58 protein-coding genes and 1 pseudogene (1 of these 59 running past the window's edge) are annotated in these 57671 nt (G+C 28.9%); 33 read left to right on the top strand and 26 right to left on the bottom strand.

What is annotated here, in order from left to right; all coding sequences use genetic code 11:
• A protein-coding gene (gene trmD, locus CRU95_RS07290; RefSeq protein WP_129100488.1) for a tRNA (guanosine(37)-N1)-methyltransferase TrmD crosses the window boundary here: on the bottom strand, positions 1-328 show its start. The gene continues 362 nt to the left of window position 1, outside the view; the window shows 328 of its 690 coding nt (coding positions 1-328); its start codon is at positions 326-328; the stop codon falls past the left edge of the window.
• A gap of 124 nt (positions 329-452) precedes the next feature.
• On the opposite strand from trmD, the gene CRU95_RS07285 reads away from it, so the two are divergent.
• The 5 genes from CRU95_RS07285 to CRU95_RS07265 all read left to right on the top strand — a co-directional run bounded on the left by CRU95_RS07285 (position 453) and on the right by CRU95_RS07265 (position 5901).
• Positions 453-800 (top strand): hypothetical protein, encoded by a 348-nt coding sequence (locus CRU95_RS07285; protein ID WP_129100487.1) that lies wholly within the window; start codon positions 453-455, stop codon positions 798-800.
• 47 nt (positions 801-847) lie between these two features.
• A complete protein-coding gene (gene metE, locus CRU95_RS07280; RefSeq protein WP_129100486.1) occupies positions 848-3127 on the top strand; it encodes a 5-methyltetrahydropteroyltriglutamate--homocysteine S-methyltransferase in 2280 nt (759 codons plus the stop codon).
• A gap of 102 nt (positions 3128-3229) precedes the next feature.
• Positions 3230-4435 carry a threonine ammonia-lyase gene (ilvA, locus tag CRU95_RS07275; RefSeq protein WP_129100485.1) on the top strand — a complete coding sequence of 402 codons (1206 nt, stop codon included), beginning with the start codon at positions 3230-3232 and terminating at the stop codon, positions 4433-4435.
• A gap of 91 nt (positions 4436-4526) precedes the next feature.
• Positions 4527-5213: a F0F1 ATP synthase subunit A gene (locus CRU95_RS07270; protein ID WP_129100484.1), complete on the top strand. Its 687-nt coding sequence runs from the start codon at positions 4527-4529 to the stop codon at positions 5211-5213.
• 127 nt (positions 5214-5340) lie between these two features.
• Positions 5341-5901, top strand: a complete 561-nt coding sequence (locus CRU95_RS07265) for a thiamine phosphate synthase (RefSeq protein ID WP_129100483.1) — start codon at positions 5341-5343, stop codon at positions 5899-5901.
• Here the strand turns inward: CRU95_RS07265 and CRU95_RS07260 are convergent.
• Complete coding sequence (locus CRU95_RS07260; protein WP_129100482.1) at positions 5898-8633, bottom strand: RecB-like helicase; 2736 nt, start codon at positions 8631-8633, stop codon at positions 5898-5900. The two genes, CRU95_RS07265 and CRU95_RS07260, sit on opposite strands and share 4 nt — an antisense overlap.
• A 95-nt stretch (positions 8634-8728) precedes the next feature.
• Here CRU95_RS07260 and argB point away from each other — a divergent pair, with 95 nt between their 5' ends.
• The 8 genes from argB (at position 8729) to CRU95_RS07220 (ending at position 17526) form a co-directional block, all read left to right on the top strand.
• The gene (argB, locus tag CRU95_RS07255; RefSeq protein WP_129100481.1) at positions 8729-9628 is read left to right on the top strand and encodes an acetylglutamate kinase; all 900 of its coding nucleotides are present in this window, start codon (positions 8729-8731) and stop codon (positions 9626-9628) included.
• A 14-nt stretch (positions 9629-9642) separates the two neighbouring features.
• On the top strand, positions 9643-11121 hold the full coding sequence (thrC, locus tag CRU95_RS07250; protein ID WP_129100480.1) for a threonine synthase: 1479 nt from the start codon (positions 9643-9645) through the stop codon (positions 11119-11121).
• A 178-nt stretch (positions 11122-11299) separates the two neighbouring features.
• Entirely contained in the window at positions 11300-11806 is a 507-nt protein-coding gene (petA, locus tag CRU95_RS07245) for a ubiquinol-cytochrome c reductase iron-sulfur subunit (RefSeq protein WP_129100479.1), read from the top strand.
• Positions 11807-11818: 12 nt separating this feature from the next.
• A complete protein-coding gene (locus tag CRU95_RS07240) occupies positions 11819-13069 on the top strand; it encodes a cytochrome bc complex cytochrome b subunit (RefSeq protein ID WP_129100478.1) in 1251 nt (416 codons plus the stop codon).
• Complete coding sequence (locus CRU95_RS07235) at positions 13066-14094, top strand: c-type cytochrome (protein WP_129100477.1); 1029 nt, start codon at positions 13066-13068, stop codon at positions 14092-14094. The genes CRU95_RS07240 and CRU95_RS07235 overlap by 4 nt, the downstream gene beginning before the upstream one ends.
• Positions 14095-14252: 158 nt before the next feature.
• A complete protein-coding gene (locus CRU95_RS07230; RefSeq protein ID WP_129100476.1) occupies positions 14253-15590 on the top strand; it encodes a cytochrome c in 1338 nt (445 codons plus the stop codon).
• An 8-nt stretch (positions 15591-15598) separates the two neighbouring features.
• Complete coding sequence (locus tag CRU95_RS07225; RefSeq protein WP_129100475.1) at positions 15599-16792, top strand: hypothetical protein; 1194 nt, start codon at positions 15599-15601, stop codon at positions 16790-16792.
• A gap of 62 nt (positions 16793-16854) precedes the next feature.
• Positions 16855-17526, top strand: a complete 672-nt coding sequence (locus CRU95_RS07220) for a response regulator transcription factor (RefSeq protein WP_129100474.1) — start codon at positions 16855-16857, stop codon at positions 17524-17526.
• A 106-nt stretch (positions 17527-17632) separates the two neighbouring features.
• Here the strand turns inward: CRU95_RS07220 and CRU95_RS07215 are convergent, their stop codons facing one another.
• Both CRU95_RS07215 and CRU95_RS07210 read right to left on the bottom strand, forming a co-directional pair.
• Complete coding sequence (locus CRU95_RS07215) at positions 17633-18301, bottom strand: 16S rRNA (uracil(1498)-N(3))-methyltransferase (protein WP_129100473.1); 669 nt, start codon at positions 18299-18301, stop codon at positions 17633-17635.
• Entirely contained in the window at positions 18301-18705 is a 405-nt protein-coding gene (locus CRU95_RS07210) for a hypothetical protein (RefSeq protein ID WP_129100472.1), read from the bottom strand. Before CRU95_RS07210 ends, CRU95_RS07215 begins: the two co-directional genes overlap by 1 nt.
• 71 nt (positions 18706-18776) lie before the next feature.
• Between CRU95_RS07210 and CRU95_RS07205 the strand changes: the two genes are divergently transcribed.
• From CRU95_RS07205 to accA, 8 genes are all read left to right on the top strand, one after another.
• On the top strand, positions 18777-19997 hold the full coding sequence (locus CRU95_RS07205; RefSeq protein WP_129100471.1) for a molybdopterin molybdotransferase MoeA: 1221 nt from the start codon (positions 18777-18779) through the stop codon (positions 19995-19997).
• Positions 19990-20661 carry a 7-cyano-7-deazaguanine synthase QueC gene (gene queC / locus CRU95_RS07200; RefSeq protein WP_129100470.1) on the top strand — a complete coding sequence of 224 codons (672 nt, stop codon included), beginning with the start codon at positions 19990-19992 and terminating at the stop codon, positions 20659-20661. Before CRU95_RS07205 ends, queC begins: the two co-directional genes overlap by 8 nt.
• Entirely contained in the window at positions 20661-21197 is a 537-nt protein-coding gene (locus tag CRU95_RS07195) for a 6-carboxytetrahydropterin synthase (protein WP_013134309.1), read from the top strand. The genes queC and CRU95_RS07195 overlap by 1 nt, the downstream gene beginning before the upstream one ends.
• On the top strand, positions 21190-21939 hold the full coding sequence (locus tag CRU95_RS07190) for a 7-carboxy-7-deazaguanine synthase QueE (protein WP_129100469.1): 750 nt from the start codon (positions 21190-21192) through the stop codon (positions 21937-21939). Before CRU95_RS07195 ends, CRU95_RS07190 begins: the two co-directional genes overlap by 8 nt.
• 161 nt (positions 21940-22100) lie before the next feature.
• Entirely contained in the window at positions 22101-22844 is a 744-nt protein-coding gene (gene fabG / locus CRU95_RS07185) for a 3-oxoacyl-ACP reductase FabG (RefSeq protein ID WP_129100468.1), read from the top strand.
• A gap of 80 nt (positions 22845-22924) precedes the next feature.
• Positions 22925-23155: an acyl carrier protein gene (gene acpP, locus CRU95_RS07180; protein ID WP_013134306.1), complete on the top strand. Its 231-nt coding sequence runs from the start codon at positions 22925-22927 to the stop codon at positions 23153-23155.
• Positions 23156-23287: 132 nt separating this feature from the next.
• Positions 23288-24547, top strand: coding sequence for a beta-ketoacyl-ACP synthase II (locus tag CRU95_RS07175; protein WP_129100467.1), 1260 nt, complete (start codon positions 23288-23290; stop codon positions 24545-24547).
• 40 nt (positions 24548-24587) lie between these two features.
• Positions 24588-25526, top strand: a complete 939-nt coding sequence (gene accA / locus CRU95_RS07170) for an acetyl-CoA carboxylase carboxyl transferase subunit alpha (RefSeq protein ID WP_129100466.1) — start codon at positions 24588-24590, stop codon at positions 25524-25526.
• A gap of 22 nt (positions 25527-25548) precedes the next feature.
• On the opposite strand, the gene CRU95_RS07165 is transcribed toward accA, so the two are convergent.
• Positions 25549-25893 (bottom strand): histidine triad nucleotide-binding protein, encoded by a 345-nt coding sequence (locus CRU95_RS07165; protein ID WP_129100465.1) that lies wholly within the window; start codon positions 25891-25893, stop codon positions 25549-25551.
• Between the two features lie 102 nt (positions 25894-25995).
• On the opposite strand from CRU95_RS07165, the gene pheS reads away from it, so the two are divergent.
• From pheS to efp, 7 genes are all read left to right on the top strand, one after another.
• The gene (gene pheS, locus CRU95_RS07160) at positions 25996-26988 is read left to right on the top strand and encodes a phenylalanine--tRNA ligase subunit alpha (protein ID WP_129100464.1); all 993 of its coding nucleotides are present in this window, start codon (positions 25996-25998) and stop codon (positions 26986-26988) included.
• Complete coding sequence (gene pheT / locus CRU95_RS07155) at positions 26985-29303, top strand: phenylalanine--tRNA ligase subunit beta (RefSeq protein ID WP_129100463.1); 2319 nt, start codon at positions 26985-26987, stop codon at positions 29301-29303. Before pheS ends, pheT begins: the two co-directional genes overlap by 4 nt.
• Positions 29304-30584, top strand: a complete 1281-nt coding sequence (aroA, locus tag CRU95_RS07150; protein ID WP_129100462.1) for a 3-phosphoshikimate 1-carboxyvinyltransferase — start codon at positions 29304-29306, stop codon at positions 30582-30584.
• A 118-nt stretch (positions 30585-30702) separates the two neighbouring features.
• Positions 30703-31536 (top strand): 4-hydroxy-3-methylbut-2-enyl diphosphate reductase, encoded by an 834-nt coding sequence (locus CRU95_RS07145; protein ID WP_129100461.1) that lies wholly within the window; start codon positions 30703-30705, stop codon positions 31534-31536.
• Between the two features lie 83 nt (positions 31537-31619).
• Entirely contained in the window at positions 31620-33272 is a 1653-nt protein-coding gene (locus tag CRU95_RS07140) for a 30S ribosomal protein S1 (RefSeq protein ID WP_129100460.1), read from the top strand.
• A 17-nt stretch (positions 33273-33289) separates the two neighbouring features.
• Positions 33290-34873, top strand: a complete 1584-nt coding sequence (serA, locus tag CRU95_RS07135; protein WP_129100459.1) for a phosphoglycerate dehydrogenase — start codon at positions 33290-33292, stop codon at positions 34871-34873.
• Between the two features lie 12 nt (positions 34874-34885).
• On the top strand, positions 34886-35449 hold the full coding sequence (gene efp, locus CRU95_RS07130) for an elongation factor P (protein ID WP_258238656.1): 564 nt from the start codon (positions 34886-34888) through the stop codon (positions 35447-35449).
• A 140-nt stretch (positions 35450-35589) separates the two neighbouring features.
• Here efp and CRU95_RS07125 read toward each other — a convergent pair whose 3' ends face one another.
• From CRU95_RS07125 to nadA, 14 genes are all read right to left on the bottom strand, one after another.
• Positions 35590-36105: a hypothetical protein gene (locus CRU95_RS07125; RefSeq protein WP_129100458.1), complete on the bottom strand. Its 516-nt coding sequence runs from the start codon at positions 36103-36105 to the stop codon at positions 35590-35592.
• Positions 36106-36292: 187 nt separating this feature from the next.
• The gene (gene ribD / locus CRU95_RS07120) at positions 36293-37297 is read right to left on the bottom strand and encodes a bifunctional diaminohydroxyphosphoribosylaminopyrimidine deaminase/5-amino-6-(5-phosphoribosylamino)uracil reductase RibD (RefSeq protein WP_129100457.1); all 1005 of its coding nucleotides are present in this window, start codon (positions 37295-37297) and stop codon (positions 36293-36295) included.
• The gene (locus tag CRU95_RS07115) at positions 37297-37923 is read right to left on the bottom strand and encodes a LysE family translocator (RefSeq protein WP_129100456.1); all 627 of its coding nucleotides are present in this window, start codon (positions 37921-37923) and stop codon (positions 37297-37299) included. The genes ribD and CRU95_RS07115 overlap by 1 nt, the downstream gene beginning before the upstream one ends.
• A 15-nt stretch (positions 37924-37938) precedes the next feature.
• Entirely contained in the window at positions 37939-38367 is a 429-nt protein-coding gene (gene rimP, locus CRU95_RS07110) for a ribosome maturation factor RimP (RefSeq protein ID WP_129100455.1), read from the bottom strand.
• Positions 38367-38723, bottom strand: coding sequence for a 30S ribosome-binding factor RbfA (gene rbfA, locus CRU95_RS07105; protein WP_129100454.1), 357 nt, complete (start codon positions 38721-38723; stop codon positions 38367-38369). The genes rimP and rbfA overlap by 1 nt, the downstream gene beginning before the upstream one ends.
• A gap of 1 nt (position 38724) precedes the next feature.
• The gene (infB, locus tag CRU95_RS07100; RefSeq protein WP_129100453.1) at positions 38725-41388 is read right to left on the bottom strand and encodes a translation initiation factor IF-2; all 2664 of its coding nucleotides are present in this window, start codon (positions 41386-41388) and stop codon (positions 38725-38727) included.
• Positions 41378-41644 (bottom strand): DUF448 domain-containing protein, encoded by a 267-nt coding sequence (locus tag CRU95_RS07095; protein ID WP_129100452.1) that lies wholly within the window; start codon positions 41642-41644, stop codon positions 41378-41380. The genes infB and CRU95_RS07095 overlap by 11 nt, the downstream gene beginning before the upstream one ends.
• 34 nt (positions 41645-41678) lie before the next feature.
• On the bottom strand, positions 41679-42560 hold the full coding sequence (gene thrB, locus CRU95_RS07090; RefSeq protein WP_129100451.1) for a homoserine kinase: 882 nt from the start codon (positions 42558-42560) through the stop codon (positions 41679-41681).
• 11 nt (positions 42561-42571) lie between these two features.
• Positions 42572-43024 (bottom strand): hypothetical protein, encoded by a 453-nt coding sequence (locus CRU95_RS07085; RefSeq protein WP_129100450.1) that lies wholly within the window; start codon positions 43022-43024, stop codon positions 42572-42574.
• Between the two features lie 8 nt (positions 43025-43032).
• Positions 43033-43941: a UDP-3-O-acyl-N-acetylglucosamine deacetylase gene (gene lpxC, locus CRU95_RS07080; RefSeq protein WP_129100449.1), complete on the bottom strand. Its 909-nt coding sequence runs from the start codon at positions 43939-43941 to the stop codon at positions 43033-43035.
• Entirely contained in the window at positions 43938-45308 is a 1371-nt protein-coding gene (locus CRU95_RS07075; protein ID WP_129100448.1) for a M23 family metallopeptidase, read from the bottom strand. Before CRU95_RS07075 ends, lpxC begins: the two co-directional genes overlap by 4 nt.
• A complete protein-coding gene (locus tag CRU95_RS07070; RefSeq protein WP_129100447.1) occupies positions 45298-46278 on the bottom strand; it encodes a bifunctional oligoribonuclease/PAP phosphatase NrnA in 981 nt (326 codons plus the stop codon). The genes CRU95_RS07075 and CRU95_RS07070 overlap by 11 nt, the downstream gene beginning before the upstream one ends.
• A 61-nt stretch (positions 46279-46339) precedes the next feature.
• A complete protein-coding gene (gene nadC, locus CRU95_RS07065) occupies positions 46340-47161 on the bottom strand; it encodes a carboxylating nicotinate-nucleotide diphosphorylase (RefSeq protein ID WP_129100446.1) in 822 nt (273 codons plus the stop codon).
• Positions 47158-48147, bottom strand: coding sequence for a quinolinate synthase NadA (nadA, locus tag CRU95_RS07060; RefSeq protein WP_129100445.1), 990 nt, complete (start codon positions 48145-48147; stop codon positions 47158-47160). The genes nadC and nadA overlap by 4 nt, the downstream gene beginning before the upstream one ends.
• Before the next feature lie 102 nt (positions 48148-48249).
• On the opposite strand from nadA, the gene plsY reads away from it, so the two are divergent.
• The 5 genes from plsY (at position 48250) to prfB (ending at position 52506) form a co-directional block, all read left to right on the top strand.
• On the top strand, positions 48250-48870 hold the full coding sequence (gene plsY, locus CRU95_RS07055; protein ID WP_129100444.1) for a glycerol-3-phosphate 1-O-acyltransferase PlsY: 621 nt from the start codon (positions 48250-48252) through the stop codon (positions 48868-48870).
• The gene (locus tag CRU95_RS07050) at positions 48870-49181 is read left to right on the top strand and encodes a dihydroneopterin aldolase (RefSeq protein ID WP_129100443.1); all 312 of its coding nucleotides are present in this window, start codon (positions 48870-48872) and stop codon (positions 49179-49181) included. The genes plsY and CRU95_RS07050 overlap by 1 nt, the downstream gene beginning before the upstream one ends.
• A gap of 197 nt (positions 49182-49378) precedes the next feature.
• Positions 49379-50593, top strand: a complete 1215-nt coding sequence (locus tag CRU95_RS07045; protein WP_129100442.1) for a porin — start codon at positions 49379-49381, stop codon at positions 50591-50593.
• Between the two features lie 113 nt (positions 50594-50706).
• The gene (locus CRU95_RS07040; RefSeq protein ID WP_129100441.1) at positions 50707-51336 is read left to right on the top strand and encodes a cytochrome c; all 630 of its coding nucleotides are present in this window, start codon (positions 50707-50709) and stop codon (positions 51334-51336) included.
• A 75-nt stretch (positions 51337-51411) separates the two neighbouring features.
• Positions 51412-52506, top strand: a complete 1095-nt coding sequence (gene prfB, locus CRU95_RS07035; RefSeq protein ID WP_129100440.1) for a peptide chain release factor 2 — start codon at positions 51412-51414, stop codon at positions 52504-52506.
• 29 nt (positions 52507-52535) lie between these two features.
• On the opposite strand, the gene CRU95_RS07030 is transcribed toward prfB, so the two are convergent.
• The 7 genes and pseudogenes from CRU95_RS07030 to CRU95_RS07000 form a co-directional block, all read right to left on the bottom strand.
• A complete protein-coding gene (locus CRU95_RS07030; RefSeq protein WP_129100439.1) occupies positions 52536-54896 on the bottom strand; it encodes a PD-(D/E)XK nuclease family protein in 2361 nt (786 codons plus the stop codon).
• The gene (locus CRU95_RS07025; RefSeq protein ID WP_129100438.1) at positions 54880-55440 is read right to left on the bottom strand and encodes a hypothetical protein; all 561 of its coding nucleotides are present in this window, start codon (positions 55438-55440) and stop codon (positions 54880-54882) included. Before CRU95_RS07025 ends, CRU95_RS07030 begins: the two co-directional genes overlap by 17 nt.
• 7 nt (positions 55441-55447) lie before the next feature.
• Positions 55448-56086, bottom strand: a complete 639-nt coding sequence (locus CRU95_RS07020) for a hypothetical protein (RefSeq protein ID WP_129100437.1) — start codon at positions 56084-56086, stop codon at positions 55448-55450.
• A gap of 103 nt (positions 56087-56189) precedes the next feature.
• Entirely contained in the window at positions 56190-56432 is a 243-nt protein-coding gene (locus CRU95_RS07015; protein WP_129100436.1) for a DUF4006 family protein, read from the bottom strand.
• A gap of 1 nt (position 56433) precedes the next feature.
• On the bottom strand, positions 56434-57324 hold the full coding sequence (locus CRU95_RS07010; RefSeq protein WP_129100435.1) for a c-type cytochrome: 891 nt from the start codon (positions 57322-57324) through the stop codon (positions 56434-56436).
• A 1-nt stretch (position 57325) separates the two neighbouring features.
• Positions 57326-57550 (bottom strand): CcoQ/FixQ family Cbb3-type cytochrome c oxidase assembly chaperone, encoded by a 225-nt coding sequence (locus tag CRU95_RS07005; RefSeq protein WP_129100434.1) that lies wholly within the window; start codon positions 57548-57550, stop codon positions 57326-57328.
• 9 nt (positions 57551-57559) lie between these two features.
• Positions 57560-57671 (bottom strand): annotated as a pseudogene (locus tag CRU95_RS07000) (cbb3-type cytochrome c oxidase subunit II); the annotation flags it as partial.

Here is a 57671-nt window from a genome sequence, read left to right as displayed (position 1 = left end):
CAATAACTATGTTTTTTTTCTTTGCTAATCTTTTTGCATCTTTTTGATTAAAAGGTTTTGCAGCAGCTAATGGAAAAATAATGTAAGCATCAGGATTTTTGATTTTTATTTCATCTAAACAATCAAATAGTGGTTGGGGGGTCATTAACATCCCTGCTCCTCCGCCAACCATTTGTTTATCTGTCTTTTTATGTTTATTTTCTGTATAATCCCTTGGATTATAAAATTCATATGATATAAAGTTATCTTCTACTGCTCTTTTTAATATTGAATCATAAAAATAAGGCTCAATAAGATTTGGAAACAGTGTTACAAATGTAAATTTCAAATTATTATTTTCATACTTAAAAAAGTATGTTACCCCTTTTCTTTTTTGAAAGTCTAGCATAATAATTTTTATTTGTAATTAAGCTTTAATAACATATATTCTATTTTTAAAAAGGGAAAAACAATTGAGACATTTAAAAGGTTTTAGAAAAAACTACTTTTCATTATCAGCAATCACTGCATATTCGACTGCAAAAAAACTTAATGACAATGAAGTACGCTCTAAAAAAACTGCTTTTATCTACTCAAGTCTTTGCGATGAAGATGAAGAAGAATCCCCTCCTTTAGAAGAACTCATTTTAAACACTGCAACTTATGCTGCATATTCAAAACCTTGTTATTGTGATTGTGTCTTTAGATTAAAAACAAAACTAGCAATCTCAAACTTTAAATTTATTCCAAGATGTCCATACTATTCAACGCATTTTGCCTTTAGACGTACTGGCGTTCATCCCCCACTTATTACTCTTTAATCAACAAACAAAAAATCATAAACATAAAATATATTAAGGATAATAAAATGCTAGAAAGCACATATATCGTAGGTTTTCCAAGAATTGGAGAACAAAGAGAGTTAAAAAAAGTATTAGAGAGTTATTGGGCAAAAAACTGCTCATTTAATGAAGTGCAAAAAGTTGCAAGTGAACTTAAAAAAAGACATTGGAATTATCAAAAAGAAGCTGGTATTTCATATATAAGTTCAAATGACTTTAGTCTTTATGACAATGTTTTAGACACAGCAATTATGTTAAATGCTATTCCAAAAAGATTTAAAGACTTAAGAGGTGAAGAGCTATATTTTGCAATGGCTAGGGGAAATAAATCTTCAGTTGCTATGGAGATGACAAAATGGTTTAATACAAATTATCACTATATAGTTCCAGAACTTAGTTTAGAAGATGAGTATAAACTAAATGCTTCAAAAATAATTAATGAATACAAAGAAGCAAAAAAACTAGGAATAAAAACAAAAATAAACCTTATTGGTCCTATTACATTTTTAGCTTTATCAAAAAGAGTTGATAGGGGTGATACTTTTGAGTTGTTACACAAAATATTACCAATTTATATAGAGCTATTTTATGAGTTATCAAAACTTGATGAAGTTGTGACAATCCAAATAGATGAACCAATCTTTGTAAAAGATAATGAGGCAAAAATTTTAAGTCTTATAAAACCAACATATGATGCACTATGCCTTACAACAAACAATATAAAACTAATAGTTACTACATATTTTGAACACTCAAATGAAGCAACAAAGATTTTAGTTAATACTCCAATATGGGGATTAGGACTTGACTTTTTATATGGAAGTGAAAATATAGACTCATTAGAAATCATTGCAAATTCAGGGAAAAACTTAATTGCAGGAGTAGTTGATGGAAGGAATATTTGGAAAAACGATATTAAAAGATCTTTTGATTTATTAACTAAGATATCAGAAGTAATTGATAAAGATAAAATCATAATCTCATCATCTTGTTCACTTCTACATACTCCTTTTACACTAAAATATGAAAATAAACTTGATGAAGAAATTAAAAATTGGTTGAGTTTCGCTTGCGAAAAACTTGATGAAGTTGTACTTCTTTCAAAAGTTTTTTATAAAGGAATTGGGAATTTAGACGATAAAGAACTTGATGCGTTAAATAAAAATAAAGATGCTAACAAAAGCAGAAAAATTTCACCTTTAATACATGATAAAGAAGTACAAACTAGAGTTGAAAACTTTAAAACATTTAATAGAGAAGGAAAGTATGAAGAGAGAATTAAGATACAAAAAGAGGCTTTAAAGTATGATGCTCTTGTTACAACAACTATTGGTTCTTTTCCACAAACAAGTGAAATAAGAAAATCAAGAAGTGATTTTAAAACAAATAAAATCACAAAAGAAGATTATACAAAATCTATGAAAGATTATATTGATGAATGTGTAGCTTTTCAAGAGGAGTGTAATTTAGATGTTTTAGTTCATGGAGAACCTGAGCGAAATGACATGGTTGAATATTTTGGTGAACAACTAAAAGGTTATGGCTTTACTTTAAATGGCTGGGTACAAAGTTATGGAAGTAGATGTGTAAAACCTCCTTTTATATATGGAGATATATCTAGACCAAAAGCTATGACAGTTGATTGGATTACTTATGCTCAAAGTAAAACTAAAAAAATCATGAAAGGAATGCTAACAGGTCCTGTTACTATACTTAACTGGTCATTTGTAAGAGATGATAAACCAAGAGATGAAGTATCAAAACAAATAGCAATTGCACTAAGTGATGAAGTAAATAACTTACAAAATGCAGGTATCAAAATAATTCAAGTAGATGAAGCTGCATTTAAAGAAGGATATCCACTAAGAAAAGAGAAAATTAAAATTTATGAAGATTGGTCAGTTAGAGATTTCAGAATTTGTGTAAGTAGTGCAAAAAAAGAGACTCAAATTCATACTCACATGTGTTATAGTGAGTTCAATGATATTATTGAAACAATAGAAAACATGGATGCAGATGTTATTTCAATAGAGACAGCTAGAAGTGGAAATGAACTTTTAAAAATATTTAAAAAACATGGTTATAAACAAGAAGTTGGACCTGGTGTTTATGATATCCATAGCCCAAGAATTCCAAGTGTGGAAGAAATTGTTAAACAAATCAAAGCACTTTTGGAAGTTTTACCCAAAGAACAACTTTGGATTAATCCAGATTGTGGTTTAAAAACTAGAAAATGGGAAGAAGTAATTCCTAGCCTAAAAAATATGGTAAAAGCAGTAGAAATTATAAATAAGGAGAATAAATAAGGGGTAATTTACCCCTTATTTAAAAATAGTTTTTACTCAAATAATAATAGTAAAAACTATTTTTAGATAACATTTCAAACAAAAAATATGAAAAGATATAAAATGATTACATTAAAAGATATACAAGAAGCAAAAACAAAACTAGAAGGAATCATATTAAAAACGCCCCTTACATATGCGCCATTTTTAAGTGAGAAACTTAATAGTAATGTTTTCTTAAAAAAAGAGAATCTACAATTAACAGGAAGTTTCAAAATAAGAGGTGCTTTTAATAAAGTTGCATCACTAGATGAAGAGACTAGAAATATAGGAATAGTAGCAGCAAGTGCTGGAAATCATGCACAAGGTATTGCTTATGCAGGAAACTATTTTGGATGTGATGCAACTATATTTATGCCTGAAGCTACACCCCTTACAAAAGTAAGTGGTGTTAAACAATATGGAGCAAATGTTGTTCTAACTGGACAAAACTATGATGAAGCATATGCAGCTGCAATTAAATTTTGCGAAGAGAAGAGTAAAACATTTATTCATGCTTTTGCTAATGATAAAGTAATTGCAGGACAAGGAACTATTGGAATAGAAATAGTAGAACAAATTGAAGACTTAGATGTTTTAGTAATCCCAATTGGTGGAGGAGGATTGATTGCAGGTGCTGCTGTTGCTGCAAAATCAATAAATCCTAATATTAAAATTGTAGGAGTTGTTGCAAGTGGTGCTAGGGGGATGAAAGACTCTTTTGAAGCAAGACTACCTATTGATTCAACATCTGTAAAAACTATAGCAGATGGAATTGCCGTAAAAGTTGTAACACCAAAGCTACTTGACTATGCTTTAGAATATGTTGATGAAATAATAGATGTAGAAGAGCATGAAATTGCAAATGCAATTTTATTTTTACTTGAAAAACATAAACTTGTAGTTGAAGGAGCAGGTGCTGTTTCAGTTGCAGCACTTATGCATGAGAAAATAGAAGTAGAAAATTTAAAAGTTTGTGCAATTATTAGTGGAGGTAATATTGATGTAACTATGTTATCTCAGATTATTGAAAAAGGTTTAGTAAAATCTTATAGAAAAATGAATCTTATGGTAACACTTATTGATAAACCAGGTTCTTTGATGCATCTAACATCAATTTTTCAATCAAGTGATGCAAATATTGTTCAAATAGATTACGATAGAAGCTCTATAAAACTGGAGTTTGGGGAAGCTTATCTTACTGTTTCATTAGAAACAAAAGGTGAAGAACATCAAAAAGTAATAAGAGAAAATTTGAAACAAAATGGTTACAGATTTAAACAAATCTGATTATTTTTTATACTATTTATAAAAAATTTAGAAATTTCAGTATATAATAGGCACCATAATAAAATAGAAGAAATCACATAGAAGGAAGAAAATGGAAGGAAGATTATTTACATTCTTAGGCGCTATCGGTGGTCATAGTCAAGAATGGATTATCCTGTCGCATTATGTTTTAGTAATTGCGATTATATTTTTAGTTGCTAGAGCAGCAACAAGAAAGATGCAACTTGTCCCAACTGGTGCACAAAATGTAATGGAAGCATATATTGGTGGTGTTGTATCTATGGGTGCAGATACTATGGGTGAAGAGAATGCTAGAAAATATTTACCATTAATTGGTTCATTAGGTCTAGTTGTTGTTGTTGGAAACTTAATGGGTGTAATTCCAGGTTTTGAATCTACTACTAGTAATATCAACTTTACTTTATCGTTAGCATTAATAGTATTTGTTTATTACAACTACTTAGGTATTAAGAAAAATGGTTTTGTAGGTTACTTTGCACACTTTATGGGACCTATGCCAATACTAGCACCTTTAATGTTCCCTATTGAAATTATTTCTCATTTGTCAAGAATTATTTCATTATCATTCAGACTTTTTGGTTCAATTAGAGGGGATGATATGTTCTTAATGGTACTTTTAATGTTAGTGCCTTGGTTATTACCACTTCCAGGATTTTTCCTATTAACAGCGTTTGCATTTTTACAAGCGTTTATTTTCATGATTTTAACTTACGTATATATCGCAGGTTCTATCATGATGGAGCATGAAGACCATTAATAAGTGACTAAGGTCACTTTTAATGATCTGAAAGCACTATGGTCTGAGAATCATTAATAAATGACTCCTAAAAAAGGGGAAGACAAAAAGTCTTCCCCTTTTTTTATATCCAATAATTAGGCTAAAGATGAATCAAATTTTTAACTATTATCTTATTACTGACCCCCAATATTATACAAATGATAAAAATATATTTGAAGAAAAACTAGAAGATGTATTAACCAATAAAAGAGTTGATATGGCATGTTTTAGAGATAAGGAATCATCAAATTATGAAGAGCTTGCAAATATATTTATAAACACTTGCAAAAGATTTAATGTAAAACAAATTATTCTAAATGGAAATTTAGAATTAGCAATAAATCTAAATTGTGGCATTCACCTCACTTCACAACAATTTGATAAAATAAAAATTGCAAAAGAAAAAAATCTATACACAATAATCTCTTGCCACAATGAAGAAGATATAAAAAAAGCAATACAAGAAAGAGCAGATGCAATAACTTACTCTCCTATTTTTTATACCCCAAATAAAGGTCAAGCAAAGGGAGTTAAAGTATTAAAAGATATGCAAAAAAATTATAATATAAAAATAATAGCACTTGGTGGTATTATTGATGATTCACAAATAAAACAAGTACAAGATTGCAAAGTTTTTGGTTTCGCCTCAATTAGATACTTTATTTAAATAGATTTTAAATAAGCTTTTTCATTTCCTAAATACACTAAATAAGCATACACCTCATCACTGTTGATTATCTCTTTAATTGCTTTTTTATAAAATGATATTTGTTTTTCGTGTTCTTTATTTTCTTGAACTGTTGTCTTATAATCAAAAATATAATATTTATTTTCTTTCTCTATAAGTAAATCTATTATTTTGATTTCACCATTATAAATTAAAGATTGCTCCCTTAAAAAATTTGCATCATCTAAAAAGCTATTAAACTCTTCATTTTGAATTAATAAAGATATCCTTTGTTTTATATCATCAAACTCTTTATCCTTTAAATAGACAGAATATCTACTTTTAGTGAGATTTAAAGAGTATTCTAATTGTTCAATTGTAAAGTCATTCATCATCTCTAAACAATAATGCGTTGTTATTCCAAAATATCTTGCTTTTAATTCAAAATCTTCTTCATAATTTTTTACAGATTTATTTGTTTGTCTTCCTAAACTCAAAGGTTTATACTCTACTTTTTCTATTTTTTCATTAGAATCTTTTGTAAATTGATTTATAACTAACTCACCTATCTTACAAGACTCTAATCCGAGCAAATCAAAAACAGATTTTTCCTCTTTTTTGAAAATAAACAAATTACTTTTTGCCCTTGTTAGAGCCACATATAAAATATTTATCTCATCTTCTGCTTGCAGTGCTTTTTCTTTATTTAATGCACGTTTATAGTTTTCATCAAAGTTTTCTAGATTTGAGATTTTATAATATACATTATCCAAATAAACTCCACTATATTCAAACAATAATGAACTTCTATCGGCATTTTTATTTTTAATTCTATCAAGTAAAATTACAGTATCAAATTCCAACCCTTTTGATTTAAAGATAGTCAAAATTTGTAAACCAATTTGTTCTTTATTTTCAATTGGGGTTTCCATTAAATCAACTTCATAAACAAAATCAACAATATCAGTGAAGTTTTTTGATTCTTCAACAAATTTTATTACATTGTCATCTAAGATATTAAAATATTTTGCCACTTTTAAAACAAGTTCAAATACCCTATTTTCTTCTAAGTCGAAATCAAAATCTAATTTTGTATTTGGAGCATTTCCAATTATTGCATTTAAATTCTCTTTATAAATATTTTCTTTATAATAAAGATATTTTATAGCATTTATACAAGCTTTTACATTCTCTTGATTAATAAGTTTTGAAGTCATCTCTGTAGAGATTTTAAGGGTTGGAAACATCTTACTTAAGTATGAATAAAGTTCCAGAACATCATCATTTGTATATGTTAAAATAGCAATTGAATTTGGATCAATATTTTTTCTAATAAGTTTAGCAATTGTACTTGCTATTGTTTGATATTTTTCCTCTTCTTTTAGTTTATCATCGCTTATTACTTCCACATAGCCATTTTCAATATTACTTAATTGTTCATAGTATTCATAATTATTTAAATTTATAAAGGCCCTATTTACAAACTCAACTATATTTTTAGCACTTCTAAAATTTGTATTTAAAATCTCTGTTTCTATTTGATTGTGTTTTTTACTTACGAAATCAAAAAGTTCCCTTTTTCCACCTCTAAATCTATAAATTGATTGTTTAATATCACCCACATAAAAAAATGACTTGAACTTTTCACTATTACCTGAAAGTGCTTCTTCTATAAGTGGTTCTAAAATTTTGTATTGTAAAAGTGAAGTGTCTTGGAACTCATCTATTAAAATATGGTTATATTTACTATCTAGTCTAAAGTATAAAAAGTCCTTATCAATTTTACTTGAGAGTAGTTCATATACATAATTTGAAATATCATTAAAAGTGAAATAGTTTTTATTTTTATTATAACTCTTTTTAAAATCCTTAAACAATTTGTATAACTCATATAAAGAGCTAAGGGAATAAGAAGATCTTAATTTATAGTAATTACTTATTTGCATTTTTAATTCTTGAAAGTTTTGTTCAAACTCTTCATTAGAACACTTTTTAAAATCCCGTGAATCTGTAGATACCTCTTTTGTAAGCCAAGTTTTTCCTTTAAGCAACAACTCTTCAAAGTTATCAAAATCAACAGATTTTAAAGCCGCGTTTGAAGCACTTGGACAGTTTTGAATATGTTTTTTTAATTTATATGCGATTTCTAAAGCTAAGTTTTTTTGTAAATTTATTAAATTTTCTTCTATTGGAACTATTTTAAAATCTTCATTCTTTTCATTTAAATTTAAAAAAATATCAAATATAGAGTTAAACTTTTTAGCTTCATAATATGAGAAGTTAATCAATTTATCAAAATTTTCTAAATTTAGTGATTGTAAGAATTTATATTCAAGATTTTCTATATTATCTTGCTTAATTGAGAAATCATCATCAACGCCTATATATCCACTAAACTCTCTTAAGATTTTATTTACAAATTTATCAATTGTATAAATAGAGAGTTCGGAATTTAAATATAAATTTATAAGATAATCTTTTTTATTGAGTATTTGCTCAACTGATAGTTCTGATACATTTGAAATCTGCTCAAGATAAATCTTATCTTCACCCAAACTCTTCAAAGTCTTAAAGATTCTTTCACTCATCTCTTTTGCAGCTTTATTAGTAAAAGTTAAAGCCAAAACTTCAGTGGGACTAGCCCCTTTTAATAACAACGAAATGTATCTTACAGTTAATGCAAAGGTTTTTCCACTTCCTGCACTAGCTTTTAATGCCAAATAATTTTTCATGAAAAATGATACTAAAAATCTACCAAATATTGCATTATATTACAAAAAGAAAATTTGTTGTATAATGCCTCACTTTTTAATAAGGTTTTAAAATTATGCAAAGAAAAAATACAACTGTAGAAACACTACTTGATGCCATTCCATATATTAAAAAATTCTATGGAAAAATAATTGTTATCAAATATGGGGGAAGCGCGCAAACTTCTCCTGATTTACAAGAAAAATTTGCTCAAGATATTGCCCTACTTTCACTTGTGGGAATCAAACCTGTAATCGTACATGGTGGAGGAGCTAGAATTTCTGAATTATTGAAAAAACTTGAAATTCACTCTGAGTTTATTGATGGACATAGGGTAACTTGTGGTGATAGTATGAGAGTTGTGGAAATGGTTTTAAGTGGAGAAATCAATAAAAATATAACTTCACTTTTAAACTATCATGGAGCAAAAGCCATAGGTATTTCAGGAAAAGATTCTTCTATTATACAAGCCCAAGCAAAAGATGGTGGAAAGTTTGGATATACAGGTGTTATTACTCAAATCAATGGAAAAATGATTACAAATCTTATAAATGAAGGATTTGTTCCAGTTATTGCACCAATTGCCGATGCAAAAGAGCCTGGACACCCTGGATTTAATATAAATGCAGATGTGGCAGCTAGTAAAATAGCCATTGCACTTGGAGCACAAAAAGTTCTATTTTTGACTGATACAGTAGGAGTTCTTGATAAAGATAAAAATCTATTAAACTCACTAGACAAATCAGATGTTGAGTCTTATAAAAAAGATGGAACAATAGCTGGTGGTATGATACCAAAAGTTGACTCTTGCATAGAAGCTATTTACAATGGTGTAAACAAAGCTCACATAATTGATGGAAGAGTTGAACATTCAATTATTCTTGAACTATTTACAAGTGATGGAATTGGTACACAATTTGTAAGAAAAGACAATCCAAATAATGGAATAAATTTAGAAAAATTATTAAATGACTAAAAGTAAGGACTAATATGAATTTTATAGAAACAAGAGGAAATGATGGTGTTAAAGCTAATGAAGTAAGTTTTAGCGAAGCAATTTTAAGCCCGAGTGCTTCTTTTGGAGGACTTTATGTACCCAAAAGTTTACCAAAACTTGAAGATGACTTTTTACAAAATCATATTAACTCAAGCTATAAAGAACTAGCGTATGACATACTTAAAGCTTTTGATATTGATATAGATGAAAGTGAAATAAAAAAAGCTTTAGATTTATATGATAGTTTTGATGATGCATCAAATCCTTGCCCTGTAGTTAAAATAGAAAATGACTTATTTGTACATGAGCAATATCATGGACCAACAAGGGCTTTTAAAGATATGGCACTACAACCTTTTGGTTCTATTTTAAGTTCAATTGCAAAAAGCAAAGATGAAAAATATTTAATTTTAGCTGCAACTTCTGGAGATACAGGACCAGCTGCCTTAAATACTTTTAAAAATAAAGATAATATTCAAGTTGCTTGTCTTTATCCAAGTGGTGGTACTAGTGATGTACAGAGACTTCAAATGGTTACAGAAGATGGAGCAAACTTAAAAGTAATAGGGATAAAAGGAAATTTTGATGATGCACAAACAGCATTAAAAAAATTGCTTGCATCAAATACATTTAGAGATGAGTTGAAAAAGGATGACATAAAATTAAGTGCGGCAAATTCAGTTAATTTTGGAAGAATCATATTCCAAATTATTTATCATTTTTGGTCATATATTCAATTGCTTAAACAAAATGAAATAACATTTGGAGAAAAAATTTACTTAATAGTTCCAAGTGGAAACTTTGGAAATGTTTTAGGGGGCTTTTATGCACTTAATATGGGTGTACCAATTGAAAAACTTTTAGTTGCTTCAAATAAAAATAATATCTTAACTCAATGGATTAATACAGGTATCTATGATATTAGAGGAAAAGAGCTACAACTTACAAAATCTCCTGCAATGGATATCCTTAAATCTTCTAATATAGAAAGAGTTATTTATAGTCTTTATGGAGCTAAAAGAACAAAAGAATTAATGGAAGCACTAAATGAAAATCTATTTTTTGAAATGACTAAAGAAGAGACAAAAGAACTACAAAAATATTTTTCTGCCGTAAACTCTGATGATGAATATGGAATAAAAATCATAAAAAGATATACAGACAAAGATTATATTATGGATCCCCATACTGCAACTTGTTTAAAAGCATATGAGACTTTAAAAGAAAAAGATTTAAAAACAGTTATGTATTCAACTGCTGAATGGACAAAGTTCTCACCAACAGTTCTAAATGCTATTTCACAAAATAATGAAAAATATGATGATAAAACTGCTTTAGAAAATATCTCAAAAGATTGTAAAGTGAAAATTCCTGATTCAATTTCAGAACTATTTAACTCAAAAATTCTGCATGATGAAGTAGTAGAAAAAGAAGAAATAGAATCAAAAATAATCGAATTTATTACTAAATAATATAACTTAAACTTATAATTCTGAGGTTATTTTTAACCTTAGAAGCTCAATATAGCTAATCTTTTGTGTAAATATGAGACAATTTGCTATTTTATACCTTAGTTTTGACCTTAGTCATAAAAATTTAAGACATCTTTAAATATAATGGGAAGATTTTATTTTAAAAGGAAACCAAATTATGTCTAACGAAACTAATAGACGAGATTTTATTGGTTATTCATTTGCTGCAGTTGCTGCAGTAGGTGGTGCTGCTTCGCTTGTTGGGATGAAACAAGCATGGGATCCACTTCCTAGTGTTTTAGCTGGTGGATTTACAACTGTAGATTTATCTACTATAAAAGCAGGTGAACCAGAAACTTTCGTATGGAGAGGTAAACCAGTATTTGTTCTTAAAAAAACAGCAGATATGGATCAATCAAAAAGAGATTTAATTGTAGGAAGCGATAGATTTATTATTGCTATTGGATTATGTACACACTTAGGATGTATTCCTGCATGGAAAAAAACTCATTGGAAATGTGCCTGTCACGGTGGTGAGTTTAATGCAAGTGCTGAAAATGTTTTTGGACCACCACCAAGACCACTTGATGTGCCTCCATTTAAATTAGAAGGTACTAAAGTTGTTTTAGGTGAATCTAGTCCTGAATACAAAGAAATTGCTGCTTTTGTAGCAACAGAAGCGTAGGAAGGAAATAAAATGGCAAAATTTGAAAAAGCAAACTCAGTTGGTGAGTGGTTAGATCAAAGATTAAATCTTACAGCATTCAATAAAGTTATGATGACTGAATATTGGATTCCAAAAGATATTAACTTTCTATGGGCTATGGGTGTACTTTTAGCTACAACATTTAGTATTTTAATTATCTCAGGAATTTTCTTGATGATGTACTACAAACCAGATATTAATTTAGCATTTGATTCTGTTAACTATACAATTATGCAAGAAGTTGCATATGGTTGGCTATTTAGACATATGCATGGTGTTGCAGCTTCTGTTGTATTCTTAATTATTTATATTCACATGTTTACAGGTATCTATTATGGTTCTTATAAACAAGGAAGAGAAATGATTTGGATTTCTGGAATGTTATTATTTATGACATTTAGTGCTGCTGGATTCTCTGGATATATGTTACCTTGGGGACAAATGTCTTATTGGGCTGCAATGGTTATTACAAACTTATTTGGTGGTATTCCTTTTATTGGTGATGCTTTAGTTGTATGGATTAGAGGTGACTTTAATGTTGCTGATGCTACATTAACTAGATTCTTTATGCTACATGTATTCTTATTACCTGTTGTTATAATGGGAATAATTGCATTACACTTCTATACTTTAAGAGTTCCTCATGTTAATAATCAAGATTCAGAAGAGTTAGATTTTGATGCTGAAGCTGAAAAATATCTTTCTGGAAATAAAAAAGAATCAAAAGTTATTCCTTTCTGGCCTGTATTTATCTCTAAAGATTTAGCAGTCATGGGAATTTTCTTAATATTCTACTTTTACTTAGTATTTTTCCATTATGACTTTGCTATGGATCCAGTTAACTTTGATCCAGCTAATAATATGGTTACTCCAACTCACATTTATCCTGAGTGGTATTTCTTATGGTCATATGAAGTATTAAGAGGTTTCTTCTTTAATGTTGGTCCTTTAAAAGCATTTGATATTGGATTAATGGCATTTGGATTTGCAAATGTTATATTCTTATTATTACCATTTTTAGATAGAGATCCTAAAATCTTACCAGCACATAAAAGACCTAAATTCTTTATTTGGTTCTGGATTTTAATGATTGACTTAATTGTATTAACTGTTTTTGGTAAATTACCTCCAACAGGTACAAATGCATATATTGGATTTGCAGCTGCACTTTCATTTATTTTAATATTCTTAGCATTACCAATTGTTTCGAAATCTGATGCTAAGAAAAGGGGTGACGTATGAGAGAATTAAAAATATTAGCAGTAGTTGTAGCTTTAACACTAATAACTTACTGGGGAGTTGAACCTTTTGCTCACTCTCAAATGCACCCTCATGTAGATGCACCAAATTATGATTTTGCACAAGCAGACAAAATGATAACTGCGGAAAATGTAGAAAAAGCAAAAGTTGCATTAGAAAATGCAAAAAAATCAGATGATAAAAAAGCAATTAAAAGTGCAACTGCTGATTTAACAAATGCTGAAAACTTTGAAAAAGACACTAATGCTTTTTGGGCAACAACTAAAGAAGCAGTTTCTGACAAAGGTAATGTAGCAAATGGTGAAGTATTAGTTACTAGTAACTGTACTGCTTGTCACTCTATTGAGTCAAAAGGTTTTCCAAAAGTTATGGATGATGCAAGTGCTGCTGCAGCTTATGGTGTAGTACCACCTGATTTAGGAACTGCTGGTAAATTATATACTAAAGAATATCTTGCTGGTTTTGTTATGAATCCTGCTAGAGCTTCTAAAGTTACACATAAATTTGTTGATGGAAGAGTTCACCCAATGCCAGGTTATGATTGGATGCAACCACAAGAAATAGCTGATATGGTTGCATACTTACAATCAATTGCACCAAAAACTATGACAGATAAAGAAGTATTTAACAATGCTTGTCAAAGATGTCACTCTATTAAATATGGAGATATGAAAGGTGGAACTATGCAAGCATATACACCTGACAAAGATATAAAAACTTACATGGGTAAAATTCCACCTGATTTATCTCAATACATTAAATCAAGAGGACATGAATATATTCATGAACTTGTTAATGACCCTCAAAAACATTTAGAAGGTACTGCTATGCCAAGAGTTGGTTTAACGCTAGAATCTGAAAAACAAGTTGTTGGTTATTTAGAAGAAGTTGGTGATTCTAAAAAAGCACAAAGAGAAGAATTAGGACCTAAGTTCTTAATTTACTTAGCAATTTTTGCAATTTTTGCTTGGTTATGGAAATCTAAACAATGGAGAGAGATGCACTAAGCATCATCTTTTATTTAACTCAAAGGGGACTAATTTTTATTAGTCCCCTTTTTTATATAAAAATTTTCTTAATATTAAATACTACAAAAATTTCAAAAACTAACATTAAATTAACATACTAAGAGTAAACTAACCTCTAATTAAATTAAGGAGGCTACATGGATATTATAGGACAATTTCCGTTGTTTTATTTTCCAGAATACGGAAGTGCTTGGATGATGGGTATGACAGGAACTATACACATCTTAGCATCACATACTTCTGTTGGTGCAGCAATGCTATTTGCATATTTGTCATATAAAGCATATAAAGAAAATAGAACTGATTTATATCCGTATATGAAAAAATACGGTATGTTTTTGTTGATTTTTTCGTATGTAATAGGTTCAATTACCGGTCCAGGTATTTGGTACACGGCAACTGCAGCAAGTCCAAGGGGTATTAGTGCTTTAATACATAACTTTGTTTGGGTTTGGGCGACTGAGTGGGTATTTTTTGTTTTTGAAGTAATAGGAGTCTTTGTTCTTGTTTACTTTATAGATAAAATCGATAAGAAAACTCATTTAAAACTTACATTCTCATTTGCAATGGCTTCAGTTGGTACTTTAGCATTGATCATTGGGATTATTAGTTTTATGATGTGGCCAGGTACTCAAGAATACTATACAACAGGAAGTGCAAGTGATGCATTTTTTGGTACAAATACCTTCCCTCATATGTTTTTACGAATTGGTTTTATGATTATGTTATCAGGTGTAATTGGACTTATTATTTCAAGTGCAATGAAAAAAGACAATCTAGAACTTTCACGTGAATTAACTAAAAAAATGGGTTATGTAAGTATGCTTGGAGGATTTTTAGTTCTATTCTTCTTTATGTGGTATATGGGAACTCTACCTGACAATGCACATGCTGTATTTAATATAACAAAAGCAGATGTTATTCAAAGTAGAATTATTCTTACAGTTGTTTTTTCTATTTATTTTTTAGTTGCAATTGTAAAACCACAATTTATAAGTACACCATTAGCAGGAGTTATGGTTTTTATAATATTAATTGCAGGAATATGGCCAGGTGAGAAACTAAGAGAATCTATGAGAAAACCTTATGTTGCGGGTCAATATATTTATTCAAATCAAATAATTAGTCGTGATGTACCAGGGAAAGGAATAAAAAGCGAACTTCCAATAATCGCCGAAAAAGGACTTTTACAAGTTAATCCATTTGTTCCAAAAAATTTAAAGGTAATTACAGAAGAGAACAAACATGAAGTTGGAAAACTTTTAGCAAGAATGGCATGTTCAAATTGTCACTCTTTAGAAAAAACTGGTAAATATAGACCTTTAAAAGATAGATTAGCCGGTATGGATAAAGAAGCTATCAAGTCTATTTTATATGCAATAGGTGCAGGTGGTATGCCATACATGCCAACATTAAAATTACCAGAAAATGAAACTGATGCAATTGCCCAATATTTTGCATCAATGAAATATTAGGAGGAATTATGGACGCATCAATATTATTAGCTCTAAGAGATCCAGCAGGAGTACCTTTTTATCCGGTAGTATTCCAAGCGCTGTATGTTTTAACATGGGCATTACATGCAGCCTTTGTTTTTCTTGCATTAGGTTCAATGGGACTTTCATTATATGGTACTTTTAAACAAAAAAGTGATGACAATTGGAAGATATTAACACCCCATTTAATCCAAACAGGGAAAATAAGTATTTCTATACTTATAGTTTTAGGGGTTGCACCTTTATTATTTACACAAGTTATTTATGATCCAAATTGGTATGTAACAAATACATTATCTGGAATGTGGGTATTTATATTTATATATACATTAGTTCTTGGTTATATTCTTTATTATTGGTATTATTTTGCAAACAAGAAAAATCAAGGTGGAGGAAAACTAATAGGTATTATTTCATTTCTAATTTTAATATTTGCAGGAACTTTAATGCATAATTTTGCAGTAACTTCTCTTATGCCAAATGATTGGATGAATATGTATGCACCAAATGGAATAGTTGACAATAGTGGGTGGACATTTAATGTAGATACTGTAAGATTGATTTTTATGTTAAGTTTATCAATTCCAGTTGTTGGATTATTCTTACAAAACTATAGTAGATTTTTAAGTACAAGGAGAGATTTTAGTGAAATATTTATAGATTATTGTGCAAAGCTTGGAACAAAAATTGGAGTAGTAGGTTTAATTATAAGTGCCGTTGCCTTTGTAGCATGGATGATACAAGTTGGATATTTATTACATCCATTATCTATTGCTATTGTTGTAGGTGTTGTTATTTTATTATTTATGATTTTGAAAAACAGTAATAGTTATATTACAACTATAGTATTAGTTGTTGTTGCTCTGTTAATCTCTTCTATGAGAGAACTTATAAGGTTTGATATTATGGCAAAACTGGGATATAGCATTTATGAATATCCAGTTAATTTAGAAATCCCTACTATTGTAATGTTCTTACTTACTTTCTTAGTTTTAGGAGGAGTAGGAGTTGCATATCTTCTAACATTAGCTTGGAAAGTTGGGAAAAACCAAGGCGTTTTTGATGGTACAAAAGATAAAGCTGTTACAAAATTAGGTAATTATACCTTATCTATAATGGTTTTATGGATGGTTATTTATTTTGGTTGGGGTATGACAATACTCTTTATGAATATACTCTAAATATTTATTAAAAAAAGTTAAAGAGTTTATTACTCTTTGACTTTTTACAATTGGAGTAAAATATGATTGGTACTCAAATACTATTTTTAGAAGATGATAAACTCTTTCAAGAAACTATAAAAGACCTACTTGAAGAAGAAAACTTTTTTGTGGACACTTGTTCCAATGGAGAAGAATTTTTAAATAAAATATATGACAATATATACGACTTATACATACTTGATATAAACGTACCTCAAATTAATGGTTATGAGATAATGAAGATATTAACAGAATATCAAGATGAAACTATACGGTTAGTTTTAACCTCTATCCCCAATAGTACCATTAGATCATTTAAAAGTGGTTGCGATGGATTTTTAAATAAAACAGGCAATAATAAAGAACTAATTCTAAGAATTCAATCCCTAATCAAAAGAGCATACCGAACATATTACGAATGCATAACTATTAATGACAAAATTTCATACAATATTTTTTCAAAAGAACTTTTTTATAATAATAAAGCCCTAGAAATAGAAACACAAGCTTTATTAGTACTAAACTACTTGATTAAAAAAAGAGGAGAGTTTGTAAGTAAAGAGATTCTAGAAAAAAATGTTTATCCCACTAATAGTAACTCAAAAGCTGATGTCATTCGATATCATATTTGGCATTTAAGAAAAATATTAGGTGGTGATATTATTGAATCACAAAAAAATAGAGGATATAAGCTAAAGCCAATTGGTGTTTAGTGGCTTTAGCGTTCTTGTGAATAGATAAAAATTAGTAGGAGTTTATCTTATTCTTTTTGTTTAAACATTATAATTATAAAGTATTAGTGTTAATTAAGTGTTAGTTTTAAACTATCAATTTTGCTGCAATAATTGTAACTGCTGTTTCACTTCTTAAAATCAAATTTGAGTTAATCCCAACAGTCTTTTCTTCTGTAAATTTTTCTAACTCTTTAGGTGAGAAACCACCTTCACAACCTATAATTATACTTTTTATATCTTTATTATCATCTACACTATTATTAGAAAAATTAAATACAAAACTATCTTTATAAGAGGTTAAAACCTCATCTAAAGAATTTAATATTTCTAATTTAATAATTGAACTTCTTCCACACTGTTGAGAAGAGTTTATTAGTATTTTTTCAAACTTTTCTATATTTAGTTTAAAGTTTTTTTGTGAATAATCTGCATAAAAAAAAGTGATTTTATCAACCCCTATTTCATTTAAATAAGGAAGTTGTTTTTCAATTGTTTTTGGATCAACAATAGCCCAAATAATATGAAGTTTTTTATCTACTTCTATTATCTTCTCTTCTTTTTTTATAAGTCTTAAACTTGCATCTTTTTTATTTATATCAAATATTTCATAGGAATAAATAAAATTATCACTTAAATTTCTAAAAAAAATAGTTGAACCAATTTTTTCTCTTCTTGCTTTAAAAAGATATTTATAAATATCACCTTCAACTTTAATTGTTTCAAGGGAGGCCTCAGGTAAATAAACAAACTGCACTAAAAAATCTTACTTATAATATATGTTAAAATAATTATAATAATCTCAATAAGATAAATCTTTCTAGAAAATTTAAAAAACTCTTCTTGCAGTTGTGTATCATCACTTTTTATAACTCTCATCTTTTTAAATCTTTTTATCTCCAACACCATAACTGCAATTGCTGCTGCTATCATTATAAATATAGTAAAAGAAAATGTTTTTTGATAAAAAGCAACAATTGTTCCTGTATAAATAATAATTGCATTTAAAGTATGATATAAAGGGGTAAAAAATTTTAATCTTTTTGCTAGTTTTATAAAATTATTTATATTATAAACACTATAAAAATTAATTAGCATAACCGATATAAAAAGGTATACAAAAAAAACGTGTGTATCAATTGTTGAACTACTAAAATCCATGTTTATCTCACTTTTAAGAAATTTTGCTATTATATCAAACTTAAGCATAGGTTGAAGTAAAAGGATTTAATATGAGTGTATCAATTGAAAAAGCATTAGAAATAATCATTAACTCAATTCAAGTAAAAGATTTTGAAATAGTTCCTATTGAAAATGCGACATCAAGAATAAGTGCCCAAAACATTTACGCAACAAGCTCTCTACCAAAATTTAACAACTCTGCAATGGATGGATATGCAATACTTTTAGATGATAAAGAAAAAGAATTGACTTTATCTGACAAAATATTCGCAGGAGATAATAATAAAAACCTTTTAAAATCAGGTACAACAATAAAAGTGATGACAGGAGCTATGGTTCCTCCAAACTGTGAAGCGGTTGTTCCACAAGAAAATACTGAAATAATTAATGATAAAATTAAAATTACCTCTGTTGTAAAAAAAATGCAACACATAAAATTTGTTGGTGAAGATATTCTAAAAGATTCGTTATTAATTAAAGTTGGAGAAGAATTAAATTTTGCAAAAATTACTCTTCTTGCTTCTCAAGGTATTTCTCATATAAAAGTTTATAATAAACCAAAAATTGTAGTTTTTGCTTCAGGTGAAGAGTTGAAACTCCATTATCAATCAATCAAAGATTATCAAATATATAACTCTAATACTCCTACTTTTATAGCAAGAGCTAAAGAATTAGGCTGTGATGTGAGTTTTGTAGGACAAGCAAAAGATTCTATTGAATCAATAAAAGAACATATATACAACTCTTTAAATGCAGATTTAATAATCACATCAGGTGGAGTATCAGTGGGAGAAGCTGATTTTACACGAGAATCATTTACACAAGTTGGTTTAGAAACTTTATTTGATGGAGTATATGCAAAGCCAGGTAAACCTACAATTTTTGGTAAAATAAAAGATACTTTTATTTTAAATTTACCAGGTAATCCTCTAGCCTCTGCTTTGATTTTTGAAATGCTTGGGAAAATAATTATTCAAAAATTAATTGGAGCAAAAGATTTTTATCATAACTTTATTTATACAAAAATAAGTGATGATTTAATAAATAAAAAAGGGAAATTTACTTTTATTCCAGGCTTCTTTAACGGAGAAAACTTCACTCCTTCTGATAAAAAAAGCCCTGGAATGGTATCTATTTTAAGTGAATGTAATTCATTTATTGTTTTAGATGAAAATGTATCAAAACTAAATAAAAATCAAGAAGTAAAAGTTATTCCAATAAATTGGAAATTCTTTTGCGATGAAAAAAAGGACTATATAACTTATGAGTAAAAAAGCTATTTGTATTTTAAGTGGAGGCATGGATTCTACACTTGCTTCATATATTGCTAAAAATGAAGGATATGAAATAATTGCTGTTCATTTTAATTATGGACAAAGAACACAGAACAGAGAATTAAAAGCATTTAGAGATGTTTGTGAAGATTTAAAAGTGAAAAATAAATATGAAATTGATATTCCATTTTTCACACAAATTGGAGCAAGTGCACTAACAGATGCCAATATCGATGTTCCAATTGATGGGGTTAAACCCGGAGTTCCCGTTACTTATGTACCATTTAGAAATGGTATTTTTCTTTCAATTGCAGCTGCAATTGCAGAAAAAGAGAATGCAGAAGCAATGTTTATTGGAGTTGTTGAAGAAGATAGTAGTGGGTATCCTGATTGTACAGATTCATTTATTAATCAAATTAAAAATGCAATTAATGAAGGGACAAAAGAAGCAACACATATAAATATTAAAACTCCTTTAGTTAAACTTCACAAAAGTGAGATTGTAAAAAAAGCTCTTAAACTAAATGTTCCACTTGAGCTTACTTGGTCTTGTTATAAGGAAGAAAAAGAAGCTTGTGGAGTTTGTGATTCTTGTAGATTGCGATTAAATGGATTTGAACAAGCAAATTCAAAAGATCCAATACCATATAAAGGTTCTTGATGAAATGGAATATTTCAAAAGAGTTTGATTTTTGTTATGGTCATAGAGTTTGGTCACAAGAATTAAACCCAGACTTTTCACTAGATACTTGTTTGATGTGTAGACATCTACATGGACATCAAGGAAAAGTAATAGTTCACTTAGAGAGTTCAAGTTTAAAAAATGGAATGGTAACTGATTTTAAACACTTAAATTGGTTCAAAAAATTTCTTGATGATACTTTAGATCATAAATTTGTTTTAGATTTAAATGATCCCTTATTTGAAACTTTATTACCTCATTTTAAAAATAAAGAAGAGTTATTTTTCCATGAAGAAGGATTTTATACTTTTGATTTAAATAGTATAAAAGATGAACCAATACATATTCGTGAATTGTATGAAGGATATGTACTTGTTGATTTTGTTCCAACAAGTGAAAACCTTTCTGCTTGGCTTTTAGAAATTATTCAAACTAAAATGAATGAATTACCAATAGAAGTATCACATGTAGAATTTTTAGAGACTCCCAAAAGTAAAAGTACAGTATATGCTTGAAGTAAATGAGATATTTGGACCAACGATACAAGGAGAAGGAAAGTATGTTGGAAATCCATCTATTTTTATAAGATTTGGAAAATGTAATTTTAGATGCGAAGGCTTTGCGGTTGAATATGAGACTCCAAGTGGAGTGAAAAAATGTTCTTGTGATTCATTTTATGCAGTTGATCCTGCATTTAAAGACCAATGGCATAAGATGAATAAAAATGAAATCATAGAGCAAGTTAAAAAGTTAGAACCTTCATATAAAGCAGATATAGTAATCACAGGTGGTGAACCACTTTTATATTGGAAAGATGTAGAGTTTCAAGAAATTTTAAAATATTATATATCAAATGGATATAAAGTAACAATAGAGACAAATGGCTCATTAAATATAGATTTTACAAAAGAGTATCAAAAAGAATTAATATTTTCCATGAGCGTTAAACTTTCTAATTCACTTGAACCACTTAAAAAAAGGGTTAATGAAGAGACTCTAAAAAAAATTATCACAAATACAAAAGAGTCATATTTAAAATTTGTTATTAGCAAAGAATTTATTACAAAAGCAAAAGAAGAAATTGAATTAATCTCTTCAATAATACCAAATTGTGACATTTATCTTATGCCAATGGGTGATAGTGCTTATGAGATAAATAAACATTCTGAGAGCGTTATAAACATGGCAATTAACTCAGGATATAAATATTGCGATAGACTACATATAAGGGTTTGGGATAATAAAAGAGGTGTTTAATTAATTATAGATATAATATCATTTTAAAAGAAGCTAATTTATAAAGAATAACTCGTTATTCTCTTTAGGATTTGTTTCTTTAAAGAGAATTTATTTCTCTTGTTAAAAGAAGTCAAAAAAGAGAGGTCCCTTTTAATTAGGGACTAATTAAAAGGATAAAGATGAAATTTACAGGTTCAAATGTACTAGTTACTGGTGCTAGCAGAGGAATAGGTGCCCAAATTGCCAAAACTCTTGCAAGTCATGGACTTAAAGTATGGATTAATTATAGAAGTAAAGCAGATGAAGCTTCTAAAATTCAAGAAGAGATTGAAGCTGCTGGTGGAAAAGCTGCAATTATAAAAGCAGATGTTACAAATGAAGATGAGTTTGTAAGTGCAATTAATACAATTATTGATTCTGATGGTGAATTATCATATTTAGTTAACAATGCTGGTATTACAAAAGATAAATTAGCACTTAGAATGTCTGTTCAAGATTTCAATGATGTAATCAGTGCAAATTTAACATCAGCATTTATTGGTTGTAAAGCTGCATTAAAAATAATGGGTAAAAAAAGATTTGGTTCAATTGTTAATATTTCATCAATAGTTGGAGAAATGGGTAATCCTGGTCAAACTAATTATTCAGCTTCTAAAGGTGGATTAAATGCTATGACTAAATCGTTTGCAAAAGAAGCAGCTTCAAGAAGTATAAGATATAATGCAGTTACTCCTGGTTTTATTCAAACAGATATGACTGATGAATTAAAAGATGAAGTAAAAGCAGAATATGAAAAAAATATCCCATTAAGTAGATTTGGGAAACCAAGTGAAATCGCTGATGCGGTTGCATTTTTATTAAGTGATCACTCTTCTTATATAACAGGAGAGATATTAAAAGTTAATGGTGGCTTATACGTTTAAAAAGTTAAAATTTTTTATTTAAAAGAATATTTAAAGGCTTTTAGGTATAATTCTAGGACAATTTTAAAAAAGGAAAGAAAATGGCATTATTAGATGATGTGAAAGAAGTAGTAGTTGAGCAATTAGATTGCGATCCAGCTGAAGTTAAAGAAGATTCAAAATTCATTGAAGACTTAGGGGCAGATTCGTTAGATGTTGTTGAGCTAGTTATGGCTTTAGAAGAAAAATTTGACATCGAAATACCTGATGAAGATGCAGAAAAAATCTTAACTGTTTCAGATGCTATCAAATACATCGAAGATAATAAATAATCAAGTAATAAGACATTATTCTTGACTCAAATAAAGAGTTACTTTTAACTCTTTATTTAAATTTTTGAATTTTTAGAAGAAAATTGAACAATTTAAATAATTAAATTATAATCACAAATGGAGCTTAAATAGATGAAAAGAGTTGTAATAACTGGTCTAGGTACTATAAATTCTTTAGGACATAATGTAAATGAATCATTCGATGCAGTAGTTGCAGGTAAATGTGGAATTAGAGATATTACTCTTTTTGATTCAACTGAATATTCAGTAAAGTTTGCAGGAGAAGTAAAAGATTTTGACCCAACAACAGTTATGGATAAAAAAGAAGTAAAAAAAGCTGATAGATTTATCCAATTAGGTATTAAAGCTGCAAAAGAAGCTATGATTGACTCTGGTTTTGCAAGTGAAGATAATAATAAAGTGAATGATGAACTTGCTCCAAGATTTGGAGTAATTTCTGCTTCTGGAATTGGTGGATTATCAACAATTGAAAAAAATTCTGTAGTTTGTGATACAAAAGGACCTAGAAGAATATCTCCATTTTTTATTCCTTCATCATTAGTAAATATGCTGGGTGGATTTATTTCTATTGAACATGGTTTAAAAGGACCTAATTTATCTCATGTAACTGCTTGTTCTGCTTCAACTCATGCTTTATCAGATGCTGTTAAAACTATTGCTTTAGGTGGTGCTGATAATATTTTAGTAGTTGGTGCTGAAGCTGCAATTTGTGGTGCAGGGATTGGTGGATTTGCTGCAATGAAAGCGCTATCTACTAGAAATGATGACCCTCAAACAGCATCAAGACCTTTTGATAAAGAAAGAGATGGTTTCGTTATGGGTGAAGGTGCTGGTGCTTTAGTTGTAGAAACTTTAGATTCTGCACTTGCAAGAGGTGCTAAAATTTATGCAGAGATAATTGCATTTGGAGAAAGTGCTGATGCAAATCATATCACTGCTCCTGTAATGGATGGTCCATTAAGAGCTATGAGAGCTGCATTTGAAATGGTAAAATCAAACACAGGTGAATATCCAAAAATTGATTATATAAATACGCATGGTACTTCTACTCCTGTAGGAGATGCAAATGAAACTAAAGCAATAAAAGAATTATTTGGTGGAAAAGAAAATTGTCCTCCTGTAACTTCAACAAAAGGTCAAATTGGACATTGTTTAGGAGCTGCTGGAGCAATTGAAGCAATCTTTACAATTAAATCATTAAATGAAGGTATCATTCCTCCAACAATTAATATGATTAATCCTGATGAAGAATGTGACTTGGATTATGTACCAAATGTTGCAAGAAAAATAGAATTAAATACGGTTATGAGTAATAACTTTGGTTTTGGTGGAACAAACGGTTCAATCATATTTAAAAAATTTACAAAATAATTTATATTAAAAGATTAAATCTTTTTAATAAAGGAATAAATTGTCAACTTATTTAACATTTGAAGAAAAAATAAAAGCTATTGAAGAAGATATACTAGTAGCAAAATCAAAGTCAGATGAACATGCAGTTGAAATATTAGATAAAAAGCTAGAAAAAGAAGTTGAAAAAACTTTTAAGAATTTAACTGATTATCAAAAACTTCAATTAGCACGTCATCCAGATAGACCTTATGCCTTAGATTATATTAGAGGTCTTTTAACTGATGCTTATGAAATTCATGGTGATAGGCACTTCAATGATGATAATGCGATAATTTGTTACTTAGGTAAAATTGGTGATGAAAAAGTAGTAGTAATAGGTGAACAAAAAGGTAGAGGTACTAAAAATAAACTAAAAAGAAATTTTGGAATGCCAAGTCCTGAAGGCTACAGAAAAGCACTAAGAGCTGCAAAAATAGCTGAAAAATTTAATTTACCAATTCTTATGTTAGTAGACACTCCGGGTGCATATCCGGGTATTGGAGCAGAAGAGCGAAATCAATCAGAGGCTATTGCTAGAAACTTATATGAATTTTCTGATTTAAATACTATTACAATTTCTGTTGTAATTGGTGAAGGTGGTTCAGGAGGAGCACTAGCTATTTCTGTTGCTGATAAATTAGCAATGATGAGATATTCAGTTTATGCTGTTATTTCTCCTGAAGGTTGTGCTGCAATTCTATGGAATGACCCTGCACAAGCTGAAACTGCTGCAAATTCTTTAAAAATTACTGCTGAATCTTTAAAAAGTCTTGATTTAATTGATGATGTAATAAATGAACCATTAATTGGTGCACATAGGTCAAAAGATGAAGCTATAAAAGCTCTAGCAGATTATTTTTTAACATCAGTAAAAGAGTTAAGAGATATGTCCCAAGAACAAAGATATGAAAAAAGATACCAAAAACTTATGTCATTAGGTAGTTACTCTCAAAAATAATAAAAAGAGGAAAACCTCTTTTTTATTGTTTGGTTTTTTCCCCAACTAAACTTCCCACATATTCTCCACCTAAAATATGAAAATGCAAGTGATGTACAACTTGTCCACCTTGATCTCCAATATTTGTAATAAGTCTATATCCATCATCTCTTAGATTTAATTTTGAAGCAACTTTTTGAATAAATTCAGTCATTCCTGCCATTATTTTTGGAGGTACAACATCAAATGAAGTATAATGTTCTTTTGGTATAACTAAGGCATGAACTTTACAAGCTGGATTTATATCTTCAAAGGCTAAAAATCTTTCATCTTCTAATATAGTTTTATTTGGAATTTCCCCATTCACAATTTTACAAAAAATGCACATATCCCGTTCCTTTTAATAGTATTAATTTTTATTATAACCAAACTCTAATAAAAACTTAAGTACAATAATCACCTTTTATATAAATGAAAACAGGGGAAATAAGTGAAAGAGTGGATCGAAAAAATAGAATCTGCTGATTCTATAGAAACCTTAGAAAATCTAAGAATTGAGATACTTGGTAAAAAAGGTTTTTTAACTAAAGAATTTGCAAGATTAAAAGATATTCCAAATGAAGAGAAAAAAGCATTTGCACAAAATCTAAATACAAAAAAAATTGAAGCAACAAGTGCCTTAGAGTCAAAAAAAGAAATTTTAGAAAAAATTGAATTAAATAAAAAACTTGAAGAAGAAAAAATTGATGTATCAAGATTTAATAACAAATTAACTTGTGGTGCTGTTCACCCAGTTGTTGATACTATGGATAAAATTATCTCTTATTTTCAAAATTTAAATTTTGCAGTTGAAGAAGGACCTTTAGTAGAAGATGACTTCCATAACTTTGAAGCTTTAAATCTTCCAAAATATCACCCTGCAAGAGATATGCAAGATACTTTTTACAATAAAGATTATACACTTTTAAGAACGCACACTTCTCCTGTGCAAATTAGAACTATGTTAGCGCAAAAGCCTCCTATTAGGATGATAGCACCAGGAACAGTATTTAGAAGAGATTTCGACCTTACTCACACACCTATGTTCCATCAAATAGAAGGATTAGTAGTAGATAGTTCTGATAAAATCTCATTTTCAAACTTAAAACATGTACTTGAAGAGTTTTTAAAACATATGTTTGGAAATGTTGAAGTTAGATTTAGACCTTCTTTCTTCCCATTTACAGAACCATCAGCTGAAGTTGATATTTCATGTGTATTTTGTAAAGGTGATGGTTGTCGTGTTTGTTCGCATACAGGATGGCTTGAAGTTTTAGGATGTGGAATCGTTGATCAAAATGTATTTAAAGCAGTTGGATATGAAAACATGTCTGGTTATGCCTTTGGATTGGGTGTTGAGCGATTTGCAATGCTAATTCATAATATTGGAGATTTAAGATCTCTATTTGAAAGTGATTTAAGATTATTAGGACAGTTCAAATGATAGTTACAAAAAGATGGTTAGAAGATTTTATAGACATCTCTAAAATAGATATAAATGATATTTGCAAAAAATTAAACTCTATTGGTTTAGAAGTTGATTCATTAGAAAAAGTTAGAATACCTTCAGGTGTTGTAATTGGATATGTGGAATCAAAAGAAAAACATCCAGACGCTGATAAACTATCAGTTTGTCAAGTAAACATAGGTAGTGAAGTTACACAAATCGTTTGTGGAGCTAAAAATGTAGCAGCTGGTCAATATGTACCTGTTGCTACTGTTGGATGTGTTCTTGGAGCTGATTTTAAAATAAAAAAAGCAAAACTAAGAGGTCTTGAATCAAATGGTATGATTTGTTCTTCTACTGAAATTGGTCTACCTAAATTAAATGATGGAATACTAGAACTTGATGATTCTATTGGTGAGTTAGTTATTGGAAAAGAACTAAATGAATATAGACTTATCAATGACGATGTCATCGAAATAGAATTAACAGCTAATAGGGGTGATTGTTTAAGTATTCATGGAGTTGCAAGAGAATTAAGTGTTTGTTATGGTGTAACTTTATGTGAACAAGAAAAAAACTTAGAATATAATGATATTGGTATTGGGCAACTTCTTGAAATAGAAAGTGATAGTTCTATCTCATCATCTTTAATTTATAAAGCTGGAGATTTTACAGAATTAAAAGTTCCCTTATTATATAAATTAAGAGTTGCAACTATAGATTTATACAAAGATTGTGACATAGAAAATATTTTATCTTATGCGACACATGCAACTGGCGTAACGATGCACGCTTATGCAAAAGCTGATTGTGATACTTTAAATGATTTATCTGTTCTTCATATTAAAAAATCTAAAGATGGATTTGATGAAGTTTATGGAAAAGAAAAATTAAGCACAATTAGTATAAAAAATGAGATTATAAATAAAGATGATGTAACTTATATATTGGAAGCATCTTATAATAATCCTGAGGAATTATCAAAAAATGTATTTGATAAAAAGATAAAAACAGGAGAAGTTTATTATAAAACTTCAAGGGGAAGTGAGCCAAATATTGAATCAGGAATGGAGTATTTTACTACTTTAATTTCAAAATTTGGTGCAAAACTTTATAGAGGATATGAAGTATTTACAGAAGATAAAGAAAGATTATCTATAGATGTAAGTATTAAAAGAGTTAGTTCAATTGTTGGAAAAACTTTTACAAAAGTTAAAATTGAAAAAATATTAAGTGGTTTAGGATTTATTGTTAAAGATGGTGGGTCAGGTGTATTATCTGTTCAAGTTCCACTGTTTAGACATGATATTAAAAATATTGCTGATATAACTGAAGAAATTGTGAGAATAGTAGGTATTGATAATATTGAATCAACTCCTTTACAAATTGAAGAAGTAAATAGATTAAATGAAGCATCAAATAAAATTACTAAGAAAAATAAAGTAAGAACAAAAGCCATAGAAAATGGTTTTTTTGAAACACTAACTTATGTTTTCACAAATAAAGAGACTCTTGAAAAATATAATCTTGAAACTGTAAATGAAAAACTAGATATTTTAAATCCAATAGTAAATGAGCTAAATACATTTAGAACTACAATGTTGACAAATCTTATTGAAGCTTGTTCAAATAATTTTAAACAAGGATTCAAAAAAGTTGCTTTCTTTGAAATTGGAACAGTATTTGATAACCAAAGAATAGAATCACAAAAAATTTCATTTATCTTTAGTGGTGATAGCGAGTATGAATCATTTACAAATAATGGAAAACCAGCAAACATAGAGTTTTTTGGATTCTCAAAAAAAGTTGCTAATACTATTGGTAAATTTGATTTAGAGCCAATGAATGAAATCAATAATTTATTAGTTCATCCATATCAAAATGCACATATCATAGTTGATAATAAAAAAATTGGATTTATTTCAAAACTTCATCCAAATGTTGCAAAAGATTATGACTTACCTAATACTTTTATTGCTGAAATTGATTTTGACAAAATTGCAAATAATTTAATAAAAGCAAATGAATATTCTAAGTTTCAAGCTTCAAAAAGAGATTTAAGCTTAATCGTACCTAAAGATATTCCCTATTCTAAAATAAGAAATGTAATTAATAGTATTGAAGATGGTACAATCCAACAATTTAATTTAGTAGATACATATAGTGATGAAAAATTAGGTAATAAAGAGAGTTTAACAATAAGATTTGTTTTACAAAGCTTTGATAAAACACTTGAAGAAGATGATATCAATGCTACTATAAACTCTATTTTAGAAAAATTGAATTTGGCATTAGGAATAGGAATAAGATAAATGCAAAGCTTTAATATAGATGCTTTAACAAAACCATTTAATATTGTTATTGACAATATTGCAAGTGATAAATCAATCTCACATAGATGTGCTATGTTTTCACTTTTGAGTAATGAAACATCACATATCAAGAATTTTTTAACAGCAGAAGATACTCTAAATACGCTTTCAATTGTAGAGCAATTAGGTGCAGAGGTTAAAAGAGATGGTTCAACAGTTACAATTACTCCAAAAGGTACATTAAGTGAACCAGCTAATGTACTTGATTGTGGGAATTCGGGAACTGCGATGAGACTTTTTTGTGGTTTTTTAGCATCTATTGATGGAGCATTTACCCTTGTAGGAGATAAATATCTTCACTCAAGACCAATGAAAAGAGTTGCTGATCCACTTAGAAGCATTGGAGCTAAAATTGATGGTAGAGAAGATGGTAATAAAGCACCACTTTTTATAAGAGGCGTAAAAGAGTTAAAGGCATTTACTTATCACTCACCTGTTGATTCAGCACAAGTAAAATCAGCAATGATTTTAGCAGCTTTAAGAGCAAATGGAGTATCTAAATATAAAGAAAATGAACTAACACGAGATCATACGGAAAGAATGTTAAAAGGAATGGGCGCAAAGTTAGAAAATGATAGTGATGGTTTTATACATATTCATCCTTTAACTTCAGCCTTAAAACCTTTAAATATAACCGTTCCAACAGATCCAAGTTCTGCATTTTTCTTCGCAGTTGCAGCTGCTATTACTCCAAATGCAAAAGTAACAATTAAAAATGTGACATTAAACCCTACAAGAACAGAAGCCTATGTAGTATTAAAAAGAATGGGTGCAGATGTTGAATTTATCGAAAAAGAGAATGTCTATGAACCTATGGGAGATATTGTAGTATCTGCAAATAAGTTAAATGGGGTAGATGTTAGCGAAAATATTTCATGGCTTATTGATGAGCTTCCAGCATTAAGTATTGCTATGAGTTTGGCAAATGGAAAATCAAAAGTATCAAATGCAAAAGAACTAAGAGTAAAAGAGAGTGATAGAATAAGCTCAGTTGTAAATAATCTAAAACTTTGTGGAGTAAATTACACAGAATTTGAAGATGGTTATGAAATAATTGGTGGAAAGTTAAAAAAAGCAACAATAAATTCTCATGGTGACCATAGAATTGCAATGAGCTTTGCAATAGCAGGATTAAATTCAAGTATGGAGATTCAAGATGTTGATTGTATATTGACATCATTCCCAAACTTCAAAGAAATATTAGACACACTAAAAGCCTAAAAGGACAACAAGTTATTCTCTTTAGGATTTACTTTTTTAGAGCTAGCTTTGTTATCTTGATAAAAGAAATTATAAAAAAATGTCCCTCAAAAGATAGGGACATTTTTAAGGACAATTTATGAAAGTAAAATTAGCATCATCTTATGGATTTTGTTTTGGAGTAAAAAGAGCAATTAAAATTGCAGAAGAGTATAAAAACTCTGCAACTATGGGACCTCTTATTCATAATACAAATGAAATAGATAGACTTAAAAATGATTATAATGTAGGATTATATACCTCATTAGATGAAGTAAAAGATAACGATACAATAATTATTAGAACACATGGTATTCCAAAATTTGATTTAAAAAATCTAAAAGCAAAAGATGCAAAAGTTATCAATGCAACTTGCCCATTTGTTACAACTCCTCAACAAATAGTAAAAAAGATGTCAGCAGAAGAGTATTCAATTGTTATTTTTGGTGATAAAGACCATCCAGAAGTTTTAGGTGTACAATCTTATGCAAAAGATCAAGATGATGTATTTGTAATACTAGAACCAGAAGATTTAAAAAAAATAAAATTTAAATACTCAAAAATTGCAACAATTGCACAAACAACAAAAAAGAAAGAAAAATATCTTGAAATAGTAAATACCCTAATTCCAAAAAATAAGGAAGTAAGAGTATTTAATACAATTTGTGATGCAACATTTGAAAATCAAGATGCTGCAAGAGAATTATCAAAAGAAGTAGATATTATGATTGTAATTGGTGGGAAAAACTCTTCAAATACAAAACAGTTACTAAACATCTCAAAAGAAAATTGTATAGATAGTTATCTTTTAGAAGATGAAAGAGAACTAGACCCTCAATGGTTCAAAGATAAAAAACTTTGTGGCATAACAGCGGGTGCTTCAACGCCTGATTGGGTTATTCAAAAAGTTGTAAACCAAGTAGAAGCATACTAACTAATTTTTAAAATTAATTTGTTTAAGCCAATCTTCGATATAATCACTGCATTTTATAAATAATGGTTATACGAAGGAAAAATATGGGTATCGAAGATATTGAAATTGGTGAAGACTTTGACTTTGAGCAAATGCTTAATGAGTCTTTCGAAAATGCAGAGAACAACTCTGTAGTTGATGGTGTTATTGTTGAAATTTCTGGTGAAAACGTTTCTGTTGATGTTGGTCAAAAAGTTGAAGGAAGACTACATATCTCTGAAATTACTATTGGTGGTGAAGTTAAATATAAAGTAGGTGATACAATCCCTGTTATATTAACTGGTATTAGAGGTGAAAAACCTTCTATCTCTCACAAAAAAGTTTTACAAAAAGAAAAATTTGATGCTTTTGTAAAAGAACATACTGAAGATTTAGAAGATGTTACTATTGAAGGTAAAATTATCTCTATTAAACCTAGAGGTGGATTTATAATTGAAGATGACAATGGTTGTGAGTATTTTATGCCAATGGCTCAATCATACTTAAAAGCTCAAGGTGCACTTGGTAAAAAAGTTAAAGCGAAAGTTTTAAAAATCAATGAAGCACAAAACTCAATCATAGTTTCAAGAAAAAAACTTATTGAAGAATCTAAAATAGAAAAAGATGCAAAAGTTGCACAATTTTTAGAAAATGATGGTCTAATCAATGGAACAATCAAAAAAATCACATCTTATGGAATGTTTGTAGATTTAGGTGGAATTGATGGTTTAGTAAACTACAATGAAATCTCTTACAAAGGTCCTGTTAATCCATCTAATTATTATGCTGAAGGTGATGAAGTTACTGTTAAAGTTTTATCTTATGACAAAACTAAACAACACTTATCATTATCAGTTAAAGCTGCACTTTCTAACCCTTGGGAAGAGATTAGAGACGAATTAGATGTAGGTGATACTATTACTGTTACTATTTCTAACTTTGAATCTTATGGTGCCTTTGTTGATTTAGGAAATGATATTGAAGGTTTATTACATATCTCTGAAATTTCATGGAATAAAAATCTTAAAAATCCAAAAGATTTATTAACATTGGGTGATGAAGTTAATGTTGAAGTTATTGAACTAGATGTTGATAAAAAAAGATTAAGAGTATCTTTAAAAAATCTTCAAGAAAAACCTTTTGCAAAATTTACAAAAGAGCATAAAGTTGGAGACATCGTTACTGGTAAAGTAGCAACTTTAACTGAATTTGGAGCATTTGTTACTCTAGGTGATGTTGATGGATTATTACACAACGAAGAAGCTTCTTGGGAAGGTAATGCAAAATGTAAAAACCTTTATAAAAAAGGTGACGAGCTTGAAGTTAAAATTATCAAAATTGATAGAGAAAAAGAAAACATTTCATTATCAATCAAAGACATTACAGACTCTCCAGCTAAAAACTTCCAATCAACTCATAAAATTGGTGATATAGTTAAAGGAACAATCAAAGATCTTAAAGATTTCGGATTATTCATTAAACTTGAAGACAATTTAGACGGACTAGTTAGAAATGAAGATTTTGCACCTACTACTGCTGAAAATATCGAAATTGGAAAAGAAATTGAAGCTGTTGTTGTAAATATTGATACTAATAGAAATAGAGTTAGATTATCAATCAAAAGATTAGAACAACAACAAGAAAGAGAAATCTTAAAATCTGTAAACGATGATTCGTCTATGACTTTAGGTGATTTATTAAAAGACCAAATGAAATAATTCAAGGATTTAGAAGAATGAGTAAACATACAATTGTAGTTTGTGATCATATCCATGAAAATGGACTAAATATACTTAAAGCTGCTGAAGACATTAATTATGTTTTTGCAGCAGACATTGATAAAACTGCATTATTAGATGTAATTAAAGATGCTGACATCGCAATTACAAGATCTTCAACTGATGTTGATGAGAAATTCTTAAATGCAGCAGTAAACTTAAAAGCTATTATAAGAGCTGGTGTTGGTTATGATAATGTAGATATGGAAGGTTGTAGCAAAAGAGGTATTATTGCTATGAATGTTCCAACTGCAAATACTATAGCAGCAGTTGAACTTACAATGACACATATGCTTTCTTGTATGAGAAAGTTTCCATATGCTCACAATCAATTGAAAAATGAAAGAGTATGGAAAAGAGAAGATTGGTATGGTAATGAACTATTTGGGAAAAAACTAGGTGTTATTGGTTTTGGAAACATAGGACATAGAGTTGCACTTAGAGCAAAATCATTTGAGATGGATGTAGTTACATATGACCCATATATCCCTTCAACAAAAGCGACTGATTTAGGTATTAAGTATACTACAAACTTTGATGATATTTTATCTTGCGACATTATTACTATACATACACCAAAAAATCAAGAAACAATCGATATGATTGGAGAAGATGAAATTGCAAAGATGAAAGATGGAGTAATTCTAATCAACTGCGCAAGAGGTGGATTATATAATGAAGAAGCATTATTTAACAACCTAAAATCAGGTAAAATTGCAATGGCAGGAATTGATGTTTTCAAAAAAGAGCCAGCAATAAATAATCCATTATTAGATTTACCAAATATAACTGTAACTGCCCACTTAGGTGCAAATACAAGAGAATCACAAAAAGAAATAGCAGTTCAAGCTGCAAGAAATGCAATTGAGTCAGCAAGAGGTATTTCGTACCCAAATGCTCTAAATCTTCCAATAGATGAAAGCAAAATTCCTTCTTTTGTTAAACCATATATTGAATTAACTCAAAAAATTGCATTCTTAAGTGCCCAAACTGATAAAACTGCTATTAGATCAATAACTGTTAGTGGACAAGGTGAAATCAAAGAGTACTTAGATTCACTTTTAACTTTTGCTACTGTTGGTGCTTTAAAAGTCGCTGGTGGTGATGAAGTTAATTATGTAAATGCAAAATTTTGGGCTGAAGAAAAAGGCATCAAAGTTGACACTTGTGAAATCATAAATGGCAGTGGCTATAGCAATAAAGTAACTGTAAAAATTACTACTGAAAAAGGTGTTAATACTATTTCAGGAACTGTATTTGATGAAGATGTTCAAAGAATAGTAGAAGTTAATGGCTTCGTATTTGATATTGCTCCAAAAGGTAATATGATATTTTTAAGAAATTCTGATATCCCAGGAGTAATTGGAACAGTTGGAAAAACTTTAGGTGATAATAATATCAATATCGCTGACTTTAGATTATCTCGTGGAAAAGACTCTGCATTGGCTGTTATTTTAGTTGATTCATTTGTTTCTCACGATGTTTTAAAACAATTAGAAAACTTAGAAGCTGCAATTTCAGTTTCTTATGTAGAAATATAATAAGGGGTAACTTTGGCAAATATAGGAATGAGTGAATTAAAAAAGGGAATGAAAATCCAACTTGATGGAATCCCTTACAAAATTACTGAATATCAACATGTAAAACCTGGAAAAGGTGCAGCATTTGTAAGATGTAAAATTAAGTCTTTTCTAAATGGAAAAGTTATTGAAAAAACTTTCCACGCTGGTGATAAATGTGAAACTCCTGACTTACAACAAAAAACTATGCAGTTTTTATATGATGATGGTGAGTTGTTACAATTTATGGATAACAATACTTATGAACAAATTGGTTTAACTTATGATCAAGTTGGGGAAGCATTTGATTGGATTATTGATGGTATGAGTTGTGATATGATGTTCTTCAATGGAAGTGCAATCACAGTTGAACCACCTATGACAGTTGAACTTAAAATCGTAGAAACTCCACCTAACTTTAAAGGTGATTCTCAAGGTGGTAAAAAACCTGCAACTCTTGAATCAGGTGCAGTTGTACAAATACCATTTCACTTAGTAGAAGGTGACATTATTAAATGTGACACTAGAATCGGTGAGTACATAGAAAAAGTAAAATAAAAAGGCAAAGCTTTATCGTGGAAATACTGCGATATAGCTTTCTTTTCTTCGGTCACTGACAGTTGTCAGCTTCCTCCTCAAATAAAACTCTATCTTGATTTCGACGATAAATCTTAACCTTTTAAAATTAAAATTTTATTTTAATATTTACCTAGCCAAACTTTATGAGTTTGTGTATTTTTCAATAAACCTTGATTAAAAAGTCCTTTTAATGTACCAATACGAGTATGCCCTTCTACTAAATGATATTTTCTATTAGAATTTATTATGTTACCTAGAATTAAAATAGGTGGTTTTATCCATGTATAATTTTTTTGCCAATGTTTTACAACTTCTTTTCTAATATCAATTGAATTAAAATTATTTATCTTACATTTTTTTGCTCTATTCTCTACTATGTCAACCCAATCAATAAAACCACTATATATACTTAAATTTGATAGTTCATTTATAGTTAAGTCAACCTCTATCCATTTAATATTTAGAATTTCTAAAGTAGAATACTGTAACTGAAATTCACTTTTTCTACCATGGTCATAAAAAAATTGTATAAATACATCTTCTGGAATATTAGGTAAAAGTTTTTTCAAAAAATTATAATCTGGCCTACCACCTACATCTTCAAAGGGTATATTCATAATATCTGAGAATTTCATTTATTTACTATTTCTTTATTAAGTTTGTACATCAAATTATAAACTCCCTACCTAAATATACCTATGCAAAAAAGTCATATTTTGGATTAGTTCAAGGCGAAGGTTTAAATTTATGAGGGAGCATACTAAAGTATGTGACCGATTAAATTTAAAGATTTAACGCAGAAATCATCCAAAAGATGGCTTTTTACTTTCTTTTTAAAAAAACTATTTTTTCTTCACCTATATAATTCTCGTGAACTATTTCGAAGTCCATGTCTATTTCATTTAGAGCATTGATTCCATTTCTGATTTTTGGGCTAACTAAAAGTATCATATAGTCAATTCTTTCTTTTAGGATATTCATTAAGTTGTAAATCCCTTCTACCATTATGAACTTGTAATCTAATAGTTTAAATAAGTCATCGCTTATTATTACTTCTCTATTTGGTACTTTAAATAGTGGGATATTATTATCGAAGATTTTATTTTTACTATAGATCATTACATTTGGGGCATTCCCAGCTATATATCTTGCGTCTAGAGTTGGTTTGTCTGTTCTTACTGTATTTCCACCTATTAGCATTAGGTCTATTTTATCTCTTAGAGTGTGTACATACAATTGAGTCATGGTAGATGATACTTTTCCATCTATACAGCCATTTAGGGTTTGTGCCATTTTATAAAATATAAATGTCCCGCTGCTCCACTTTATAAAAGGATATAGAAGGTCATAGGCTTCTTTTTTCATACAATCTAGACTTATATCTATATTTACACTTTCTAGAGTTTGTATGCCCCCTGAGGCTTGTTTATTTGTATCTTCATGGGCTATGATTACTCTTTTTGGTTTTAACTCTTTTAATAGATTTGCACAAGAGGGAGTTTTCCCTATGTGATTACATGGTTCTAGGGTTACATAAATTTCACAATCATTGAAAAAGTTATTATGATTTTTTAATAAGTAATCATGTATTTCATGGGAAGTTTTTTTTAGTTTTAAATCATCTTTTGGGTATTTTTTTAAATATGCTGCTTTTAATGCATTTACTTCAGCGTGTGGCATTCCTGCTTCTTTGTGAGCTTCTATAGCTAAAATCTCACCATTTTTTACAACTACACAACCAACTGCTGGATTTGGGTAAGTTAGAAGTTGATATTTCCATGCTTCATCAATAGCAAGCTTCATATAAAACTTATCATCTATTTTCATTATGTTTGCCTGTTAAATAATAAAAAGCTTCCAGCCGCAATCATAATTGAACCAGCTGTATAGTTTAACCTTTTTAATGCTTTTTTAGATTTTAAAACTTGTTTTGCTTGGGCTGCTAAAATTGATATAAACATTAACCCAATCATCAATGCAAAAAGTGTTAAAGTAGAAGCTAGAAAAATGTCATAACCACTTAGGGATTTTATATCTAAAAATGTTGGTAAAAAAGCTATATAAAATAGTATAACTTTTGGATTAGAAGCTGAGATTAAAAAGCCTTGCATAAAACCTAAGAAAAAATCTTTTTTAGCTGCTTTATCTTTTGAAACAGTTTCAATTTTAATAGGTGTGGTAAACATCTTATAACCCAAATAAAATAGATAAAGTGCTCCAGCTATTCTTATAAATTCAAACAATAAAGCATAATTTTGTGCGATTGTTGCTAATCCTAGGCATGCGAAGATTAAGTAAATAATATCACTTATAGACATACCAAAAGCTAGGGGAATACATTGTTTAGTGCCAAGAGTCATTCCTCTTGCCAAAAGAGCAAAAACTCCAGGTCCTGGAGTAATGCTAAAAATAAATATTGCTAAGAAAAAAGTTAATGAGCTTTCAAAACTCATACATATTTCCTTATATTACCATTCAAAATAAGTTGAAGCTGAAGATATTTTATCATAGGTAATAGTTTCTTCACCCTCTAGAGTTTTCACTTTTATTTCATTTTCATCGGCAAAAACCAATTCACCTTTTAATACATTTTTATCAAAATCTTTTACTTTAACTTTTTCACCAACTGAAGAGATATAATGGGCTGTTCTTTTTAGTCTTCTCTCAATTCCAGGAGAACTTACTTCTAAGTTATATTTTCCATACATTGGCTCATTTGTATCTAAAATAGGTGAAATTAATCTTGAAATTTCGGCACATTTATCAAGTGAAACACCATCTTTAGATGTTATATAAATTCTAAATATGTCTCTATCATTTTCTTTAGTAGTCAAAATATCATATAATTCAACTCCACAACCTTTTACAGTCATTTCAATTGATTCTTCTAAAGTCATTAGTCCTCTTTTGTATCTTTTTTTATTTTTTCAAATAAAGACTCTATTTTTAAGTCTTTTTCTAGTTTGTCATCAGCTTGAAATTTAAAGTTTGGACATTTGTACCAACCTGTTGCATTTAAACAATAAGTTTTAATATGTCCATTTGCTTTACTTAATAAATTATTTAGTATTTGATGTTCTTTTTTATCATAATCACTTCCATCATAATAAACTATAGCATCATATTTACCATTTCTACAATTTACTTCAGTAATTCCCAATGATTTAATTCTACTATCATTTAAAGTAGCAAGAGCCTCAGGAATTAATTCCATAAGTAGAGACTCTGTTCTTTGTAAGTTTACACTTTTCATATTATAAATCTATGTTGATTTTTTCTTCAATTTGAATAAATGTTTCGATAAAATCTCCAACTTTTATATCATTGAATTTCTCAAACATAATACCACATTCAAATCCATTAACAACTTCTTTTGCATCATCTTTGAATCTTTTAAGTGATGAGATTTTACCTGTATATGTAACAACACCATCTCTAATAATTCTTGCATGTCCACCTTTGATAACTTTACCATCAGTTACTAAACATCCAGCAACAGTTCCAACTTTTGGTACAACAAATGTATCTTTAACTTCTGCTTGACCAGTATTTTCTTCTCTAATTACTGCACTCATCATACCAGATAATGTAGCTTTGATATCATCAATTAAGTCATAAATAATACTGTAAGTATTGATTGTGATTCCATCAGCTTTAGCTTTTTGTTTAATAGAACCAGTAGGTCTTACATTAAACCCTAAGATAATACAACCTTCACTAGCTCCTGCTAAAACCACATCAGACTCAGTGATTCCACCAACTGCTGCATGTAAAATTTTAACTTTTACTTCATCATTTTGGATTTTTTCTAATGAACCTTTAATTGCTTCTAAAGAACCACCAACATCAGTTTTAATAATCACTGGAAGTTGTTTGATTTTTCCTTCTGCAATTAATCCACTCATCTCTTCTAAAGATACTTTAGTTGATTTAGATAACTCTTTTGCTCTTGCATGTTCAGCTCTAGTAGTAGCAATATCTCTAGCTTCTTTTTCACTATCTTGAACAACCATAACTGAACCAGATGTAGGAATATCATTTAATCCTAATACATTACCAGTTTCTGAAAGTCCTAATTCTTTTACAGGTTGTCCCATATCATTAGTTATAGCTTTCACTCTACCATATGTAGTATCACTAACAATATTATCACCAACTCTTAGCGTACCACTTTGCACGATTACAGTTGCAACTGGACCTCTACCTTTTTCAAGTGTAGCTTCCACAACTGTAGCTTTTGCTTTTGAACTAGGATCTGCTTTTAATTCTAACATTTCTGCTTGAATTAAAATATTTTCAAGTAAATCATCAATACCTTCACCAGTATGAGCTGAAACACCGATAAACTCAATGTCTCCACCCCAATCAACAGGAAGCATCTCTTTTTCTGCCATTTGTGATTTAACCATATCAGGATTTGCAGTTTCTTTATCCATTTTATTCATTGCAACAATGATTGGACAACCACTAGCTTTTGCATGTGCGATTACTTCTTCAGTTTGTGGTTTAACACCATCATCAGCTGCAACAACTATGATAATAACATCAGTTACACTTGCACCTCTTGATCTCATTTCACTAAAAGCAGCATGTCCTGGAGTATCCACGAAAGTGATCTTTTTACCATTTTGTTCAACTGTATAAGCAGAAATATGTTGAGTAATTCCACCAGCTTCACCTTTTGCAACTTTTGCGCTTCTAATTTTATCTAATAATGAAGTTTTACCATGGTCAACATGTCCCATTATTGTTACAACTGGTGGCCTAGTTACGAAATTAGATTTATCAATTTCTTCATCGAAATCTTCTACATAATTAACATCTTCTAAAGCATCTTTTACAGTTACTTCAATACCAAACTCTTCACCAAGAATTTCTAATTCATCTTGTTTTAAGAAGTCATTTTTTGTAACCATCATTCCTAAAGAAAATAGTACTGTAATTACTTCTGAAGCACTTTTCCCACAAGCTTCTGCAAACTCATAAACCCTAACATCTTCAGGTATTGTGATTTCAGTTACTTCTGCTGCTTCAACTTCTCTTTTAATTCTTTTCTTTCTTCTACCTCTTTTTAAACCTTGAGGTCTATTTCCAAAGGCAGCAGGTTTTGAACTTCTAGTTTGTTTATCATTATTATTTTTTGCTGGTTTATGTGGATCATCAAATAGTTTTGATGTATCAGTTAATCCCATATCAAGTAAAACAACTTCTTCACCTAATAATGAATCATCAGACTCTTTAAACTCTTGTTTTGATATTTCTAATACTTTTCCATGCTCATGAGCTCGTGGTGGTGCTTTTTTCTTTTGAACTTTAGCTTTTGCTTTTGCCGCTTCTGATTGATTTTCTTGATTATTATTTCCACCTAGAATTTCACTAAGAGATTTCATAGGTTTTTTTACTTGAGAAGAATCAGCTGAAGAGAAAGTTGGTTCTTCTTTTTTTTCTATTTTTGGTTCTTCAGGTTTTTTCTTTTTAACAATTTTTAAACCTCTTCTTTTAGGTACAACTTTTTTAACAGATAAAGTATCAGTAACTTCTTGAGTATCATCAGTTTTTTTAGGGCTAGTATCTTCAGTTTTTTTAGGTTTTTCAATTACTGGCTTAATTTCTTCTTTTGGTTCTTCAACCTTAGTTTCTTTAACAGTAAGTTCTTCTTTTGGCTTAGTTTCTTCGCTTACCACAGGTTCTTCTTTGACTATTTTAGGTTCAGCCTTCTTAACTACTTTTTTCTTTTGTGGAAGTTTTTTACTTTTTCCAGTCATTATATAGTTTACTATCTCTTCTGCATCCTCAACAGTTGTTTGACTTTGAGGTGATTTAAGTTCAATTCCTAAATCTTTTGCTTTATTTATGACATGGTTGCTGCTAGCCCCAGCTTCTTCTGCAATTTCATATACTCTTACGTTATCTGACATGCGTTATTATCTCCTTAAGTTGTACCAAGTACTCGTCTTTTTTTTTACACTGTTTAAAAAGTGCTTTTTCAATTTTTTTTGTTTCTTCGTCTAAAAGAGTTTTCTCTTGACACTCTTTACAAATATAGAAACTCCTACCTATTCCATCAAAACTGATAAGTTTGTAATCCTTACATTGAAGTCTCACTAGGTTTTCTTTACTTAGTTTACTACGACAAACTATACAAGTTCTTATAGGTTTTTCTAATTTAGGCAATGATTATATCCAAAATTTATTAAATTTCCAATTTTTATGCTTCAACTTTAATTCCATAGTTATCAAAACCAGAAATAAAAACTTTAAAATGTGGAAATTTTGCTCTTAATTCTTTCTCAATTTTCTTTGCATCTTCAAAATAACAAATAGAAAAAAGTGTAGAACCAGAACCAGATAAAGTGCTCATTAAAGCACCACTATTTAAAGAGCATTTTTGAACCTCAAAAAGCTCTGGCATTTGTCTCATTCTATAACTTTGATGAAATTTATCTTGAGAAGCTATTTTTAACATTTCCCAATTTTCACTCATAAAAGCAGCTGTTAATAATGAAGAGTGAGATAGATTAAATATAGCATCTTCTTTAGAATATTTATATGGTAAAGTTTTTCTTGAAAGTTGTGTAGAAATTGGTCTATTAGGAACAACAACTACCGCACTTAAACTTTTAGGAATAGATTTATTTATAAATTTTACTTCATTATCTTCAACTGATGAGACTGTAAACCCACCCATAACGGCTGGCGTAATATTATCTGGATGAGACTCATAAGCAAGCGCTAAATTAAGTAATTTTTCTTTTGGCAATTCCATCTCTTCTATAGCATATGCTGATGCAATTGCACTAACAATTACAGCAGACGAACTTCCTAAACCTCTTGATAGTGGAATTTGATTTTCAAATTCAAATCTAAAAGATCTCTTTTTTTGTGATAAATTATTATAAAAATCATTAAAAATAGCAATAAACATATTGTTATCTTTTAGTATAGGATTATTTGAACCCTCACCTTTTAAAGATACACTATGAAATTTTGCTGGTCTTATTGTTACTTGATTTTTTATTTTTAAAGCTAATCCTAGGGTATCAAAACCTGGCCCTAGATTTGCACTCGTAGCTGGCACACTAATTCTCAATTATATTCCTTTTATACTGCTGGTAAATTGTAAATTGGCAAAGTATTAGATGAAAATTTTGTTTTATCTAAACTTTTTGGTAATTTAAAATCCGAAATTATACTCTTTTCTTCTAAAAAATCTATAATTATTTCACCATTTTTATTAAAAAAGTACTTTTTACCCAAAGCTTTTATTGGTGAATTCTCATTAAACAAAAATCCACTAGTTGCATTTAACTCTATTTTTTTAGCAATACAAACAGTTTTTAAAAATACATAAGCAACTTTTATTGCCATATAAGAACCTGGTGTATTTACATAAGTTATAGATTTTATATCATACTCTTGTAATAATTTTTCAAAAATTATAGGTAAAATATCAGATGTTTTTCCTTCTTCTTCAATCTCTTTAATTAAAACCTGATTCTCATAAATCCCAATTTTTATTGGTGTTGATATTGAAATAACTACTATATCTATCAAATAATCCCTTAATTAGCATCAACTAGAGCATATGCTTTTTGGAAAACATAACTCTCTTTTTGTGCTTCTTCTAAATCTAAAATTTCATAGTTATCTTCTGATTCATAAACTTTTTTTGTCAATAAATGATTTAAATGATGGCTTCCAGCATGGGCATCATATTCACCTATTAATGTATAACCTAAAAGTGACATATCACCTATTGCATCAAGAATCTTATGTCTTACAAATTCATTTTCATATCTTAAACCTTCTGGATTTAAGATTTTATCATTATCTACAACAATAGCATTTTCCATGCTACCACCTTGAGCCAATCCTATACTTCGTAAATATTGCACTTCATGTAAAAATCCAAAAGTTCTAGCTTTTGAGATATTTTCTTTATACTCATCTATACTATAATCAAAATGATAATTTTGTTGTCCAATTACAGGATTTTCAAAATCAATAGAGAAATCATAAACAATATGATTAGAGGGCTTTAAAGATACTCTTTTGCCATCTTCAGTTGTAACTTCAACTTCTTTTTTTATCTTAATTACTTTTTTTGATTCATTTAATTCTTTTATGCCAACTTCATCAATTAGCATGCAATACCCAGATGAACTACCATCAAGCACTGGAACCTCATCATTATCAAGAACAATTCGCAAATTATCAATGCCATAAGCATAAACAGCAGACAAAAGATGTTCAATAGTTGAAATAACAATTCCATCTTTTCCAATAACTGTCGCCATTTTTGTATCAACAACATTTTCTATTTTTAGAGGAATTGTCAAAGCTTCATCAGACCTATAAAAGATTATTCCTTGATTAGCTTCCAAAGGTTCTAATCTCATTTTTACAGGAACACCTTTATGGAGTCCAATTCCAACTATTTCTACTGCTTTTGCTATTGTTCTTTGTTTCATTTGCTATCTATTACCTTTTTTGCATCACTTATGATATCTGTTATTCTTGTTTTTATCCAATTTTTATCCATCCATTCTAAAGGATCTACTTCTAAACCTTGAACTAAAACACCAAAATGTAAGTGATCTCCTAAAACAGCACCAGTTGCACCAGTATTAGCGATTTTTTGATTTTCTTTAACTTCTTCACCTACAGTTACATTTGAAGAACTTGTATGAGCATAAAGTGATTGTAAACCAAACCCATGATCTATTATAATAACATTTCCATAAATTCCTAAATAGTCATTAAATATTACTCTACCTTTATTTGTAGTAAAAATATCAGCTTTTTTAACACTTGCCCAATCAATTCCTAAATGCCAAGCTTCATCTATTTTTATGTTATTATGATAATATGATCTTTCTTGTCCAAATCGCCCAGCAGTTGCAGCATTTTCTAATCTTTTGAAAGGAATAAGGTTAAAACCACTTACTAAGTCTCTATCCATAAATTTTTTAGATGTTTCTTCTATCTTTTGTACATTTTGGTTTCTTAAAACTTCATTTTCTTTTAAAAAAATATCAGCTAGATTATCAGGTACATCTTTTCCACTTTGTTCTAAAACTTTTGTACTTACATTTTGAATAAAGGTATCACTAATTTTTATTTTGGATTTATCATCTTTTCTATTTCTTATGTATAAAGGCACTTTTATTATTGATTTATTATCTGCTTTATCGATTGCAACTAAATTTACAATATTAAATTTTTCTATTTTTATTGGCCAAGCAATTAATGCTGCATAATAATTCTTTTTATAAAAAGGAACCAAATCAAATCTTTGTTCATTGTTAAATGTTATATATGAGTCTTTTAAATTTTCATCTTCAACTTTTACTATAACTAAAGCACTTCCACCTCTTCTAACTGCAAAAGAGTTAGCAACAACTGAAGCTACAGGTTTTTTTCTATCAATTTTTAAATGAAAAGTATCAACAACTTTATTTCCTTCTAAAAAGTTCCATTTACTACTATCAACTGCTTCAACAATGATTTCAACATCATTACTTTTAAAGAACATATCAAGTTCTGGTGATTTTAGTTCCAAATTGATATTTTTTTCTGGTTCTAATAATACTTTTGAATCTAATACTATCTCTTTATTTCCATCTTTAAATATTACTTTATAAAATTTAACACCACTATCATCACTAATACCAAGGTTTAGTTTGCTTTTTAAATTCCAATATATATTATCTTTAAAATCTACTTTCGGGGGATTTTTCTCAAACATAGGCGATAAATAAACAAAACAACCAGCTACAATGGCACCTATTATAAATATAAATAATACTACTTTCCCAAAACTACTTTTATTTCTCAAGAATTTCCTTTAATATAATCTCTTTTGCTTCAAAAATATCATCAGTTTGTATAACACATCCTGCGGCATTTAAATGCCCACCTCCACCAAAAGTAGAAGCTACTTTTGAAACATCTATTTTCTCTTTTGATCTAAGAGAGACTCTAACTTTATCATTTACAATTCTAAAATAAATCGCTACTTTTACAATAGCAATATTTAAAACCATATCTAGTGCAACTTCTGTTTCAAGTGTTGTTGCCCCACTCTCTTCAAACCACTCTTTTGTTGCATATATTGTTGCTATTTTACCTTCATCAAGAAGTTCCAAACTATTGAAAATCTTAGGCAAAATTCTATATTTTGCTAAAGAATCTCTTTTTATAAACTTATCAGCAATATAAACAGGACTAGCTCCACATTTAACTAAAAAATTAATTTTTTCGTAAGTAAATTCATCACATCTTGGAGTTGTAAAAGCCAATGAATCATCATATATTCCCACATAAAGTGCTTCTGCTGTATTTTTTGTAATATACAATCCATTAAATCTAAAAAAGTCATATACTATTTCAGAAGTTGAAGACTTATTAATATCTACTATATTTATAGTTCCAAAATCATCATTTGATTTATGATGGTCAAAATTTATCAAAGGTATATCTTCAGGAAGTGTTATTCCAAATCTATTTGAAGTACCACAATCAACAGAGATAACCAAATCATAAAATTTTGGGATTTGATCTGTTATTTTTTCATATCTATTTATAAAATCACATTTCGCAGGAAGATTTTTTCCTGCATTAAAAACTTTATGTTTAATTTTATTTTCAGATAAATAGTTTGAAAGTGCAAGTCCTGAACAAATAGTATCAGGGTCGGGATTTACATGAGTGATTATTAAAATATATTTTGATTTCTCAATCAATTTTAAAGCACTCACAAAAGAGGCAGTATTTACTTTATTATTTGTTATAAAATCTTTACTCAAATACGCTCCTTTTTAAAATCATTTTAATCCTATCATAATAACACTAATCAAAAGTTAACCACTAATCAAATTTCATAGAAAAGTCTAACCAAGTTGCTTGATGTATAATACTTCCAGAACTCAATGCATCAACCCCTGTTAAAGCATAATCTCTTACAGTATTTAAATTAATGTTTCCACTAGCTTCTAATACTATATGAGGATGGGTTTCATTTCTATATTTTACAACTTCTCTTATTTGTTCTGGAGTCATATTATCACACATAATTATATCACCACCAGCTTCCATTGCATCTTTTACTTGTTCTAAGCTTTCACACTCAATCTCTATTTTAGTAACCCAAGAGATTCTCTTTCTTGCTCTTTGAATAAACTCTTTTAGATTCATAATTGTTCGAAGGTGAGTATCTTTTAACATCAGACAATCATCAAGTCCAAGTCGGTGATTAATAGCTCCTCCTACTCTACTTGCATATTTTTCAAAATCTCTAAGTTGTGGTCTTGTTTTTCTAGTATCAAGTAAAACTACATCTAAATCTTTTATCAAAGAAGCATATGAATTAGCCATAGTAGCTATTCCCGAAGCATGTTGAAGCATATTTAGAAATGTTCGCTCGCTTGAGAGTAAAACAGCTGCTTTCCCATCAAGCTTTGCGATAATATCACCTTTTTTGATTACTTCCCCATCATGCTTTAAAAACTTACAATCAAATTTTTCAGTTTTTGATAAGGCTTTTGCATAAATCTCACCAGCTAAGATTCCATCATCTTTTGAGATAACTTTTGCTGTAAATCTTCCTTTAGGCGCAACATCAAAGAATAAATCCCCTCTACCATTATCTTCAATAATAGCATTTTTTACAAACTTTTTAATATTAATCATACTTCAAACATCCTTTGTAGTGCTACTTTTGCCCATTTTATTACATTGTCATTTACAAAAATTTCATTTGAAAATACTTCTTTACCATCTTTTATCTCTTTTAAACAATTATAAACATCTTGTAAAGTTGTCTCATTCATAGTTGGACATTCTGGTTTTGTTGAACTTAAGATATAAGTATTTTTCTCTCTTAATCTATTTACCATATTATACTCAGTTCCAACTGCAACCTTTTGTTCAGCTGGTAACTCTTTTATAAATTTGATAAGTTGAGAAGTAGAACCTACAAAATCAGCCATATCACAAATTTTTGGATCACATTCAGGATGAACTGCAATTAAGATATCTGGATATTTATTTCTATAAAACTCAATATCATCAGTTGAAAAGAGTTGGTGAACAGAGCAAAAACCATCATAACAAATAATATCTGCTTCTTTTGGATCAGTTCCATCACCTATAACAGTTGATTTTAGATTAAGACTTTTTGCAAAATTTTGTCCTAAACATCTATCTGGTACAAAAAATATTTTTTTACCAGACTTTAAACCTTTTTCTATGATTTTATATGCATTTGAAGAGGTACAAACCATACCACCCATTTCTCCAACTCTAGCTTTTACTGCTGCACTTGAATTAATATATGTTATAGGAAGAAGTTCATCACTTGATACTCCCATTGCATTTAGTTTGGCTAATGATTCATCAAAATAATCCACATCAATCATTCTAGCCATCGCACAACATGCGATTTTTGGCATAAGAACTCTTTTTTGTGGACTCATAACTTTTACACTCTCACCCATAAATCCAACACCACAAAATACTATATATTTACTACTTGTTTCCATAGCTTTTTTAGCTAATTCTAAAGAATCTCCTGTAATATCTGCTAATTCAAACACTTCATCTCTTTGATAAAAGTGAGCGACTAAAGTTACGTCAAGTTCCTCTTTTAATTTTATTATTTCATCTTTTAAATTCAAAATTTACCCTTAGGTTTATAATATTTAACATTTAACGGGAATATAACAAAATTTTTGTTATAATCCATTTAAACATAATCAAAAAAATTAATTGAGGTCATAATGGATTTTTTAAATACAAATCTTATTTTTTATATTTTAGCTTATTTAATAGGGTCTATTCCCTTTGGTTTACTTCTAGCTAAAACATTTGCAGGGGTAGATATAAAAAAGCATGGAAGTAAATCAATAGGTGCCACAAATGTTCTAAGAGTAGTAAAGCAGACAAATCCAAGCTTAGCAAAAAAACTAGGTCTTGCAACTGTTATTCTTGATGCCATAAAAGGTACAATCATCCTTCTTATCGCACAAGCCTATGGAGTAAGTGAAGCTACACTTTGGACTATTGCTGTGTTAGCTGTGGTTGGGCATTGTTATAGTATTTATTTAGGACTTGAAGGTGGAAAGGGGGTTGCTACTGGACTTGGTGTATTTTTAGTACTAATTCCTATTCCTACACTTATTGGTGCTATTGTTTGGGGATTTTGTGCAAAAGTTTTAAAAATCTCTTCTTTATCTTCTCTTTTAGGATTAGTTGCTGTAATAATTGCAGCAATTATATTTAACAATGAATTAGGAGTAAATTCAAATGCACCTATGTATTTGATTTCATTTATAATTTTTTATAAACATATTCCAAATATAATAAGACTTATCAAAAAAGAAGAGCTAAAAGCAGTATAATGAAAGTAAAAATCGAAGATCTTACTTTTGATTGCATTATTGGAATATTACCCTTTGAGCGAAAGAATAAACAAAGGGTGATAATAAACTGTTCTTTTTCTTATAACTACTCAAATTTTGAATTTATAGATTATTCAAAAGTAGCATCAAGCATTCAAAAAATAATGATAAAAAATAAATTTGAACTAATTGAAGATGCTCTTTTAAACTTAAAAAAACATTTAAATAAAAAATATTCTATAAAAAACCTAAAAATAAGTATACAAAAACCAGATATTTTGCCTAATTGCAAAGTAAGCGTAAGCCTATAAAATATGGCCTTTTTATAAATAAAACTTAAAATAATAGATTAAATTACTCAAAAACCTTCAAATTAAGAAAACTTTAATTTTAAAGCATGTAAAATTTTCGCAACGGTGAATCGGAAAGTATCTTTCAAGTATTTATACAAGAAGATTGTTCGCGCGTCCGAGGAACTGATTTAAAAATAACCCTTTCAGGAGATCAAATGAAAAAATTCGTAAAAATGAGTTTAATAGCTGCAATCGCTGTAGCTGGAACAACTGCTAGTGCACAACCTTTAACAGAAGCTATCAAAAATGTAGATGTATCAGGAACTATGGTATATAGATATAATGATTATCAAGATGATGTTAAACAAACTGGTACAAATCATTCAAATACAGTTAATCACTATAAAATTGGTTTAAATCTAAAATCAAAAGTTAATGATGATGTTACTGCAAATACAAGATTTGTAATTGGTAGCCAAGATGCTTCTGCAAACTTTGGAAAACTTGACACTCAATCAAATGGTGACACAAACTTAGATGTAGAATTAACAAATGCTAACTTCGCATATACTGGTATTGCAAATACTACAGTTATCGTTGGTAAACAAGGTTTAACTACTCCTTGGACTGTAGCTGTTGATGCTTCAGGAAATGAGCAAACTGGTACAGGTATCTTAGCATTAACTACTGTTGGACCTGTTACTATTGCTGGTGCTTACTTTAACCAAACAAATCTTGGTGATAGTGGAGATGCACAATCAACTTTTGGTAAAAAAAGTACTAATTCTGATGCAGTAAATGATGCTATTGGACAAAAATTTGGTTCAAAAGATATTTATACTGTTGGTGTAATGGGTAAAGTTGGTCCTGTTGCTTTAGATGCATGGTACTTAGATATGGATAATGTATTTGATACATATACACTTGGTGCAAATGCTTCATTTGATCTTGATGCTGTAACTTTAGGTGGAGACATCAGATATACATCTCTTGATTTAGATGGTTCAAGTGATGATAATGATTTATTACAACTTACTGTAACTGCAAAAGCTGGTATCTTTGATGCAAAAGTTGCTTATGCTACTACAGATAATGATGGTGGTTTAGTTGCTCTAGATACTGATGCTACTACAAGTATCTCTGCTTGGTCTGTAGATGCTAATGGTAAAGCTGATGCTGATTACTGGCAAGTAAGACTTGGTTTCCAAGTATTACCTTCTTTAAATATCTCTGCTAACTATGCTAATGTAGATTATTCTACTGCTACATCTAATGATGTAGAAGAAGAAGAATATTATGCACAATTTAATTACTCTATGAGTAAAAACTTAAGTGCATACTTAAGATATGGACAATATACAAAAGACACTGGTTCTACAGAAAACAATGATAGTACTAGAGGAAGAATTCACGTTCAATATAAATTCTAATCTTAGAGTTTATTTATTTTATGTGATAAAAGGCTGGAATAATATTCCAGCCTTTTTTTATGCACTTTTTATAAAATTACGCTAAAATATTGCAATAATTTTAAAGGACAAAAATGAATCTTATAAAACCATTTTCACTATTAGCATTTCTTATAACTTCAAGTTTTGCACAAACTACTATGTGCTATAAACAAAATCATACTGATTTTTCTACTATAGAGTCTATAAATCTAGATGGTGGTCTATGTAATGGAAATAAATCACTAAAAGATATGAAAAAAGATGGCTGGAAAATTGATGATATAAAAATAGATGGAAATAATTATATTTATATATTAAAAAAAGATGAAGTAAATATGCAAAATATTGATATGCAAGCTTTAGAAAATCAAATCATACAAAGACTAGAGCAAAAAGATGTTGCCTCACAAATAGCTTCAAAAGAAGAAAAAAGAATCAAAATGTCTATTTCTGGTAAAAATCTATATATCAAAAAATGTGAAACATGTCATGGAATCAATGGTGAAAAACTTCCAGGAAGATCAAGAGCAATAAATAAATTAAATCTATTTGATTTTACTGCTACTATTAGAGACTATGTAAATGGAAGTGGGTATGATAGAGGAACAGCTTTTCAAATGGCTCAATATGCATCTATTATGGATACAAATGATATAAATAATGTATATGTATATCTTCAAGCTATTAACCAAAAAGACGAAAAAAAACCAAAATCTAACTAAGAGTTTACTCTTAGTTTAGTCTAAACGCTTCTTATACTTATTTTTAGTATAATTCCATTTTAAAGGAAAAACTAAATGGATGCATACGAATACTCTGAATTAATCAAATTATTAAATAAAAAACTTCAAAATATAAAAGATATACTCAAACCTGATGTATTAAAATCAAGACTAAAAGAGATAGAAGAGTTAGAGTCTTCACAAGACTTTTGGAATGATGTGGAAACTGCTACAAAAATAGGTATTGAAAAAAATAGAATATTGAGTAAATTATCTAAATTTAACAAAGCTAATGAGTCTTTAAGTGGTACAAATGAACTTTATGCGATGGCACTTGAAGAAAAAGATGAAGATACTTTTGAATTACTTTATGGGGAAGCTGAAGAGTTAGATAATCTTATAAGATCTACTGAGATATCTGTAATGCTAAGTAATCCTGATGATTCATCTAATGCTATTATTTCTATTCATCCAGGAGCTGGAGGAACTGAGTCTCAAGATTGGGCGAGTATGCTTTATAGAATGTATCTAAGATGGGCTGAACGAATGGATTTCAAAATAGAAGTTCTTGATTATCAAGATGGTGAAGAAGCAGGCCTTAAAGATGTTTCTTTTATCATAAAAGGTGAAAATGCCTATGGATATTTAAAAGCTGAAAATGGTATTCATAGACTTGTAAGAATCTCTCCTTTTGATTCAAATGCTAAAAGACATACTTCATTTGCATCAGTTATGGTAAGTCCTGAAATTGATGACAACATTGATATTGTTGTGGAAGATAAAGATATTAGAATAGATACATATAGATCAAGTGGTGCTGGTGGACAACATGTTAATAAAACAGAAAGTGCTATTAGAATCACTCATATTGCCACAAATATTGTTGTACAGTGTCAAAATGATAGATCTCAACATAAAAATAAAGCAAGTGCCATGAAGATGCTAAAATCTAGACTTTATGAATATGAGTTAGAGAAACAACAAGCTGTAAAAGATGGTGTTGAAAAAAGCGAGATTGGTTGGGGACATCAAATTAGATCTTATGTAATGCAACCATATCAACAAATAAAAGATACAAGAAGCAACATTGGATATTCAAATGTTGAAGCAATTTTGGATGGAGATATTACAAAAATGATTGAAGATGTTTTAATAGCAACGGCTAGATAAGCCAAAAGTGCAAGAGTTATCTTGTACTTTTACCTATCACAAATAGTTTTAAACTCACAATACTGACAAGTAGATGTTTTGTCGCATTTTTCAAAATTTACTTTTTTTGTTTTTAACTCTAAAAATATCTCTTTTAGTAATTCTAACTTTTCTATTAACATAACTTCTTCAAGTAGTTTTGAACTATTTAAATCATAATAAAATGCTTTTATATTCTCATATCCAAAGAGTTCTATACATGCTAAATAATAAAATTCCAATTGAAAGTCAACGCTATTTTCATAAGTTTTAAGACTATCAATTTTTAGACTTGAAGAGGTCTTATAATCAATCAATAAATACTTATCATCTTTTTTATCAATTCTATCAATACTTCCTTTTAAAATTATTCCATTGTAATCAAATTTAAAGTCTTTTTCTATTTCTAATACACTCAAACTTTTATCTTCAAATCTTTTGTTTTCAAACTCTACAAAAGTATTTAATTTTTTTAAAAATATTTCTTTATCCAAAAGTAAAAAGGGATTTTCATTTATCTGTTTTTCAAATATTGATTTTATTAGCTCATAATTAATATTTTGTATCTCAAAGCTCTTATATGCACTTTCTAGTGTTTTGTGAACCATACTTCCCAATTCAAAACCTTTTGGCTTTAAGCTTATGTTATGCTCTTTTATTTTACATATATACTCTAAGTAATACTTTCTTTTACATTCTAAATACTTTTTAAGTGAAGTAGCTGACCATTCTTGCTTTGATAAATCAATCTCATGTTCAATATTTTCACTAAAATGATTTATTGATCTGTTCTTATAAAGTATTTGTTTATATTGTTTATCTTTTGTAGCTGAGTTGATTTTGTCTTTAAACAATTCATCTGCGAATCTACTTATTTGCATTGTCTCATTTTGAATATATGAGATATAGAGATTTTTAGCTTTATTCATCAATCTATAATAGTAGTATTTTTGTAAATTCTCCCTATCTTTTTGAGTAGGAAGCTTTACTCTTTTTTTAATAATTGATGATAAAAATTTATCTTTAATACTTGATTTTGGTATATAGTTTTCATTGAAATCACAGATTATAATTGCTTCAAACTCAACAGCTCTAGTTTCAAGTAAACCCATTACTGTAATAAGACCAGAATTAATATCATCAAGAGTTATTTTTTGTATCTTTTGAATAAGTATTTTTACAGCTTCTTTGAAAAGTATATTTTGAAAACTATTAAAAAATAGATGATTTAATTTATAAGTTAATTCATCAAATTTTTCTATTAACTCTTTATTGTGTTCTATTGATTTTAAATACTCAATCAGAATATCAAAATTTATCTTATCTAGTTTTTTATTCCATATTTTTTTAATACTATCAATCATTTCAAAATTGATTTTATAAAACTCTATTGATTCTTTTGTTTTTCTCTCATTTTCGTTTAAATAAGAGTATATGGAATTTATCACTTTATAAATCTTACTATTAATTATGCTTTTACCCATAGCATAATTAAAATATTGTTCATCATCAAATTGTTCCAATAGTTCTACAAACTTTTCATCAGGAACTATTAATGCTATATTTTCAGGTCTTATTCCATCATTTATAGCATCTGTTATTGACTCTTTTATAAAAGCTATTTGATTTATTCTACTTGTAAATGCAACTGCTTTTGTATTTTTCAAGTTTGATATTTCTTTATGTTTTTCTATTATTTTTTTGTTTGATAAGTCGATTTTATATTCATAACCTTCTTCTAATTCAAAACCAAAATTAATAAAACTTTGTATTGATTTTTGATTGTATTTATTTGAAAATAGATTAACTATTATTTTAGTATGTTTTGATATTTCAAATATAATTTCCAATTCAAAATTAGTAAAATATCCTTCAAAATATATTTCTATACTTTCATATCTATTTAAAAAGTTTTGATTAATTTCATAATTATTTGGTAGATTTATTTTATCGACAACATTATTATCATCAAGTATTTTTATATAGTTATTATATATTTGTTTTAATATTGTTATATGTTCTTTATAGTATTCATAGGTATCAACTTCATCAATACTGTCAATTGATACTTTTTCAGCAGCTAATTCGCCAAAAAATCTAAATAAATAATCTGATTGTTTTAAAAAGGAAGTAAAGTTGTTTGAAATACCAAGTTTATTAAGATTTTTTATATCAGAAGCATCTTTTAAATATAAAAACCTTTGCTCTTCATCAATATATTTATTATTTTTTATGGATATGGATTTTTTTAAGAATTCATCGATTGTTAAATAAGAAGGAAGCAATAAATTTTCACTGCTTCTTCTTTTTATAGATTCTCTTATAGCTCTAGAAGTTGGGTATACTATAAGTGTTTTACTTGTTTGTAGCATTTGATTTTATATAAAAGAAACCTTTTTCTCCATCATTTGTCTCAAGTATTCCAGTTATATTCCAATTACCTGCTTTTTCTAGATTAAAAGTAAATTTATCATTCTTAGTTTCATCATTGTTTATATCAATATCAGAATAACTATTTGTAGTTCTAGTAACTTTAAAACTAATTTTAAAATTTGGAACTTTTACTCCATCTTTAGTTGTTAAATCAAAAGAGATATTGTTTATACCCATTTTAAAGATATCTTTATGCATTGATTTTTGGTCAATCACTCTTTGAGATAAAAAGACATCATTTAATACAATGCCATCAAACTCTTTATCATTGATTTTCATTTTAAGATTATATTTTTTAGAAAATTTTTCATTATAATCAACTATTTCATTAAACTCCACATCCATAATGTGATATGAACTTAAAAATGATTTATCCTCGTGTACTGGTGTTTTTATAGCTGACATAACGGTCCAAATAACCATTGAAAATGTAAATGTAAATATAGCTATAAAAAATAACGGCCAATAATTTCTTTTTTTCATTTATTACCTATTTTTTCTTTTTTGATTTCAATACTGCAAAAGTATATAAAAACACACCAAGTATAACTAAAGTATACATAAATACTTTCCAAATAGTTCCAGCTGTTTTACCTGAACTTGGAATTCCGGATTCAAGTTTTTCAATTCCATTGGCATGAGCAACATCATCAGCCATTTCAGAATATCCATTTAGTACAGCAGCACTAATTTTTGTAAAAAGTGTATTTTTATCTTTTGAAGCAAGTAATGGCACAACATAACCATCTAAAATATCATTTTTATTAATTATACTTTTGAGTTTTTCAGACATAAGTAGATTAACATGCATTTGTTCCACTGCTATTGTTAATACTGCATAAGGTTCACTTAGAGTTGAAGTTAATTCAGCCTCTTCTTTTTTAATTAATTGCATTTTTTCTTTTATAGGTATATTTTTATCTATTCCTAAATCAGTTTTTACATATACATATAAATTTACATTTGTTTTATCTTTTACTTCAGATCCAATTTCAAGTATTTTTTGTGCTGTTCTTGGATCAATTACAACATCATCTGATAATACATACTTGTTTATGCTTGCATTTAGTGGGATTAAAAAAAATAGCAGTGATAACACTGCTATTTTTAAGATATTGAAAGCTTTCATTTATCCTACAAAAATTCTTGAAGAATCAAAGAATGATAAATAGGCAGTAAGTAAAGCTGAACCTAATAATAATAGTCCGATAATTTTATCCATTGTTTACTCCTTACTTCACTTTACCAACAAGCTCGTACTGACTAGAATTATCAGGACTATTAGCTTTAAGACCATTTAAGTCTTGGTTGATTTTATAGAAGTTTTGCGCTTCATTCTGTTGAACACCTATTGCATTTATAGTTAAAAAAGCAAGAATTGACAGTAATAAAACTGTAGCAATCAACATACCAGTAATTCCACTAAGAGCAAAGATACCTCTCTCATTTTCGTTCATTTGAGAATTTCCAGCCATATTACTCTCCTAAACTTTGAATATAAGCAGCAACTGCTTTTTCTTGAGTAGCATTTAATCTACCTTTGAATGCTGGCATTTGACCAATTTCACCTTTTTTACCATTTTCTAATACTGCTGAAATTAAATCTGCTGTATAGTTTCTGATATTAGGAGCAACATATGCCATACCTTTTCCATCTGCACCATGACAACCTGCACACACACCAAATGAAGCTGGTTGTTCACCCTTAAACCCACCTGCAACATATGAAGATACATCTTTAATATCTTTTTCATCTGTTAACATCATAGGAGGCATACCACCTGGGTATACTGTTTTAAGGTTATTTGCACCATTTTTAATCACATACTCAACTGAAGATTGTGACATTCTTTTTGTTAAGTTTTGAGCTTTTCCATTAATACCTTCTGCATCAACACCATGACAAGGAGAACATTGTACTAAGAATACAGATTCACCCATTGCAGTTAAAGTATCTTTAGATGGGTTTTCCCATTTTGACTCAAACTTTTTATTAAATTCAATAGTTTCTTCATTCCATTGACCAATTTGTGAGAATCCATTTGTTGGATAACCAATTGTCATGTACCAAAATAACCAAACAATTGTTCCTATAAATGCTAAACCCCAACCTGTAGGAATTGGATTTTTATACTCACCAATACCATCCCATTTTTCTTCTGCTAAATCACCACCAGCAGTATCATTTTTCATTTGATTAATATACTTAAGAGCAACAAATACTGTAATTGTAATAATTGCAACTGCTCCAAGCATTGTTAAACTGTTGATATAATCATCACTATTAAAAGCATCACCTGCAACGAAGTAAGTTCCTGCTAATAAAGCGACGATAAGAATAATTCCACCTATTACCATAGATTTCATACTATTTCTCCTTCTCTTTTTCGTCTAAATTGTTGTTTCTATCTTCAAGAGGTTCAGAGTCAATCGAATCATCGTGTACTAAGTTTGAATATTTTTCAAAATCTCTCTTACCTTTTTTATCCCTTTTATATATAGAATAAGCGTAAGAGTAAAATATAATAAATACTACAAGTAAAAGAAAAAATTTCAAATACCCTTGTAAATCAACTAGTTCTTCATGACTCATAATAACCTCTTATTTTAAAGAATTCAAATACGCAATAAGCGCTACAATCTCAGGAATCTGACCGTTTGCTACGGCATCTTTTACAGCTTGATTTTTCATATCAGCAGCAATAGCTTTCGCT

Source organism: Arcobacter sp. F2176 (genome assembly GCF_004116465.1).
GTDB classification, from domain to species: domain Bacteria; phylum Campylobacterota; class Campylobacteria; order Campylobacterales; family Arcobacteraceae; genus Arcobacter; species Arcobacter siniprincipis.
The sequence above is the reverse complement of the archived record's forward strand: the minus strand, read 5'-3'. Positions and strand labels throughout refer to the sequence as shown.

What these genes read in the sequence shown, in the direction of transcription:
- CRU95_RS07165 (WP_129100465.1), bottom strand. Translation starts at nt 25,893, where the DNA reads ATGTGCATTTTTTGTAAAATTGTGAATGGGGAAATTCCAAATAAAACT.
- queC (WP_129100470.1), top strand. Translation starts at nt 19,990, where the DNA reads ATGAGTAAAAAAGCTATTTGTATTTTAAGTGGAGGCATGGATTCTACA.
- CRU95_RS07045 (WP_129100442.1), top strand. Translation starts at nt 49,379, where the DNA reads ATGAAAAAATTCGTAAAAATGAGTTTAATAGCTGCAATCGCTGTAGCT.
- CRU95_RS07205 (WP_129100471.1), top strand. Translation starts at nt 18,777, where the DNA reads ATGAGTGTATCAATTGAAAAAGCATTAGAAATAATCATTAACTCAATT.
- CRU95_RS07005 (WP_129100434.1), bottom strand. Translation starts at nt 57,550, where the DNA reads ATGAGTCATGAAGAACTAGTTGATTTACAAGGGTATTTGAAATTTTTT.
- serA (WP_129100459.1), top strand. Translation starts at nt 33,290, where the DNA reads ATGAGTAAACATACAATTGTAGTTTGTGATCATATCCATGAAAATGGA.
- acpP (WP_013134306.1), top strand. Translation starts at nt 22,925, where the DNA reads ATGGCATTATTAGATGATGTGAAAGAAGTAGTAGTTGAGCAATTAGAT.
- argB (WP_129100481.1), top strand. Translation starts at nt 8,729, where the DNA reads ATGCAAAGAAAAAATACAACTGTAGAAACACTACTTGATGCCATTCCA.
- infB (WP_129100453.1), bottom strand. Translation starts at nt 41,388, where the DNA reads ATGTCAGATAACGTAAGAGTATATGAAATTGCAGAAGAAGCTGGGGCT.
- CRU95_RS07175 (WP_129100467.1), top strand. Translation starts at nt 23,288, where the DNA reads ATGAAAAGAGTTGTAATAACTGGTCTAGGTACTATAAATTCTTTAGGA.
- plsY (WP_129100444.1), top strand. Translation starts at nt 48,250, where the DNA reads ATGGATTTTTTAAATACAAATCTTATTTTTTATATTTTAGCTTATTTA.
- CRU95_RS07260 (WP_129100482.1), bottom strand. Translation starts at nt 8,633, where the DNA reads ATGAAAAATTATTTGGCATTAAAAGCTAGTGCAGGAAGTGGAAAAACC.
- CRU95_RS07240 (WP_129100478.1), top strand. Translation starts at nt 11,819, where the DNA reads ATGGCAAAATTTGAAAAAGCAAACTCAGTTGGTGAGTGGTTAGATCAA.
- CRU95_RS07040 (WP_129100441.1), top strand. Translation starts at nt 50,707, where the DNA reads ATGAATCTTATAAAACCATTTTCACTATTAGCATTTCTTATAACTTCA.
- thrC (WP_129100480.1), top strand. Translation starts at nt 9,643, where the DNA reads ATGAATTTTATAGAAACAAGAGGAAATGATGGTGTTAAAGCTAATGAA.
- ilvA (WP_129100485.1), top strand. Translation starts at nt 3,230, where the DNA reads ATGATTACATTAAAAGATATACAAGAAGCAAAAACAAAACTAGAAGGA.
- lpxC (WP_129100449.1), bottom strand. Translation starts at nt 43,941, where the DNA reads ATGAAACAAAGAACAATAGCAAAAGCAGTAGAAATAGTTGGAATTGGA.
- CRU95_RS07030 (WP_129100439.1), bottom strand. Translation starts at nt 54,896, where the DNA reads ATGCTACAAACAAGTAAAACACTTATAGTATACCCAACTTCTAGAGCT.
- CRU95_RS07020 (WP_129100437.1), bottom strand. Translation starts at nt 56,086, where the DNA reads ATGAAAGCTTTCAATATCTTAAAAATAGCAGTGTTATCACTGCTATTT.
- CRU95_RS07235 (WP_129100477.1), top strand. Translation starts at nt 13,066, where the DNA reads ATGAGAGAATTAAAAATATTAGCAGTAGTTGTAGCTTTAACACTAATA.
- CRU95_RS07050 (WP_129100443.1), top strand. Translation starts at nt 48,870, where the DNA reads ATGAAAGTAAAAATCGAAGATCTTACTTTTGATTGCATTATTGGAATA.
- CRU95_RS07115 (WP_129100456.1), bottom strand. Translation starts at nt 37,923, where the DNA reads ATGAGTTTTGAAAGCTCATTAACTTTTTTCTTAGCAATATTTATTTTT.
- CRU95_RS07125 (WP_129100458.1), bottom strand. Translation starts at nt 36,105, where the DNA reads ATGAAATTCTCAGATATTATGAATATACCCTTTGAAGATGTAGGTGGT.
- CRU95_RS07195 (WP_013134309.1), top strand. Translation starts at nt 20,661, where the DNA reads ATGAAATGGAATATTTCAAAAGAGTTTGATTTTTGTTATGGTCATAGA.
- CRU95_RS07145 (WP_129100461.1), top strand. Translation starts at nt 30,703, where the DNA reads ATGAAAGTAAAATTAGCATCATCTTATGGATTTTGTTTTGGAGTAAAA.
- rbfA (WP_129100454.1), bottom strand. Translation starts at nt 38,723, where the DNA reads ATGAAAAGTGTAAACTTACAAAGAACAGAGTCTCTACTTATGGAATTA.
- ribD (WP_129100457.1), bottom strand. Translation starts at nt 37,297, where the DNA reads ATGAAAATAGATGATAAGTTTTATATGAAGCTTGCTATTGATGAAGCA.
- rimP (WP_129100455.1), bottom strand. Translation starts at nt 38,367, where the DNA reads ATGACTTTAGAAGAATCAATTGAAATGACTGTAAAAGGTTGTGGAGTT.
- CRU95_RS07210 (WP_129100472.1), bottom strand. Translation starts at nt 18,705, where the DNA reads ATGGATTTTAGTAGTTCAACAATTGATACACACGTTTTTTTTGTATAC.
- CRU95_RS07010 (WP_129100435.1), bottom strand. Translation starts at nt 57,324, where the DNA reads ATGAAATCTATGGTAATAGGTGGAATTATTCTTATCGTCGCTTTATTA.
- prfB (WP_129100440.1), top strand. Translation starts at nt 51,412, where the DNA reads ATGGATGCATACGAATACTCTGAATTAATCAAATTATTAAATAAAAAA.
- CRU95_RS07220 (WP_129100474.1), top strand. Translation starts at nt 16,855, where the DNA reads ATGATTGGTACTCAAATACTATTTTTAGAAGATGATAAACTCTTTCAA.
- CRU95_RS07015 (WP_129100436.1), bottom strand. Translation starts at nt 56,432, where the DNA reads ATGGCTGGAAATTCTCAAATGAACGAAAATGAGAGAGGTATCTTTGCT.
- petA (WP_129100479.1), top strand. Translation starts at nt 11,300, where the DNA reads ATGTCTAACGAAACTAATAGACGAGATTTTATTGGTTATTCATTTGCT.
- CRU95_RS07190 (WP_129100469.1), top strand. Translation starts at nt 21,190, where the DNA reads ATGCTTGAAGTAAATGAGATATTTGGACCAACGATACAAGGAGAAGGA.
- aroA (WP_129100462.1), top strand. Translation starts at nt 29,304, where the DNA reads ATGCAAAGCTTTAATATAGATGCTTTAACAAAACCATTTAATATTGTT.
- metE (WP_129100486.1), top strand. Translation starts at nt 848, where the DNA reads ATGCTAGAAAGCACATATATCGTAGGTTTTCCAAGAATTGGAGAACAA.
- CRU95_RS07270 (WP_129100484.1), top strand. Translation starts at nt 4,527, where the DNA reads ATGGAAGGAAGATTATTTACATTCTTAGGCGCTATCGGTGGTCATAGT.
- CRU95_RS07140 (WP_129100460.1), top strand. Translation starts at nt 31,620, where the DNA reads ATGGGTATCGAAGATATTGAAATTGGTGAAGACTTTGACTTTGAGCAA.
- CRU95_RS07230 (WP_129100476.1), top strand. Translation starts at nt 14,253, where the DNA reads ATGGATATTATAGGACAATTTCCGTTGTTTTATTTTCCAGAATACGGA.
- pheT (WP_129100463.1), top strand. Translation starts at nt 26,985, where the DNA reads ATGATAGTTACAAAAAGATGGTTAGAAGATTTTATAGACATCTCTAAA.
- nadC (WP_129100446.1), bottom strand. Translation starts at nt 47,161, where the DNA reads ATGATTAATATTAAAAAGTTTGTAAAAAATGCTATTATTGAAGATAAT.
- CRU95_RS07265 (WP_129100483.1), top strand. Translation starts at nt 5,341, where the DNA reads ATGAATCAAATTTTTAACTATTATCTTATTACTGACCCCCAATATTAT.
- CRU95_RS07025 (WP_129100438.1), bottom strand. Translation starts at nt 55,440, where the DNA reads ATGAAAAAAAGAAATTATTGGCCGTTATTTTTTATAGCTATATTTACA.
- CRU95_RS07225 (WP_129100475.1), top strand. Translation starts at nt 15,599, where the DNA reads ATGGACGCATCAATATTATTAGCTCTAAGAGATCCAGCAGGAGTACCT.
- fabG (WP_129100468.1), top strand. Translation starts at nt 22,101, where the DNA reads ATGAAATTTACAGGTTCAAATGTACTAGTTACTGGTGCTAGCAGAGGA.